The sequence below is a fragment of the Streptomyces sp. NPDC050416 genome (assembly GCF_044458845.1).
Lineage (GTDB): Bacteria > Actinomycetota > Actinomycetes > Streptomycetales > Streptomycetaceae > Streptomyces.
In genome coordinates, this window is sequence record NZ_JBITII010000016.1 from 55890 (window position 1) to 110156 (window position 54267).

Consider the following 54267-nt stretch of genomic DNA (forward strand, 5'->3'; position numbering starts at 1 on the left):
ACTGTGCGGCTCGAGCTCCGGGTCCGCTTCGAGGGCGTCGAGGAAGGCGTGGACACCGGACGCGTCGACGCCCTGGGCGGCGGGGCTGTCCGCGGGCAGGGAGGAGGCACTCATGGGGGCATCCTGCCCCGCCGGCCGACCTTGATCGAGCAGTTTTCACGCCTGGTGTCAGGGGACTCGGCGGTTATGGTGCAAATCGGATACACGATGATGACCGAGCAGGCCGGCCCCCGAGAGCTCGTCGACCACGTGGTGCGGGCCGAGGAGGCGGGCTTTGACTTCTCGGTGACCTCCGACCACTACTTCCCGTGGTTGCGCTCGCAGGGGCACTCGCCCTACGCGTGGGCGGTGCTCGGCGCGGCCGCCCAGGCCACGTCACGTATCCCGCTGATGACGTACGTGACCTGCCCGACGTTCCGCTACCACCCTGCGGTGGTGGCGCAGAAGGCGGCGACGGTCCAGTTGCTGTCCGAGGGCCGGTTCCGGCTGGGCCTCGGCTCCGGCGAGAACCTCAACGAGCACGTGGTGGGCGGCGGCTGGCCGTCCGTCGACGTACGGCACGAGATGTTCGAGGAGGCCGTGGAGATCATCCGCGCCCTCTTCAAGGGCGGTCACGTCAACCACCGCGGCACGCACTTCGACGTGGAGTCGGCCCGGCTGTGGGATCTGCCGGACGAGGCGCCGCCCATCGGCATCGCCGTCTCCGGGGAGCAGTCGTGCGAACTCGCGGGCCGGCTGGCTGATCTGGTGATCGCCACGGAGCCCAAGGCGGGGCTGCTGGAGGCATTCGACCGGCACGGCGGCGAGGGCAAGCCCCGCGTGGGCCAGCTGCCGGTCTGCTACGACCCCGACCGGGACACGGCGATCAAGCGGGCGCACTCCCAGTTCCGCTGGTTCGGCAGCGGCTGGAAGGTCAACTCGGAGCTGCCGCACCCGGATTCCTTCGAGGCGGCGACCCAGTTCGTCACGCCCGACGACGTCGCCGACTCCATCCCGTGCGGCGACGACCCGGACGCGTTCGTCGAGGCCGTCCGCCCGTACGCGGAGGCCGGCTTCACCGAGATCGCCCTGGTCCAGATCGGTGGCGATTCCCAGCCGGCGTATCTGGACTGGTCGGAGAAGATCCTGCTCCCGGCCCTGCGCGACGCGTTCGGCTGACGTCCGCCCCCTTCCGGGCCGGCCCGGGCCACGGGCACGTATAGGCTGCCGACCTGCACATACTCAACCGGCCAGCCTATTCAGGAGAGTCGTCCGTGACCCTGGTGATCACCCAGCCCGAAACCTCCCCTGCGCCCGTCTCCGAGCCGATCGCGCGGGACGCGCGGGAGTTCGGGGCGTACGCCCGGACCGGAGGGTGGTCCTTCGGGCTGAAGGTGGCGCGCAGCGTGCGGCCCGGCGGGCAGGGCCCGGACGAGACGCCGAAGGTGTCGGCGAAGGAGTTCGCGAAGCTCGCCGGGTGCTCCCCGGAGCGGGTCATGCGCTACTACAAGGCGTGGGACCGGGCGGCCGACGACGGGCTGGTCCCGCACTTCGAGGCGCTGACGCCGGGTCAGGAGGTGGAACTGCCGGACGCCGACGTGTGGCTGAGCTACTACGTCTCCCGCTCCGGCGCCACGTCCGAGCGCGGCACCGCCATCGCCGAGGCCGCCGAGGCGGAGGGCATCCGGCCCACGAAGGCGCTGGAGGTCGCGGAGAACCCCACCGCGCTGCGCGCCGCGATCCTCGCCGACCCCGCCACCGCCCGTGCGGCCCGCCAGGCCCTGCTGGACCGGGTCCGGGAGGACCCCGAACTGCAGTCGGAGCTGGCCCGTGACGTCGTGCGCACCGACGAGCTGAAGAAGGCCGTCGCGGGCGAGAGCAGGGCGGCCGACCGGATCGGATACGTGCGCCAGATCGCCGAGTCGGGGCAGATCAAGACGCCTGCCGGGCAGACCGTGGACGCGCCGGCCGATCTCCGTCAGGAGGCCGAGCGGCACCTGTCGCTCATCGACGAGCTGGACGAGGGCGAGGACGCCGGCGAGTGGGCAGCCGAGGCGTACGACACCATGAAGTCCCTCGTCGTCGAGACCGTCGAGACGGACCCGGGGCTCCGGGTGCGGGAGCGGCGCACGAAGTTCTACAGCAGCCTGCAGAAGGCGACCAAGGTCTTCGAGGAGCTGACCTTCGACGACGCCGGGGAGTTCTACGAGGACGACATGGTCGAGCGCCTGGAGGAGCTCCAGCGGGCCGTGGCCGTGTGCATCGAGTCGCTGCGCGGTGCCCGGGGGAATCACCCGGAGGGCTGAGCATCTTGTGCGTGAGGGGGGTACTAGAGGGCTCTACGTCGGTTGGTTCTTCCCGGAGGCCCTTTCGTGAACTCCTTCGTGCACAAGACGCTGGTGGTGCAGCTCCAGGCGGGTGACACGGACCGTTTCTCCGTGCTCGCCCACCTGAGCTACGACGCCGCGGACCCGTTCGCCGTCACCGTCGTCTTCAGCCACGACGGCCGTGTCCTCGCCCGCTGGCAGCTCGACCGCGAGATGCTCGGCGAGGGGCTGCGGCGCCCGGTCGGGGTCGGGGACGTGCGGATGCGCCCCGAGTCGCACGGCATGTGGCAGGAGCTGCGCATGGAGTTCCTCGGAGACGCCCGCCCCGACGGCGGCCGGCACCACGCGGTGGTGTTCGCGTGGGCCCCGGCGTTCGCGGCGTTCCTGCGGGAGACCCACGAGATGGTCCCGCCGGGCCGCGAGGAGGTCCGCGTCGACGACTTCCTCGCGGACGTCATCGCCGGGGGCTGATCCGGGAGTTCCCGCTGACGAAACAGCGGTGTCGTCCGCCGCCGGGCGGGCGCCGCCGCGGGCCGTCACCTCGACGTATGGCGGTGCCGGGTCCACAGAGGCAGGGCGAACCAGCACAGCAGGTACCAGCCGACGACGCCGGCGACGAGGAAGGGCACGAAGCCGTCGTGCGTCGCCACACGCAGGATCAGCAGCAGTGACGCGGTCGTCGTGGCGAGCAGCAGCACGAGGCCGAGCAGGGTGAGCCGGGAGGCCAGCCGCACCGCCTGGGGCTTGACGCGCCGCCCGGAGACCAGGCGGTGCAGGGACACCGGTCCGATGAGGGCCCCCGTCGCGCACGCGCCGAGGACGACCGTCACGAGGTAGATCATCTGGTCCGTGTCGGTCAGGTCGTCGTACTTCTCGGTGAACACCACGGTGAGCAGAAAGCCGAACAGGATCTGCACGCCCATCTGTGCCACGCGGACCTCCTGGATGAGCTCCTGCCACATCCGGTCCGCTCTCTCCTCCTCCGTCTCGTTGCGTCCCCGGCGCCTGGGCGCGCCGTCTGCCGTGTCCGCCACTGTGACTCCCCGGTGTGAGACGTGGGTGCTTGTCCCATGCGGGTTCCCCGTAAACGGCCGTCGTCCCCGCCCGCACGGCGGTTTGAGCGATCAGCGGGGGGTTACACGGACGGCGACTGACGCACAGCCCGAGGAGGTCGTGGACGCATGTCCGGTACGCAGCTCACCGTCACGCTCAGCGGCGGGGGCGCCGACGACGCACGAGCGGTCGTCCGGGCCCTGCAAGGCACGTTCGGGGCGCCGGACGAGCTGCCCGCCGACGAGAACGCGACGGTACACATGGCGACCTTCGACGGCGGCACGGACACGCGTCCGGCCAGTGACGCCGGCGCGGGGCCCGAGCGCCTGTCCGCCCCGGTGACCGTCACCGTGCAGGGCGCCCCGGAGGCGGTGCGGCGGGCGAGCGACACCCTCACCCGGGCCTTCACGGCCCGCGACGACGGTGCCGCCTCCGGCGACCAGGAGCAGGAGAGGCAGCTGCTCCTGGTGCCGTGAGGGGCGCGCCTCACCAGCGGGATTCCACCTGGTCCCTGATCCGCCGGTCGTAGAGGTCACGGATCGCCGTCAGCGTCTCGCCGGACAGCTCCGGCAGACGGGCGGCGGCCGCGTTGGCGCGGGCCTGCTCGGGGGAGCGGGCACCGGGGATCACGGTGGTGACGCCGGGCTGGTCGATGATCCAGCGCAAGGCCAGCTGGGCCGGGGTGTACCCCTCCGGGGCGAGCGCGGCGAACTCGGCGGCGGCCTCGACGCCGGTGGCGTAGTCGACGCCGGAGAAGGTCTCGCCCACGTCGAAGGACTCGCCGTGCCGGTTGTAGGTGCGGTGGTCGTTCTCCGGGAAGACCGTGTCCCGCGTGTACTTGCCCGACAGCAGGCCGGAGGCCAGCGGGACGCGGGCGATGATGCCGACGCCGGCCTCGCGGGCGGCCGGGAGCACCTCGCGCAGGGGCTTCATGCGGAACGGGTTGAGGATGATCTGCACGCTCGCCACGTTCGGCCGGGCGATCGCGGTCAGCGCCTCCGCACAGGTCTCGACGCTGACGCCGTACGCGGCGATCCGCTCCTCCCCGACCAGGGTGTCGAGGGCGTCGAACACCTCGTCCGTGGAGTAGACGGGCGTCGGCGGGCAGTGCAGCTGCACCAGATCGATGCGGTCGACGCCGAGATTGCGCCGGGAGCGGTCGTTCCAGGCGCGGAAGTTGTCGAGCACGTAGTTCTCGGGGATCTGGTCGACCCGGCGGCCCATCTTGGTGGCGACCATCACGTGCAGGTCCGGCCTGCCGCTGAGGAACGCGGCGATGGTCTGCTCGCTGCGGCCGTCGCCGTACACGTCGGCGGTGTCGAAGAAGGTCACCCCGGCCTCGGCCGCCGCCTCCAGCACCGAGAGGGCCTCCTTGTCGTCGACGTCTCCCCAGTCGGCACCCAGCTGCCACGTCCCGAGACCGACGACGGAGGCGTGCTGACCCGACCTGTCGAATGTGCGCTCGTCCATGGCGTCAGTCTGTCATCCGTCACGACCGCGCGCGGAACATCCGGCTCTGCGCCCCGACCCGCGCGATTCACTCACACGAGTGAATAGAGTCGACAGGTATATGTCACGTGTCAACGGGCCCCTAGCGTGACTCGACGTGACAACTGGTGCAGTCAACAACTTGCCGTCGGACGAGGCGCGTTGGTCGCGCCGGGGTTTCCTCCTCACCGCGGCGGCGCTGGCCGTCGTGCCGGGCCTGCCGGCGGATCCGGCCGCCGCCGCGGCCGAGGTGCCGGACTTCCCGGCCGACGTCGCGCTGTACCGCTCGGCGTACCGGAACTGGGTCGGCGAGATCACCGCCGACGGCCTGTGGGCCTGTGCGCCGGGAAACCCCGGCCAGGTGGTCGAGGTCGTCAACTGGGCCTGGCGGCACGGGTGGCGGGTGCGCGCCCGGGGCGCCGCGCACGGCTGGTCGCCCCTGACGGTGACGGAGGGGACGCCGTCCGGTGCGCCCGTCCTCCTCGTCGACACCGCGCCCCACCTGACCGGCCTCGCCCTGGACTCGCCGACCGCCGTACGCGCGGGCACCGGCGTGACCATGGAGGCCCTGCTCACCTTCCTGGAGGAGCACGGCCTCGGGGTCACGGCGACGCCCGCGCCTGGGGTTCTCACCCTGGGCGGCGCCCTGGCGATCGACGCGCACGGCACCGCCGTTCCCGCCCGGGGCGAGCGGCGTCCGCCGGGGCACACGTACGGCTCGCTGAGCAATCTGATCGTGTCCCTGACGGCCGTGGTGTGGGACTCCCGGGCCGGGGCGTACGCGCTGCGCACGTTCCACCGCGACGAGGCCGACTGCGCCGCGCTGCTGACCCATCTCGGGCGGTCCCTGGTGACCGAGGTGGTGCTGCGAGTGGGCGCCGACGCCAACCTGCGGTGTGTGAGCCGTACGGACATCCCGGCCGGCGAGTTGTTCGCCGCGCCCGGCTCCGGGGACGCGCGCCGCACGTTCGCGGGCTTCCTGGAGGAGGCGGGCCGGGTCGAGGCGATCTGGTTCGCCTTCACCGAGCATCCCTGGCTGAAGGTCTGGAGCGTCTCCCCCACCCGGCCGCTGGCCTCACGGCACGTGACGCGGCCGTACAACTACCCGTTCTCCGACAACATCCCGGCCCCGGTGGCGAAGCTGGCCGGCCGGATGACGTCGGACGCGGCCTGGTACCTGGCGCCGCTGCTCGGCACCGCGCAGTACGACGCGGCCGCGCTCGGACTGGTGGCGACCCTCTCCGGCGACATCTGGGGACGGTCCAAGAACACCCTGCTGTATCTGAAGCCGACCACGCTGCGGGTCAACGCGAACGGCTACGCCGTGCTCACGTCCAGGAACCAGGTGCAGCGGGTCGTGGCCGAGTTCGCCGCGTTCTACCGGGAGCGGCTGACGGTCTACGCGGCCCAGGGCAGCTTCCCCGTCAACGGGTCGGTGGAGATCCGGGTGACCGGACTGGACGACCCCGGCGACTGCGGGGTGGCCGGGGCCCGTCCGCCGCTGCTGTCCGCGCTCCGGCCGCGCGAGGACCGCCCCGAGTGGGACACGGCCGTGTGGCTGGACATCCTGACGCTGCCGGGCACGCCGGACGCGGAGGCGTTCCTGCGCGAGATCGAGCGGTTCCTGCTGCGCGCGTACGACGGCGGATCCGCCCTGACCCGGGTGGAGTGGTCCAAGGGCTGGGCGTACACGGACGAGGGGGTGTGGGACGACGAGGAGGTGCTGGGCACGGCGGTGCCGGCCGCGGTCGGCACGGCCGAGTGGGCCGAGGCGGACGCGGTGCTGGACCGGTTGGACCCGCACCGCGTGTACGGCAACGCCTTTCTGGACCGGCTGTTCGGGCAGGGAGCCGAGGAGTGAGGGGCGCCTCAGCCTGGCACCTGTTCACGGGCGGCCAGGGCTGCGTCGGGTTACACCGACACCGGCGTCACACTGATCACCGACAAGGCGCAGGACGGTGTCACGTCCAAGGACACCGCCTACGGCCTGGACAACTGCTGGGGCTGCCCGCCGGCCGATCCCCGGCTGCCGCCGTAGCCGCCGCCGTTCGACACCCCTCAGCGGGGCGGCAGAATCGTCGGCCTCGACGGCGACATTCGCGCGTGCACGTTCCGCGCGACCTTCGGGCCGAGCCAGCGCTTGAACCGGCGCAGGGGCTCCAGTTGCGGTTGCGCCCGGCCGCGACCTCCATGCCGAAGTGTGCGGAGTGGCGGGTGCGCAGGGCGCTGCGGACCCCGTCGGCCGCGACGACCCGGTCGGCGTCGGCGGGCAGGTCCTCGGCCGTGATCTCGCGCTCGTACTCCAGGCGTACGCCGAGCGGGCGGGCCCGGGCGGCGAGGATCTCCAGCAGCCAGTGGCGGCCGATGCCGTGCCCCTGGTCGCCGCTGTGCCGGGCCGTCAGGTCCCGGACGTGGGCGACGCCTTCACTCCAGCGGACGGAGTCGCGGTCGAGGGCGCGCGCCGACTCGGGGTCCTGCTCGTGGAGCCGGTCGTACAGTCCGCGCCAGCACGTGACGCCCCAGCCGTAGGTCGAACCCTCCGGGTGGCGTTCGTGGACGGTGATGTCGTGGGACGGGTCCTGCCGCTTCAGCAGGATCGAGAGATACAGACCGGCGGGCCCGCCGCCGACACAGGCGACCTTCACGCACACCCCTGAGGATTACCGAGAGCTTTCGATGGGGACGCCGAGCAGCAGGACAAAAGCATCATCGTCCGGACCGCCGAATCGCGTCAGTTTCCCGGCGTGACGCGCACCACGAGCAACCGGCCGCACGGGGAGAAACATCCGTCACAGCGCCCCTCGCGGACAGAACTTCCCCTTCGGGGCCCGCACGGGCGCCCCTCACGGCAAGATCATCTTGGTTCAACCTTGCACGACATAAGGGGAATTGCCCGAATCCCAGCCAACCGGCTCACGTGGATTTCTCCCGGTACCGGACGGGCCGATAGGCATGCGGGGTCATCACCAGAACGAACCCAGGAGGTCCGTATGCCGGAACTCAGCCGTCGCCGCGCGCTCACCGCCGCGGCCGTCGTCGCCACGACCACGGCGACCTGGACGGGGCCGGCACCCCGGCCACGGCCGCCGGGCACCGCGACTCCCACCAGACCTTCGACGAGGTCTACAAGGGCCGCCGGATACAGGGCCGGCCGGCCGCCGGAACCGGTCACCACCAGCACGGCGCGGGATACGCGGTGTTCGTCGACGGCGTGGAACTGCACGTGATGCGCAACGCCGACGGCACCTGGATCAGCGTCGTCAGCCACTACGACCCGGTGCCCACCCCGCGCGCCGCCGCCCGGGCCGCGGTGGACGAGCTGCAGGGTGCGCCGCTGCTGCCCTTCCCCGCCAACTGACCCGACCCGCAAGGCATCTGGAGCACCCGCACATGACCGTCCGCAAGAACCAGTCCGCCCTGACCGCCGACGAGAAGCGGCGTTTTGTGGCCGCGCTCCTGGAGTTGAAGCGCAGCGGCCGTTACGACGAGTTCGTCACGACGCACAACGCGTTCATCGTCTCCGACACCGACGACGGCGAGCGGACGGGCCACCGCTCACCGTCCTTCCTGCCCTGGCACCGAAGATTCCTCCTCGAGTTCGAGCGGGCGCTGCAGTCGGTGGACGCGTCGGTGGCCCTGCCGTACTGGGACTGGAGCGTCGACCGTTCGCCGCGTGCCTCGCTGTGGGCGCCCGACTTCCTCGGCGGCACCGGGCGCGAGCGGGACGGCCGGGTGACGGACGGGCCGTTCTCCGCGTCGTCGGGGAACTGGCCGATCAACGTGCGGGTCGACGGCCGTACGTTCCTGCGCCGCTCCCTCGGCGCCGGGGGACGCCAACTGCCGACGCCGGCCGAGGTCCAGTCCGTGCTGTCGATACCCACCTACGACATGGCGCCCTGGAACAGCGCCTCGGAAGGTTTCCGCAATCACCTCGAAGGGTGGCGGGGCGTCAACCTGCACAACCGGGTCCACGTCTGGGTCGGCGGGCAGATGGCCACCGGGGTCTCCCCCAACGATCCGGTGTTCTGGCTGCACCACGCCTACATCGACAAGCTGTGGGCCGAGTGGCAGCGGCGGCACCCCGGCTCCGGCTATCTGCCGGCCGCGGGCACGCCGAACGTGATCGACCTGCGCGAGACGATGCGGCCGTGGCACGACACGAGCCCGGCGGATCTGCTGGACCACACGGCGTACTACACGTTCGACGCCTGATCAGACGGCCGCGCCCGCGCGGCACTCAGGGTGGCCCCAGCCGCTGTCGTTCTTGGCGATGGACTCGCCGGCCGCGTAGGAACGGCCGCACTGGCAGCGGCCGGGGAACTTCGCCTTGATCGTGCGCGAGGAGCCCTTCGCTGCCGACGCCTTCCCGGTGCGAGTGGCGCCGCCGCGCGAGCGGGACCGCGGAGCCTTGGCCGGGGTGTCCGGGGCGGGCGGCGGCTCGGGGGAGCCGAGGCCGCTGCCCGCGGGCTCCTGGACGGTGGCGGCCTGGCTGGCGGCGCGGTCGGCGAAGTCGTTGAGCCGGTCGCCGTCGACCTGGTGGGCGGGCACGTAGCGGAACTCGACCGAGCGGCCGTCCAGCAGCTCGTCGATGCGCACGACGAAGTCCTGGTTGGCGACCGGCTTTCCGCCGGACGTCTTCCAGCCGTTGCGCTTCCAGCCGGGCAGCCAGGTGGTGACGGCCTTCATCGCGTACTGCGAGTCCATCCGGATCTCGAGCGGCACGTCCGGGTCGGTCGCCGCCAGCAGGCGCTCCAGCGCGGTGAGTTCCGCGACGTTGTTGGTCGCCTTGCCGAGCGGCCCGGCCTCCCAGCGCACCGGGCTCTCGGAAGCGTCGGCCACGACCCAGGCCCAGCCGGCGGGCCCGGGATTTCCCTTCGAAGCCCCGTCACACGCGGCCACAACACGTTCACGCATGGGCTCGATCATGCCATGGCCGCGTGGGCCGTCCGGCCGGAGGTCTCAGCTCACGTCGGTCATCTTGGGCATGTCGCCCTCGGTCCTGGTGATGTCGATGACCGAGAAGTTGGCGCCCTGCGGGTCGCTGAGGGCGGCGAACCGGCCGAACGGGGTGTCCATGGGCCCGAACCGCAGGACGCCGCCGACCTTGGTGGCCTTCGCGACGGCGTCGTCGCAGTTCTCGACGGCGAAGTAGACGTTGATGTAGGGCTGCACCTCGGGCGGGAAGTCGTCCGTCATCTTCATCCGGCCCAGCACGCTGCGGTCGCCGAGGTCGTAGACCCGGAAGTCCATCGCCTCGTCCTCCATCTCCTTCTGCCGGTAGGAGAAGACGGCGGGGAAGAACGCGTCGGACTTCTCGGGCTCGCGGGTGAAGACCTCCGCCCAGGTGTAGGCGCCCGGTTCGGCCATCGTGTCGAAGCCCTCGTGCGTGCCCGCCTGCCAGACGCCGAAGACGACACCGCTCGGGTCGCGGGCCAGGCACATGGTGCCGAAATCGCCGACCTGCATCGGCTCCATCAGCACCTCGCCGCCGTGGTCACGGATCCGGGCGGCGGTGGCGGCGGCGTCCCGGGCCGCGAAGTACAGGCACCACTGCGACTGGCCCTCCTGGCCGGGCATGGGCGGGACGACGGCGGCGACCGCCTTGCCGTTCGCATAGGCCTCGGTGTAGTTGCCGAACTCCGTCGACGCCTCGGCGAAGGTCCAGCCGAGGACGTCTGAGTAGAAGCTCTTGGCCCCTTCGAGGTCGCTGAACATCGCGTCGGCCCAGCACGGGCTTCCTTCAGGTTGCACGGCCATGACTGCGGCCCTTCCGAATGGGTGGATAGTCCGTTTCCTCACGCTAGTCACCCGCGCACCGACCCGCGCGCCGAACGGGCGGTTCCGTCACAGACTGGGCGTGGACCTTCGGCAGGACGGGGAGCGGCGGCATGACGGACGACACGATGCGCGCGTGGTCGGTGGTACGGCCGGGCCCGGTCGGGGAGGGGTCTCTGCGGCTGGTCGAGAAGCCGGTTCCGGTGCCCGCGGACGACGAGCTGCTGGTACAGGTGCGCGCCTGCGGGGTGTGCCGGACCGACCTGCACGTCGTGGAGGGCGACCTGCCGGTGCGCCGGGTGGGCGTCACGCCCGGTCACGAGGTCGTCGGGGTGGTGGCCGGGGCGGGCGCGGCGGTGCGCGGCTTCGCGCCGGGCGACCGGGTCGGTGTGGCCTGGCTGCGCCGCACCGACGGCAGCTGCGCGTACTGCGCGCGCGGCGCGGAGAACCTGTGCCCCCGATCCGCGTACACGGGCTGGTACGCCGACGGCGGTTACGCGGAGTACACGACGGTGCCGGCGGCGTTCGCGTACCGGCTGCCGGACGGCGTGCCGGACGTGGCCCTGGCTCCCCTGCTGTGCGCGGGCATCATCGGCCACCGGGCGCTGCGGCGGGCGGGGCTGCCGCCCGGGGGACGGCTCGGGCTGTACGGCTTCGGGGGCAGCGCCCATCTGTGCGCGCAGGTGGCGCTCGCCGAGGGCGCCACCGTGCACGTCATGACGCGTGGTGCGGCCGCCCGGCGGCTGGCGCTGGAGCTGGGCGCGGCCTCCGCGCAGGACGCGTACGCGCGGCCCCCGGAGCCGCTGGACAGCGCGATCCTCTTCGCCCCTGCCGGCGAGCTGGTCCCGGTCGCCCTGCGCGCCCTGGACCGCGGCGGCGTCCTGGCCGTCGCCGGCATCCACCTCACCGACACACCTCCGCTGCACTACGAGACCGAGCTCTTCTACGAGAAGGAGTTGCGCAGCGTCGCCTCCAACACGCGTGAGGACGGCCGCGAGTTCCTCACCCTGGCGGCGAGGTACGGCGTGCGCGCGACCACCCATCCGTATCCGCTGTCGCGGGCCGTGGCGGCCCTCGCGGACCTCAAGGCCGGGCGGTTCGACGGGGCGGCGGTGCTGGTGAACGACTTGTCGTGAAGCCCCCGCGGACCACGTTCCGTGGCCGACGCGTGTCTTCCCCCCGGGGTCCGGCTGTGCTTGCCTGGGGAGCCGTTTCACCGGCCCGGGGCGGGAGTTGCCGTATGCGCAGACCGTGGATCGTGGGTGTGCTGGTGGCGGGGTTGCTGCTCAGTGCGTGCGGTGATCCGTCGTCCGGGCCCGAGGCTCCCCCGCCGTCCGCTCCGGCGGTGTCCGCGACCACGCACCAGCGTGCCCCGGCCTCGCCCGATGTCCGGCCCCCCGTGAAGGCGCCCACCGTGCTGTACCTCGGCGACTCGCTCGCCACGGAGAACCACAAGGTCCTCGGCCAGGAGCTGCGCCGGGACCTGCGCGCGAAGTACACGAGCGCCCCCTACTCGGGCACCACCCTGTGCGACTACCTGGAGGGCACGGCCGAGCGGTCCCTCGTCCCGGCCCGGGCCAAGGCGGCCGCCCTGGTGCGGTCGCTGCGTCCGGACTTCGTGGTACTGCAGTTCTGGGGCAACGCCTGGGACTTCACCTGGTGCATGGACGGGATCACGTACGACGGTTCGCGGGAGCGGTACTTCCAGCGGTACGAGGCCGACGCGCGCAGGCTCGTCGAGCAGATCGCGACGGCCGGCGGCTCCCACCGGCCGCGGATCGTGTGGGTGCTCCAGGGCCCGGACCCGATCACGCCCGACCGGGTGCGCCGGGTGAACCGGCTGTACGAGCGGCTGGCCGCCACGACGGGCGGCATCGTCGCCGACGCCGGGAAAGCGGTGAGTCCGGGCTCGAACCGCTACGCCTGGACGCAGTACCTGCCGTGCACCGCCTACGAGCGGGCCCATCCCGACTACTGCACCCAGCCGTCCCGCGACCGGACGGCCCTGCACCGGGACGACGACTACCTGCACTTCTGCCTGGCGCCCACGACGTCCACGCCGAAACCCTGCCCGGTCCGCTCCCCCGGCATCCTGCGCATCGCCCGGGAGATCACGAAAAGCATTCGACAGTCGGCGAGTTGACCGCTCGAATGGCGTCATGTGCGCGGTGCGAATGCATGAGGACGAAGTGGACATCGACGTCTCGCTCGTCGGCCGGCTGATCGCGGGACGGTTCCCGCGATGGGCCGGGCTGCCCCTGCGGCGCCTGGAGTCCTCCGGTACGGAGAACGCCATGTTCCGCCTCGGTGCGGACAAGGTCGTACGGCTCCCGCGGCATCCCCGCGCCGTCGAGGGCATCACGCACGAACTGCGCTGGCTGCCCCGGCTGGCACCCGGGCTGCCCGCCGCCGCTCCCGACCCCCTGGGGCGGGGTGAGCCCGGCGAGGACTTCCCGTGGCCCTGGGCGGTGTACAGCTGGCTGGACGGCCGCAACCCGGTGCCCGGCACGCTGGAGCAACCCGTACTGCTCGCCGAGGACCTGGGGGCGTACGTCACCGCCCTGCGCCGGATCGACGCGGCGCAGGGCCCGGTCGGCTACCGGGGTGTGCCGCTGGCGACCCGGGACCGGTTCATGCGGGAGGCGCTCGCGCAGCTGGCGGGGCGGATCGACACCGCGGCGGTGACGGACCTGTGGGAGCGGGCCCTGCGTGCCCCGGAGTACGCCGGACCGCCGCGCTGGGCGCACGGCGATCTGATGGCCGGGAACCTCCTGGTCAGGGACGGACGGCTGGCGGCCGTGATCGACTACGGCACGGTGGGGGTGGGTGACCCCGCCGTCGACCTCATCAGCGCCTGGTGTCTGCTGCCCGCCGAGGTCCGCGGCGTCTTCCGCGAGGCCGTGAGCGCGGACGAGGCCGAGTGGGCGCGCGGCCGGGGCTGGGCGCTGTCGATCGCGGTCATCGCGCTGCCGTACTACTGGGACACCAACCCGCCGGTCGCGGAGAACTCGCGGCATGTGATCGGGGAGATCCTGGCCGAGTCCCGGTAGGGGCGGAAGGAGTTCCGCCCCTGTCCGGGAGTGCGTCACTCGCCGGCGTACGCCCTGTCCAGGGTCGCGATGTCGAACTTGCTCATCGCCATGAACGCCTGGGTCACCCGGGCCGCCTTCGCCGGGTCCGGGTCGGTGATCATGTCGTCGAGCCGGTCGGGGACGACCTGCCAGGACACGCCGAACCGGTCCTTGAGCCAGCCGCACGGGCCGGGCTCGCCGCCGTTCTCGGTGAGCTTGGTCCAGTAGTAGTCGATCTCCTCCTGGTTCTCGCAGAAGATCATGAAGGAGACCGCCTCGGTGAACTTGAACTGGGGGCCGCCGTTGAGTGCGAGGAACCGGTGGCCGTTGGCCGTGAACTCGACGGTCATCACGCTGCCGGCGGGCTGCGGCGCCCCCTCGGGGTAGCGGGCGGTCTTCCCGATGCTGGAGTTCTTGAAGACCGAGACGTAGAAGTGGGCGGCCTCCTCGGCCTGGCCGTCGAACCAGAGACACGTGGTGAAACCGTCGGATGCCATGAGTACCTCCCGGAGCGTGGATCGCTGTCATCTGTGTCGACCGGTCCACGCCGGGAAACTCATCGGCCGGGCGGGCGGCATTTTCGGCGGGGGGGCGTCACGGCCCGCGTCCGGCACCGGCTGTGCGACGGCGTGCTCTGCCGGGAGCGGATCTGCCGAGGGCAGAGATTCGGTCTGCGGGCATCGTCCGAGGTCAAGAGTGGAGTCGACGGCACGCCCGCGGCACGTCCGCGGGCCTTCTGCCACGACCGTGCCACGACGAGGAGGAGCAATGACTCCACTCTCGACACTCGCCCCGCGGGCGGAGGAGGGCGACACGCCTCCGACCCGGTTCGACGACCATCTGGCCGCCCAGCTGCTCGCACAGCGCATCGTGCTGCTGGGCACGCAGGTGGACGAGGTCTCCGCGAACCGGGTCTGCGCCCAGCTGCTGATCCTGTCCGCCGAGGACCCGCGCACCGACATCAGCCTGTACATCAACAGCCCCGGTGGGGCGGTGCACGCGGGACTCGCCATCTACGACACGATGCGGCTCATCCCGAACGACGTCTCCACGCTGGCGATGGGCTTCGCCGCCAGCATGGGCCAGTTCCTGCTCAGCGTCGGCGCGCCGGGCAAGCGCTACGCCCTGCCGAACGCGCGGATCATGATGCACCAGCCGTCGGCGGGCATCGGCGGCACCACCGCCGACATCGAGATCCAGGCGGAGAACCTGGAGTTCACCAAGCGGACCATCGAACGGATCACCGCCGAGCACACCGGCCAGAGCCCGGAGACGATCTCCCGGGACGGCGACCGGGACCGCTGGTTCACGGCCGAGGAGGCCAGGGAGTACGGCATGGTCGACCGGGTCGTGGAATCCCTCGACGACGTCCGCCCGGCCACGACGCGACGCAGGATGGGGCTGCAGTGATGGGGAGCTACACGATTCCGAACGTCATCGAGCGCACCCCGCAGGGCGAGCGGTCCTTCGACGTCTTCAGCCGGCTGCTCAACGAGCGGATCATCTTCCTCGGCACCGAGATCGACGACGGCGTCGCCAACGTCGTCATCGCACAGCTCCTCCATCTGGAGTCGTCATCGCCGGAGAGCGAGATCTCGGTCTACATCAACTCCCCCGGCGGCTCGTTCACTTCCCTGATGGCCATCTGCGACACCATGTCGTACGTGCGGACGCCGATCTCGACATGCTGCGTCGGGCAGGCGGCCTCCACCGCGGCCGTGCTGCTGGCCGGCGGCGACCCCGGGCGGCGGTTCGTGCTGGAGCACGCGCGTGTGCTGCTCGGCCAGCCGGCGACCGGCGGGCAGCGCGGCATGGTCTCCGACCTGGCGCTGCAGGCCAAGGAGATGGTGCGGATCCGCTCCCAGGTGGAGGAGGTGCTGTCCCGGCACACCCACCACGACGTGGCGACCCTGCGGGCCGACATGGACCGCGACAAGGTGTTCACCGCGCAGGAGGCCGTGAGTTACGGACTGGCCGACGAGGTGCTCAGCCGGCGTCTCGTGCGGGTCTGAGACGCCGGCCGGCCACCGGGCTCAGGCGGCCATGCACAGTCCGTCGTGCGACGGGACGGACGCCCCGCGGCGGCCGCCGCCCGTGTACCGCGAGGTGACGCGGGTCAGTTCGCCCTGCGCCCTCGACAACAGGTCACCGAGGCCCAGTCCGAGGGCGTGGGCGGCGGCCGCGAGGACCTCCGAGGAGGCCTCCTTGCGGCCGCGTTCCACCTCCGACAGGTAGGGCATGGAGATCCGGGCCGCGTCGGCGACGTCCTTCAACGTGCGCTCCTGCGCGAGACGTTCGCGCCGCAGCACGTCACCCACGAGGTCGCGCCACAGCGGCTCCTTCGGGGCGGGAGGCGGCGGCCCGTGGCGGGGCGGAGCGGTGACCGGGCGGGCGGCCTGGGGGCGCGCGCCGGACGGGCGCAGAGGGATGACGCGGGCTTCGTTCGGCACGTGGTTGCTCACTTCTCCAGCCTAGGAGGCGTGGTCGCCAGGGGAAGGGGACGGCGTTCCGCTCTGGGTGGAATCGCCGAACGGGCCGCAGTCCGGGCGGTGTTGGGACGCCCTGGCTCCGCCGTACGGTCCGTCCGCCCCTGCCCCGCGCACCCGGCGCCGGTCATGCCCGGTCCGCGGATGCGGAACGGCCACGCATGTGTGGCACGGAACCGGGTACTCGCAAACCGGAGGGACCTAGGCAGATGTCCGCCGACGTTCATGGGAGAGGTAATGGAGACCGCCGTGATCCGGTCGCAGGCACAGGTCGTCGAAGAGAACGCGGAGGCCGGCACGGGTGACGGTGCACTGCCGGGAGTCGTGGACCCGCGATCCGTGGCTCCACGGGACGCCAGGGAGCTGTCCCGCCAGTTCTTCCAGCGCCTGACGGAAGTCGAAGAGGGCACCCACGAGTACCAGTACGCGCGCAACACGCTGATCGAGATGAACATGTCGCTCGTGCGGTTCGCGGCCGGCCGGTTCCGGGGCCGCGGCGACGACATGGAGGACATCGTCCAGACCGGGATGATCGGTCTGATCAAGGCCATCGACCGGTTCGAGCTGTCGCGCGAGGTCGAGTTCACCTCCTTCGCGCTGCCGTACATCGTCGGTGAGATCAAGCGGTTCTTCCGGGACACGACCTGGGCGGTGCACGTGCCGCGGCGGCTTCAGGAACTGCGCGTGGAGCTGGCCAAGGCCCGTGAGGAACTCGCCAGCCGACTGGACCGCGAACCCACGGTCACCGAGCTGGCCACCCTGATGAACATCTCCGAGAAGGAGGTCGTCGAGGGGCAGATCGCCGCCAACGGGTACAACTCGTCGTCTCTGGACGCCGCGCTCACCGGCGACGGCCCGGAGGGTGGCGAGGCGGTCCTGGCCGACTTCATCGGCGTGGAGGAGGACGGGCTGCGGCTCGTCGAGGACTTCCACTCGCTCGCCCCGCTGATGGCGGAGCTCAGCGAGCGGGACCGGCAGATCCTCCACATGCGGTTCGTGGAGGAGGCCACCCAGGCGGAGATCGGGGAGCAGCTGGGCTGCTCGCAGATGCACGTCTCCCGCCTGATCAAGCGGATCATCACGCGACTGCGCGAGGGCATGCTGGGCGAGCTGGGCTGCGCCTGACGCGGCCGGCGGACCAGCGGGTGCCGTCCCCACACGCGGGAGTGGGACGGCACCCGCCTCTGTGCAGGCTCCCGGGGGTGTCGGTGGACGGCTCGGTGAGCTCAGTGATCGGTTTCGCCGGCGAGCGGCAGCACGGCGCGTACCCGCTTGCCCACCGGCACCCGCTCCACGCTGACCTGCTCCGCGAGCGCGTGGACGATCTCCAGGCCGTGCCGCCCGACGCGCTCGGGGTTGCGGGGGAAGATCCGGGGCAGTGCGGAGCTGCTGTCGTAGACCGACACCGTCACCGCGGTGTCCGTGCCGACGAGCTCGAGGATGTACGGCCCGTTGCTGTGCCGGTCGGCGTTGGTGACCAGCTCGCTCACGACGAGCTGGACCGCCCCGCCGGTCCGGTCGTCGATGCGCGCGCACCACTCGGTCCTGAGCTGGTCGAGGAAGAGCGCGGCGAAGGACCGCGCCTCGGCGATGCAGCCCTGCTCGCCGGTGTAGTGTGCCGCCCGCCTCAGCGGTTCCACGGGCACGTCGAAACCAGTCGGTATCACTGCCCCGTCCAGGTGGTCGATCATTCGTTTCTCTCTGGGAAGCCGGACTGGCCGGACGCTCTGCACAGTGCTCGTACCCCGAGCCGGGCTTCGCAGTCCTGACCGCTCTTCGGCCCGTCCGGTGCCCCGGGCATTGTCCCCTGCCCGCGGGGCACCCGGCAGGAACCGGGGCCGGCAGCCGGCGAACGACGGGCGGGGGCGGTCATCGCGGTACGGGCCCGCGGCGGTGCGGAGGTCGTGCGATGAACGAGCTGAGGGCGGCACGGAGCCTGACGACCCTGCCGGTGGTCACCCTCGGCGGCGACGCCGTCGCGCAGGTCAAGGACACCGTCTTCGACACCGCCGTCGCGCGGGTCACCGGCTTCACGCTCAGCGGCCGGGGACTGCTGTCGGGCCCGCTGAAGCAGAGCCTGCCCTGGACGGCCGTGCACTCCCTGGGCCATGACGCGGTCATGATCGTCGACGCCGGTGCCCTGGTGGACACGCCTGTCGCGGTGGCGCGCCGCGCGGCCCTGCAGGGCCGGGTGCTGCACGCGAAGATGCTGACCGACGAGGGCGCCGAGGTGGGCACGGTGCTCGACGTGGTCGTCGAGGGCGGCACCAGCGGCCGGGTCGTGGGCTTCCGGATCGCCGCGGGCAAGGCGCTGACGCGGGGCTCCGGGCGGCGCCGGCACCGGGTGTACGTGCCGCGGGGCGAGACGCTCACGGTGTCAGGCCGGACGCTGGTGATCCCGGCGGACGCCGTCCGCTACACGGCCGACGACCTGCCGGCCTTCGCCGCCCGGGTCGGCGCCTTCCATGAGGGGCATGAGGGCCGCGGAGGGCACGAGGGGCCTGAGGGGGCACCGGCATGATGCTGTTCTCGCAGGCCCGGGGGCTGCCGGTGCGGACGCTGGCCGACGCCGGCGAGATCGGCGTCCTGAAAGCACTGACGGTCGACGCCCCGGCCGGTGTGGTCACCCACGTCCGCGTGCGCCGCAGGCACTCCCGCAAGGAGTCCGTGCTGGCCTGGGGTGCCCTGCACGCCATCGGCCCGGACACCGTGCTCGTCCGCTCGGCCGCCGCCCCGTCCGAGGTGCCGCCGCACCACGAGCTGCCGGGCGTCAGGATCCTCACCGAGACGGGCGACGGGCTCGGCACGGTCCAGGACGTCGTCTTCGAACCCGAGACCGGCCGCATCGAGGCGGTCCGCACCGCCCACGGCGACCTGCCGGCCGATCGCCTGGTCGGTCTCGGCGACTACGCCCTGGTGGTCCGTGCCGGCTGAACCGACAGGGGTAAGTCGGGCTGCGTCAGGACGCCGGGGGCTGGTCCGTCGTGTCGCCCCCGGTGCCGTCCCCGGGCGGAGGCGGCGGCTGCGACGACGTCCCCGGGTCCGAGCCGGGCGGCTCCGACGACGTCCCCGTGTCCGAGCCGGGCGGTTCGCTCGTGGGGGGCTCCGACGAGGTCGTGTCGGCCGGCGACGACGGCGTGGTGACGCTCACCGACGGCGAGGGCTTGTCGGGCTTCTCGGTCTTGCGGTCCTTCTCGCCCGTGTCACCCGGGTGTCGCTTGAACCACTCGCCGTCGGGCTCGCACACGATGAAGGCGTCGACCGGCCTGGGAGCGGGCGTGACCGCGACGACGTTCGACTGCTTGAACCCCGGCCACGCGTCCCCGGTCGTCTTCGGCGCGCTCTGCTGGGCGACCGGCGCGGACAGCGGGTTGCCGCACGCGCAGCGCACCCGGGGCACGCCGCGGTCGTCGACGAGGACGGCCGTGCCGGCCTGGAGAACGGCCTGGTAGCTGGTCGCGCGGCCGTCGCTGTAGCCGTGGTTGGTGACGCGCGTGTCGATGCGCAGCACGACGGGCGTGAGCGAGCGCAGGTAGGCGGGGACGTCGGGCGGGTCGACGCGAGCGACGGAGGCGAACGCCCGCTGCTTGTCCGGAGCGCCCTGGAAGTACGTGATCTGCTTCTCCACGTCACAGCTGGCGACGTTGCGGGTGCCGCCGTACAGGCCGGGCGCTCCGCCCTGGACGCCCTGGACGGCGTTCTGCGTGGCCAGCTCGGTGGGCGAGGGCGAGACCGGTGAGGCCGAGCTCTCCTTCGCCGTGGACTCGGTGAACGGGTCCGGGCCGGTGTCGGCCGCGGGCTGGAGGAAGACCTCCCCCTCCGACGTACTGGTACCGCCGTCGGACGCGCCGGTGCCGCCCCCGTCGGGCCGGGTGAGCACCACGGCCAGGATCACGGCGGCCACGACGGCGGTGGCGATCAGGGCCACGCGGGGTACCGACCCCCACCAGGGGCGGCGGGGTTCCGGCGCCTGCCCTCCCCCGCTCGGCGGCTCGGAGGGCGGCCCGCCTCCCGACGGCGGCTGGGAGGGACCGGACAGCGGGCCCGACGGGGGCCCTGTGGGGCGGCCGGACGACGGCGGTTCGACGCTCACGAGCTCTTCTTCCCACGTGGGTTCTCTGCGGCCCGCACACAGCCGGGCGGTAAATCCCGGTGTATGCCGCTTTTTCCACTACGAGTTCATTGTGTGCTCCGGTCCCGTACGGCTCGCAAGCCGACGCGGACGGACCTCCCGACGGGCGTCCGGCGCGGGTGCTGCTTAGCGTGACAGCGTGAGTTCACGCACTTCCTCCGGCCAGGCACGTACCTCCGGCGAGCGGGCCGTCGCCCGCCACGGCTGGGCGCATGCCCTCGTCACGGTGCTCAGCGGGCTGCTCGCCATGGCGGTGGTGGCCGCGCTGGGCCTGTGGGCGGCCGGGGCGGCGGACCTCCCGGACGGCGCGTTCGCACCGGTGGTCGCGGCGACCGTGGTCACCGCCGTCGGCGGCGCCGTGAAGCTCTCCGGAAGCGCGGGCGACCTCGCCGACACGCAGGCGGGCCTGACCGTCATCCCCCTGTCCGTCACGCTCACGGGGGCATTGGTGATCGCCTGGGGCTTCCTGCGACCCCTGCGGCACCGCGCGGTCGCCGGTACGGCGGAGCTGGCCGGCTGGGCCGCCAGGATCGCGGTCCTGTGGCTGCTCGCGCTGATCGGTCTGACCCTCGCCGCCCGCCACACGTTCGACATCTCCCTCGGGAACGACGACCTGAGCGAACTGGGCGATCTGTTCGGCGTCTCACCGAAGGTCGGTTTCACCACCGACGTACCGCTGTCCGTGTTCGTCGGCGTGGTGTGGCTGGCCGGTGTGCTGGTGCTGGCCCTGCTGGTGTCGCGCGGCGCCCCGTTGCCGGCGCGACTGCTGCGCTTCCAGGCCTCGGTGCGGCCGGCCGCCTACGCGATGGTCGCGCTGCTGCTCGCCAGCGTCGTCGTCGGCGTGGTCGTCGCCCTGGTCGTCGCGGCGACCCGGGGGCACGCGGCGGAGACGTTCGCCGTGATCCTGCTCGGCATGCCCAACCTGGTGTGGCTGGCGCTGACGATCGGACTCGGCGCCACCTGGAACGGCCGGGTGGAGGGGCCGTTCGGGCTGCCGATGCCGCATGTGCTCGACGAGGTGCTGCGCGCCCCGGACATCTCCGAGCTGAACCTGCGGACGCTCTCCGAGCACGACGGCAGGGTGTGGTGGCTGCTGGTCGTCGACGTGGTGCTGCTGCTCGCCGCCGCGTTCGTGATGGCGGCCCGGTCGCCGGCCCGGGTACGGGCCTGGGAGCACGCCCTGCACATGACCATCGCGCTCGTGCTCACGGTTTTCATGATCTGCCTGGTGGGGCGCGTCTCCGCGCACTTCGGACTGTCCGTGCTCGGCATCGGCGACCTGGGCGGCGGCCTCGCGGGCGAGCTGTTCCTCAGACCCCGGCTGTGGGGAGCCGTGGGCCTGGCCGTCCCGTGGGGGCTGCTGACCGGGTTCGCCGGGGCGCTGCTGGCGCGGCACGTGCGGCGGCGGGGCGAGGTGCGCGCCGAGCGGGCGGGCTGACAGCGCTGCTGTCGCTGCGCTACGTCCGCTGCACGAAGACCGGTTCGGCCCAGCGCGGGGGCGGCTTCGGCCCCTCCTCCCCCGGCGGCCGGCCCATCCGGGCGGGGGCGGGCCCTGCGCCGGAACCGACACCGGCCGTCGCGGCGCGCAGGGCGGCGACGAACGTCAGGCAGGAGGGGTAGCGGTCGTCGGGGCGCTTGGCGAGGGCCTTGGCGAACACCGGGTCCAGCTGGGAGGGGAGGTCGGGCCGTGACTCGGTCAGCGGCGGCGCGTCGTCGTACTGGTGGGCCCACAGCAGGGCCATGTCGTCGTCCCGGAGGAAGGGCGGGTGGCCGGCGAGGGTCTCGAAGACGACACAGGCGAAGCCGTACACGTCGCAGCGGGCGTCGACCGGCTTGCCGGAGATCTGTTCGGGGGCGACGTAGTCGAGGGTGCCGACGAACTGGCCGACCGTGGTGAAGCCGGTCAGCGACAGCGACTTCTTGGTCAGGCCGAAGTCGGTGAGGTAGACGTGCTCCGGGTGGTCGCTGTCGGTGCCGCGGGAGACCAGGATGTTGCCGGGTTTGACGTCCCGGTGCACGAGCCCGTGGTCGTGGGCGGCGTCGAGCGCGGAGGCGACCTGGGCGGCGACGCGTACGGCGGTGGCGGGCGGCAACGGGCCCTCCCGGTCCAGGAGATGACGCAGGTCGCTGCCGGCGACGAACCGCATCGCGATGTACAGCACTCCGTCCGTCTCGCCTGCCTCGAAGACCGGCACGATGTGCGGGTGGTCGATCGCGGCGGCGGCCCGGGACTCGTGGGTGAAGCGGCGTCGGAAGGTGTCGTTGCGGGCGAGTTCCGGGGCGAGCAGCTTGAGCGCGACGGTGCGCTCCAGACGCAGGTCGCGGGCCCGGTAGACCACGGCCATGCCGCCGCGCCCGATCTCCTGCTCGATCCGGTACCCGGCGATCTGCTGCCCGATCAGCTCGGAGGGCCGTCCCGAGAACAGACTCGTCTCGCGGTTCAACGGACGTCACCCTCGGGCGAGACGATCCGCGTGGGTTCGGCCCCCACGACCCGCGTGGGCGCGGCCTCGGTGGCACCGGCCGCCTCCTCCTCGTCCGAAGCCGCGTCGCCGTCCTCCTCAGGGGAAACGACGCGTGTGGGCAGCGCCGCGGGGGGCAGGCCCCGCTTCTCCGGAGGCACGACCCGTGTGGGCTCGGGCGCCTCGGGAGACACGACCCGTGTCGGCTCGGGCGCCTCGGGAGACACGACCCGTGTCGGCTCAGCGGCTTCTGAAGACGCGCCCCGTGGCTGCTCCGGCGCCTCGCGAGACACAGCCCGAGGGGGCTCAGGAGCCTCCGATGACACCACCCGCGTGGGGGCAGGAGCCTCGGGAGGCACAGACGGCGCCGACTGGGACGGCCCAGCAGGCACAACCCGCGTCGGCTCGGCGGACTCAGGCGGCACGGCCCGAGGGGACTCGGGCTCGGCAACGCCCGGCGACACCACCCGTGTCGGCTCCGGCGGTTCGCGAGACGCGGCCCGCGAGCCCTCGGGAACCTCCGATGACACCACCCGCGTGGGATCGGGAGCCTCGGGAGGCACGAACTCCGAGCGGGGTGGCTCCTCGATGGCCTCCGCGGGGACGACCCTGGTCGGGGTGCGTGCCGGGGCCGGGGGTTCGGGGTCGGAGCGGGGTGTCTCGTCCGTCGCGTACGTGGTCGCCCGGGTGCCGTCGGCGTACACCCAGTGCCCGTGCGCGGCGTCGTAGAGCCACACGGACTCGCCGTCGACGACGACGCCGATCCGCAGCCCGTGCGTGCGGGCGCGGAAGGACTCCAGGTCCGAACCGCCCGCGAGGTCCTCGACCGCGGAGCGGTAGCGCGCCAGGGCCTCCTGCGCCCGGCTCAGCAGCGGACGCGGATCGGCGCTGCGGGTGAGCGGCCCGTCCGCGGCGGGCGGATCCTGCGGTACGGCGACCAGGCGGCGGCCGTCGACCCAGGCCGACCAGCCGTTGAAGCACAGCACGTGCCCCCAGTCGCCCTGCCGCTCAAGCAGCTGCACCGGCAGCAGCGGGTCCAGGTCCACGGTGGGCCGGGACGGGTCGGGGGCCTCCCAGGCGGGCATCCCGTTCTGCGGGACCACGTGCGTGGGCCGGAATCCAGGAGTCGTCACAGGCGCTGCCTACTTCCGCATCACGGCCGGTTCGTGGCGGCGCAGCAGCCGGGACACCAGGAAGGCGAAGAGCGCCGACAGCACGAGCAGCATCCCGACGTCGAGCAGCCACGTTCCCGCCGAGTGCTCGAAGAGCGGATCCTCGGTCAGATCGTCGGGCACGATCCGGTCCAGCCCGACGGTGCCGGCCATCGCGGCCAGCGCCCAGCGCGCGGGCACCAGCCAGCCCAGTTGCTCGAGCCCGGGGACACCGTCCAATTTCAGCAGGGCACCGCAGAAGACGACCTGGACGATGGCGATGAGCACGAGCAGCGGCATCGTCACCTCCTCCTTGCGCACCAGCGCGGAGATGAACAGGCCGAGCATCATCGCCGTGAACGCCAGCAGGGCGACGGCGACCGTGATCTCCACCAGGGGCGACATCAGCACGCCTTCGCCGCCGGGCGCGTTGAGGTCCACGCCGAGCAGCGCGACCAGGGTGAGCACCACCGCCTGGAGCACGGTGATGACGCCCAGGACGACGACCTTGGACATCAGGTACGCCGATCTGGACAGGCCCACCGCCCGCTCACGCTGGTAGATCACCCGTTCCTTGACGAGTTCCCGCACGGCGTTGGCGGCCCCGGTGAGCACCGCGCCGACACACAGGATGAGCAGGGCGTTCATCGCCGTGTCCTGCGTCAGCTTGCCGCCCGCCAGGGCCCGCGCCATGATCCCCATCACGAACGGCAGGGCGATCATGATGATCAGGAACGTGCGGTCGGCGCTGAGCGCGGCCGCGTACCGCCGCACCAGCGTGCCGAGCTGGGCGGCCCGGCTGCGCGGCCGGGGCGGCGGAGCGATGACCACGGGCCCGGACCGGGGCAGCTGGGGCTGGGCGGTGGCGTCGGCGACGTACCGGCCGTGGAAGGGCGAGGCGCTGTAGTCCCCGGCCCAGTCCCGGTCCGCGTCCCGGTCGAAGGCCTCGAAGGCCTCCGGCCACTGCTCGAAACCGAAGTACGCCAGGGCGTCCTCGGGCGGCCCGTAGTAGGCGATCTTCCCGCCGGGCGCGAGCACGAGGAGCCGGTCGCACACGTCGAGGCTGAGCACGCTGTGGGTGACCACGATGACGGTCCGGCCGTCGTCGGCGAGGCCGCGCAGCATGTGCATCACCGAGCGGTCCATGCCGGGGTCGAGTCCGGAGGTCGGCTCGTCGAGGAAGAGCAGCGACGGCTTCGTCAGCAGTTCCAGGGCCACGCTGACGCGCTTGCGCTGGCCGCCGGACAGGCTGTGCACGTGCTGGTCGGCGCGCTGTTCCAGGCCCAGTTCGCGGATCACCTCGTCGACCCGGGCGCGCCGCTCGGCCTTGGCGGTGTCCTGCGGGAAGCGCAGCTCGGCCGCGTAGGAGAGGGCTTTGCGGACGGTCAGCTGGGCGTGCAGGATGTCGTCCTGCGGGACGAGGCCGATGCGCTGGCGCAGCTCGGCGTAGTCGCGGTAGAGGTCGCGGCCGTCGTAGAGGACGGTGCCGTGGTCGGCGGGCCGCTGGCCGGTGAGGGCGTTGAGGAGCGTGGACTTCCCGGCGCCGCTCGGGCCGACGACGGCGAGCAGGCACTTCTCCCCCACCGGGAACGACACGTGGTCGAGCAGCGTCTTGCGGCCGCGGTCGACGGCGACCGTCAGGTCCTGCACGTCGAGGGAGACCTCACCGGTGTCGACGTACTCCTGGAGCTGGTCGCCGACGAGGCAGAACGCCGAGTGGCCGATGCCGACGATGTCGCCCTGGCCGACCGGGGCGCTGGTGACGCGGCTGCCGTTGAGGTACGTGCCGTTGTGGCTGCCGAGGTCGGTGATCTCGTAGGTCCCGTCGGGCAGGGCGCGCAGTTCGGCGTGCCGGCGGGAGACCACCAGGTCGTCGATGACCAGGTCGTTGTCGGTGGCGCGGCCGATGCGGACGGTGCGGGCGGGCAGCGGCCGTACGGTGGTGGGCTGCCGGTAGGTGCCCGTCATGGCCGGCATGGAGACGGCGGAGGGGCGTTCCGGGGCCGGTGCGGGGCGGCCCGTCAGGACCACGCGCGGCCCGTCGGCCGGGTTCCCGAAGCGGATGACGCTGCCAGGGCCGACATCCCACTCGTGGATGCGGCGGCCCTCGGCGTAGGTGCCGTTGGTGCTGTTCTCGTCCTCGATGGTCCAGTGCCCGTCGTCGGGTCTCAGGACCGCGTGGTGCCAGGAGACCCGGTCGTCGTCGATGACGATGTCGCTCATCGGGTCGCGTCCGACGTGGTAGTCGCGGCCCGGGATCATCACTGTGGAGCCCGTCTCGGTCTCCAGGACGAGTTCTGGTGTTGCCGACGACTGCGCCATGACCAAGATTCTACCGATTTACCTGATATCTGACTCGGTGAGCCGTTCAGGCCACGGGTACGCCCAGGGTGGGAGCCGTCCGCTGCATCCGCAGGGCGTCCACGGACTCGGCGAGCAGTTCGTACTCGGTGGTGTCGTCGCTGGTGGCGATGCGCACCAGCCGCCCGGCCGCCAGCTCCTCGGCGACCCGCTCCTGCCGGCCGGGGTCGGCGCACCAGGCGCGCAGCAGGGTGGGCACGTCCGGCACGGTCTCGGCGACCGGCACGAGCGCGCCCGGCGGTAAATGCTCGTCGTCGGGCCGGGGGTCGAGGCGCTGGGCGATCCAGGAGGCTCGGTCGCGCAGCCACCACAGAGCGAGGGCGAGGGTCGGCGCCCGGTAGGTGCCCAGCGGGACCCCGATGCGGCGGCCGTCGCAAACTCCGTACGCCGTGACATGGCACAGAAACTCGTCGTGCACGTGACCCTCCCCCGTTGCCCTGCCCGCCTGCCCGGCCTTGCCTGTCCTGCGGCTCGCGTGCTGTGCGTGAGGGCGCCGTCGCTCGATGTGAAGCGCTCTCGCTGGTCAGTATGTTCACTACTGAAACACTGTCACCATGTCTTTCCGGCCAGTCTCCTGGCATATTCGCCCCCCGAGTTGGCCGAAACGCTGCGGGCGGTCACCAGGGGCGATGACTCCGAAGGTGATCGACGGTTCCGATGAGTTTTCCGGAATCCGGCGGTCTGGTGTGTGAGAGGCGACCGAACACCGGAGGGCACCATGGCCACGACCGGAAACACGACCGGGAAACTGGACGCTGAATTCACCGCGGTCCTGCGCAAGAGCCCCGCCGAGGGCGGCTGGACCTATCTGGTCTGGCCCCGGTCCGTCGAGTTCTTCGGCACCCGCGGCCTGGTCAAGGTCCGCGGGACGATCGACGGGCATCCGTTCCGCAGCTCGTTCATGGCCCTGGGCGACGGCACGCACAAGCTGCCGGTGAAGGCCGACGTCCGCAAGGCCATCGGCAAGGAGGAGGGCGACACGGTGACGGTGCGTCTGGAGGAGCGGATCGGTTCCTAGAACTCCGGGAGCCTGTCCCGGGGGCGGTCGCCGCCCCCGGGAAGGAGGGGAACGGCTACTGCTTGACGATCGCGTCGATCCGGGCCAGCTCGTCCGCGTCGAAGTCCAGGTTGGCGATGGCCCCGACACTGTCCTCCAGCTGCTGCGGGCTGCTCGCGCCGACCAGCGCGGAGGTCACCCGGCCGCCGCGCAGCACCCAGGCCAGCGCCATCTGGGCCAGGGTCTGGCCGCGCGTCTTGGCGATGTCGTTCAGGTCGCGCAGCCGGCCCACCAGCTCTTCGGTGACCGCGTCGGAGTTCAGGAACGGGCTGTCGCTCGCGGCCCGGGAGCCCTCCGGGATGCCGTCGAGGTAGCGGGCGGAGAGCAGGCCCTGCTCCAGCGGGGAGAAGACGATGGAGCCGACCTGGAGCTCGCCGAGGGCGTCCAGCAGGCCCTCGTCCTCGGGGCGGCGGTCGAGCATGGAGTAGCGCGGCTGGTGGATGAGGAGCGGGGTGCCCAGCTCGCCCAGGATGCGGGCGGCCTCGCGGGTCTGCTCCGCGGAGTAGTTGGAGATGCCGACGTACAGCGCCTTGCCCTGCTGCACCGCCGAGTGCAGCGCGCCCATCGTCTCCTCCAGCGGAGTCTCCGGGTCGGGGCGGTGCGAGTAGAAGATGTCGACGTAGTCGAGGCCCATCCGCTTCAGGCTCTGGTCCAGCGAGGACAGCACGTACTTGCGCGAACCCCACTCGCCGTACGGACCCGGCCACATCAGATAGCCGGCCTTGGTGGAGATGACCAGCTCGTCGCGGTAGGCCGCGAAGTCCGACTTCAGGAACTCGCCCAGCGCGGACTCGGCGGCGCCGGGCGGCGGGCCGTAGTTGTTGGCGAGGTCGAAGTGGGTGACGCCGAGGTCGAAGGCGCGGCGCAGGATGGCTCGCTGGGTCTCTACCGGCCGGTCCGGGCCGAAGTTGTGCCACAGGCCGAGCGAGAGCGCGGGGAGCTTCAGGCCGCTGCGTCCGGTGCGCCGGTAGGGCATGTCCGCATAGCGGTCGGGGTGTGCGGTGTACAACGCGACTCCAGAGGGGTTGGCTCGGTCGGGAGGAAACCGGTGTCCACTCTGTCGTGACCTGCTCCCATGCGTCCAACAGAAGAATCCGATGGAATTCAGCGGCTACGCTTCTCAGTCATGGAACTGCGCCACTTGCAGCACTTCGTCGCGGTCGCCGAGGACCAGCACTTCACCCGGGCGGCGGAGCGGCTCCTGGTGTCCCAGTCCGGCCTGTCGGCCTCGATCCGGGCGCTGGAGCGGGAGCTCCAGACGCCGCTGTTCGTGCGCACGACCCGCCGGGTGACGCTCACCCCGGCCGGGCGGGCGCTGCTCGGTGAGGCGGAGCGGATCCTCGCGCAGGTTCGGGCCGCCCACGAGGCGGTGGCGGCGGTGCAGGGCGTCCTGCGCGGCATGCTCGCGCTCGGCAGTGAGCAGTGCATCGCCGGGGTGCATGTCGCGGGGCTGCTCGCCGCCTTCCGGCATCGGCATCCGGACGTGGAGATCTGTCTGCGGCAGGCCGGATCGGGCGCGCTCGCGGAGGAGGTCGCGGCCGGACGGCTCGACCTGGCGTTCGCCGTGCGCACGCAGGCGGACAGCGACCAGCTGCGGTCGGTGCCGCTGACCAGTGAGCCGATGACACTGCTGTGTCACTCCAGCCACCGGCTCGCCGCGACCGGTGCGGCCGTCACGCCGGAGGAGCTGGGCGGGGAGGTGTTCGTCGACTTCCACCCGGACTGGGGGCCGCGCCGCACCACCGACACGGTGTTCGCCGCCGCGGGCGTACGACGGACCGTGGCCCTGGAGGTGAACGACGTGCACACCCTGCTCGACCTGGTCGACGAGAACCTCGGCGTCGCTGTCGTGCCGCGGCACTTCGCGCACAAACGCGCCTCCCTGACCGCGCTGCCGGTGAAGGGCACCGGCGAGGCCGTCTACGAGACGGTGGCCCTGCTCCCGCCCCGGCAGGCCACGAGCCCGGCGGCCCGGGCCCTGATGGCGCTGCTGGAGGCCACGGGCGCGTCGACGGGGAGCGCGGGTCCGTCGCTGGGGGCCCCGGGCGGCCCGCCGCGGGCCAACAGCGCGGCGCCGGGGACCGCGAGCGCCTCGCCGGGGGCCGCGGGCATGACAGCAGGGGCCATGGGCACGTAGGGCGCAGGCCGCGACGCCGGAGACCGCGAGGGCGCAACCGTGCACCCAGGCGCGATACCGGAGACGGTGGGTGCGAAACGGGAGGTGGCGAGTGCACCGCAGGACCCGCCGAGCGCACCACGGGACACGGCGAGTGCACCGCCGAAGACACCGAGCACGCCACGGGACTCGCCGAGCGCACCCCCGAAGACACCGAGCTCACCCCAAGGCGCCGAGCACGCCACCGAAGACCCGAGCCGCTCCGGAGGAACAGCCGCGCACGTGGAGACCACCGGCGTGCGAACCGGGGCGCACAGGACGCTGCGATGCGCCATGGTGGAGGCATGCATGCGAAGGACATCCTCATCGACGGCTACAACCGCATCCGGGAAGAAGTCCACGCCACCGTCGAGGGCCTAGGGCCCGACGAACTGAGCGCCCGCCCCTCCCCCGACACCAACTCCATCGCCTGGCTTGTCTGGCACCTCACCCGTGTCCAGGACGACCACGTCGCCGACGCCTTCGACCTCGATCAGGTGTGGCTGTCCCAGGACTGGGAGAAACGCTTCGGCCTCGGTCTGCCCCGGCATGACACGGGCTACGGCCACAGCCCCGCCAAGGTCGCCAAGGTCCGGGTCGACTCCGGCGAGATGCTGACCGGCTACTACGACGCCGTGCACGACCAGACCATGGAAGCCCTGCGCGGCCTGGCGGCCAAGGATCTGGAGCGCGTCGTCGACGAGCGCTGGGACCCGCCGGTCACCCTGGGCGTCCGGCTGGTCAGCGTCCTGTCCGACGATCTCCAGCACATCGGACAGGCCGCCTACCTGCGCGGAATCCTTCAGAGCGCGGCCTCGTAGCCGGGCAGGACCACGTCCCGGATCAGCGCGTTCCGCTCGTCGAACGGGAGGAACGCGCTCTTCAGGGCGTTCACCGTGACCGTGCGCAGGTCCTCGACGGTCCAGCCCGCCTGCTCGACCAGCAGGGACATCTCGCGGGTCATCGTGGTGCCCGACACGAGCCGGTTGTCGGTGTTCAGGGTGACGCGGAAGCCGAGCTCCTTCAGCGCGGTGATCGGGTGCTCGGCGATGGAGGTCGCGGCGCCGGTCTGGAGGTTGGAAGTCGGGCACATCTCCAGGGCGACACGCCGGTCGCGCACCCAGCCCGCGAGGCGGCCGAGCTTGCCGGAGGCGAGGTCGGGGATGTCGTCGGTGATGCGCACGCCGTGCCCGATGCGCTGGGCGCCGCAGAGCTGAAGGGCCTGATGGATGCTGGGCAGGCCGTGGGCCTCCCCGGCGTGGATGGTGAACGGCACGTTCTCGCGGCGCAGGTGCTCGAAGGCGGCGAGATGGCCGGCGGGCGGGAAGCCGTCCTCGGCTCCGGCGATGTCGAAGCCGACGACACCGGCGTCCCGGAACGCCACGACCAGGTCGGCGATCTCCCGGCTGCGATCGAACATCCGCATCCCGCACAGCAGCGTCCCGACCCGCACGGGCGTCCCCGCGGCCGCCGCCTTGGCCATCCCCGCCGCGAGCCCTTCCTGCACGGTCTCGACGACCTCGGGCAGGGCCAGCCCGCCCTTCACCATCAGCTCCGGGGCGTAGCGCACCTCGCCGTAGACGACACCGTCCGCGGCGAGGTCGAGCACGTACTCCTCGGCGGTGCGCAGCAGGCCCTCGCGGGTCTGCATGACGGCGAGAGTGTGCTCGAAGGTGGCTATGTAGCGCACCAGGTCGCCGGAGTTGGCGGCGTCGTAGTACCAGGCGGCGAGTTCGTCGGGGTCGGTGGTGGGCAGGGTGTGGCCGACCGCGTCCGCGAGCTCCACCACGGTGGCGGGGCGCAGGCCGCCGTCGAGATGGTCGTGCAGCACGGCCTTGGGCAGCCGGCGGAGGGTGTCGGTGTCGATGCGGGGCGCGGTCATGTGCGTGTTCCTCGGCAGTGCGTACGCGGTGGGAGTCGGAGTTCTAGTCGGCGGCGGGCTGGAGCAGGTCCCAGCGGTTGCCGTACAGGTCCTGGAAGACGGCGACGATTCCGTACGGCTCGTGCCGCGGCTCCTCCAGGAACGTGACGCCCGCGGCGGTCATCCGGGCGTGGTCCCGGGCGAAGTCGTCGGTGTGCAGGAAGAAGCCGACCCGCCCGCCGGTCTGGTCCCCGACCCGGCCGGCCTGCGCCTCCCCCTCGGCGCGGGCGAGCAGCAGGCCGGTGCCCGTGCCCGGACTCCCGGGTTCGACGACGACCCAGCGTGATCCGCCGGGCCGGGGAGCGTCCTCGGCGAGCCGGAACCCGAGGGCCTCGGTGTAGAAGCGGATCGCCTCGTCGTAGTCGTCGACGACGAGGGTGACCAGGGCGATACGTCGCATCGGGACCTCTCGGAGCGGGTGGTTGACGGGAGAGGTTATACGTAACACCTGCCGGACGCAAAACAGCCCGCCCTCTGGGCGCGGAGGGCGCGGACCTCGGTCCCGCGACGACCTGGTTCTGCGGCCTACGTCCCCAGCCCGAGGCGGTCCGCCCGGCCGCCCGCTAGCGTCCTGCCCATGAAGATCACCGAGCCTCCCCGCACCCCCGAGCAGCGCAAGGCGGACCTCCTGGACCGTATGGAGCGGGAGATCGACATCTGGGTGGCCACGGCGGACACCGAGGGCGTGCCGTGTCTGGTGCCGCTCTGGTTCGTGTGGCACGACGAGGCCGTGTGGCTGTGCACTCGGCTGACCAATCCCACCGGCCGTAATCTGCGGGACGGCCGGCGGGCCCGGCTGGCCTTGGGGGACACCCGGGACGTCGTGCTCGTCGAAGGTGACGTGGAGACCTTCACGACGCCCGAGGTGCTGCCTGCGGCGGCCGAGGCGTTCCGCGCGAAGACCGGCTGGGATCCGCGCGAGGACCACGCGTCGTACGCGTTCTTCCGGGTGCGGCCGCGCGCGGTGCAAGCCTGGTGCGAGGTGCGCGAGCTGCCGCGCCGGCATCTCATGCGGGACGGGGCCTGGGTGGTCTGACCGGTCAACCGGCCGCCGAGCGCGGCCCGTTCAGCCGGTTCAGTTCCCCGTCCGTGAGGCGGATCGCGCCCGCCGCCACGTTCTCGCTGAGGTGGTCGGGGTTGCCCGTGCCGGGAATGGCGAGAACATGCGGGCCCTGGTGCAGGGTCCAGGCGATGCGGATCTGCGCCGGGCTCGCCCCGTGGGCGCGGGCGACGGCGCGCACCTCCTCGTCGTGGGCGGTGGCGGCTCCGCGCTCCGCGCCCTCGCCGGCGACGGCGACGGCGTAGAACGGCACGAACGCGATGCCCTGTTCGCCGCAGATCCGCAGCAGTTCATCGGTGACGGGGTCGGGGCGGTCGAGGGCGTACCGGTTCTGTACGCAGACCACCGGTGCGATGGCCTGCGCCTCGGCGAGGTGGCGGGGCTCGACGTTGGAGATGCCGAGGTGGCGTATCAGCCCGGCCTCGCGCAGTTCCGCGAGGGCGCCGAAGTGCTCCGCTATCGAGTCGTACTTCGGCATCCGGCGCAGGTTGACCACGTCGAGGTGATCGCGGCCGAGCTGGCGCAGGTTCTCCTCGACGTGGCCGCGCAGATCCTCGGGGCGGGCCGAGGTGCCCCACTGCCCGTCGTAGGTCCGGTGGGGCCCCACCTTGGTGACGATGACCAGGTCGTCGGGGTACGGCGCCAGCGCGCTGTTGATGAGTTCGTTGGCGGAGCGCAGCGACGAGAAGTAGAAGGCGGCCGTGTCGATGTGGTTCACGCCGAGGTCGATCGCCTTGCGCAGGACGGCGATCGACCGGTCGCGGTCACTGGGGGTGCCGAGGTGGAAGGCGGCGCTGCCCGTCAGCCGCATCGCGCCGAAGCCGAGGCGGCGGACGGGCAGGTCGCCGAGTTTCCAGGTGCCCGCGGCGTCCGCGGTGATCGTCTGTGAGCTCATCGACGGAGTCTCACACACGGCTCGCGCTCAGCAGTAGAGATTGCCTCCGGGCGACGTCCCGAGGATCTGCGTGAACCGCTGGTAGTTGTTCACTCGGCTCTGCACCTGCGCCGGGTTCTTGCCGTCGCATTCCAGGGAGCCGTTGATGCTGCGGATGGTCTGGCCGAATCCGGCGCCGTTCACCATGGCGTTGTGCGGGGTCATGCTGCCGGGGCCGGTCTGGGTGTTCCAGTACCACAGGGCCGTCTTCCAGGCGACGGCCGCGTCGTTCTGGACCAGCCAGGGGTTGTTCAGCAGGTCGATGCCGAGCGCGTCGCCGGCGGCCTTGTAGTTGAAGTTCCAGCTGAGCTGGATCGGTCCGCGCCCGTAGTAGGCGGCCTGGCCGGCCGGGCAGCCGTAGGGCCGACTCCAGTCGCAGTAGTGCGGGTAGTTGGCGGTGTTCTGCTCCACCACGTGCACCAGGCCGCCGGTCTCGTGGCTGACGTTGGCGAGGAAGGCGGCGGCCTCCTGCTTCTTCACCGTGTCACTGCCGGTGTTGGCGAAGCCGGGGTAGGCGCTCAGGGCCGCCGTCAGCCCGCTGTAGGTGTAGAAGGGGTTCCTGTTCGGGAACATCTGGTTGAACTGCGCCTCGCTCACGACGAAGCGCGCGTCGGGCGTGCCCGGCCCGCTGTCGCAGGCGTACGGCTCCCAGTACCAGGTGCTGATGGTCGGGTCGTAGCCCGGGTTGGCGTGCTCGGCTATGTACGCCTTGCCGTCGGCGTAGCGGACGATGTCGCCGGCGGCGTAGGACTTGCCCGCCACCCAGTTGGGATAGCTGGAGCATGCGGCGGCGGAGGCGCTGGTGGCCGGCAGGAGCACCGGCGCGGTGCCGGCGAGGGCGAGGGCGGCAAGGACGGCGGAGACACGGCGTCTCGACACGGGTTCAACTCCTTTGCGGGACACGGCCGCACCCGGCAAGGCAGGGTGAAGCACAGCCGTGGCGCGGCCGTGGTGGGGGGTTGTCGGAGGCACACTCAACCGCGTTGGTCTGTACCAGTCAAGGGTGTAGACCAGTCAGACCAGTCAGGTGCGCCGGGTTCCGCTCAGGAGCTCACACGTGTGCCGACTCCGCCAGCGTCGCGGCCAGCCGGTCCAGCAGGGACCGCAGCAGTTCTTCGTCGCCCTCGCCGAGCGGGGGCCGGCCGGCGCGCACCGCGCGGTCGAGCCGCTGCCGGTACTCCTGGCCGCGAGGAGTGAGGTGGGCGAGGACGCGACGGCGGTCGAACGGGTCGACCCGGCGGTGGACGAGGTTCTGGTCGACGAGCTGGTCGACCAGCTTGGTCAGCGTCGGAGGCGGCAGAAAGGCGGTCTCCGCGATCGCCGTCATGTGGTGCCCCTCGCCGTCGGCCAACACCGCCAGCACCCGCCACGCGTCGAGCGAGCAGCCCTCCTCCTCCAGCACGGCCTGCAACCGCCGCGCCGCCAGCCGCTCGGCCCGCGTCAGCAACTGCACCAGATCGTCGGGCCGGCGCGGGGGCGGGGTGGGCATCCTGCTCCTCGGGGCTGTTGCGACAGGAAGTGCGTCCATCCTAGGAGACGCGCTGGAGTTCGTACGGCGGAGCCGGAATCATGACGCCATGGTCCGGCACGACCTCCCCGCGCCCGAGTGGTTCACGGCCGACGATTCCGTCCTCGGCGTGGCGCTCGTCTTCCCCTTGCAGGGGCCGGCCGGGATCTTCGGGCCCACCTGCGAGCTGTGCGCGCGGCTGGCCGCCGAGGAGGTCAACCGGGACGGCGGCGTGCTCGGCAGGGAGCTCCGGCTGGTGCCGGTCGACGGCTCGGGCGCACCCCGTGAGGTCGCCGGCCAGGTCGAGGCGCTGGTGGACCTGGGTGTCGTGCAGGGCGTCACGGGCTGGCACATCTCCTCGGTGCGCCGGGCGCTGGCACCGCGGATCGCCCACCGCGTCCCGTACGTGTACACCGCGCTGTACGAGGGCGGTGAGGACACGGCGGGCGTGTTCCTGACGAGCGAGACGCCGCGGGACCAACTGCGGCCCGCGATGGACCTGCTGGCGCGTGAGCGCGGGGTGCGGCGGTGGTTCGTCGTCGGCAACGACTACGTGTGGCCGCGGCGGACGGCACGGTCGGCCCGCCGGTACGCGCACGCGTCCGGCGGATCCGTGACCGGCGAGGTCTATCTCCCGCTCGGCACCCACGACTTCGAGCCGGTGCTGCGCGGCATCGAGCGCTCGGACGCCGACGGGGTGCTGATGCTGCTCGTCGGCAGCGACGCGGTGCGCTTCAACCGGGCGTTCGCGGCGCATGGCCTGCACGCGCGCTGTCTGCGGCTGAGCACGCTGATGGACGAGAACATGCTGCTGGCGAGCGGCCCGTCGGCCACCGAGGACCTCTTCAGCACGGCCGGTTTCTTCGCCTCGCTGGCCAACCGGGACACCCTCGACTTCCACGGGCAGTACGCGGCCCGCTACGGCGTCGAGGCACCCGCCCTGGGCAGCCTCGGCGAGTCCTGCTACGAGGGCGTGCTGCTGCTGGCCGCGCTGCTGAAGCGGGCCGGGACGCTGGACGTGTCGGCGATCGGTGCGGCGGCCGGCGCGGTGTCGTACGAGGGCCCGCGCGGACTGCTGCACCTGCGGGACAGCCATGTCCGCCAGCGCATCTACCTGGCCCGCGCCGACGGGCTCGACTTCGACGTGCTGACGGAACTGGATCTGCGCGGCGCGCACCCCTGACGGGTCCGGGCGAAGGACACACCCGGGGGGCGGCATCCCGCCGCACCTCATCGAGCCGCGAGAATCTGTCCCATGAGCTCCACGCCCCTCACCTCGCCGCCCCACCCGCTCGTCACCCGCGCACAGCGACTCGCGCGCGATCTCCTCGTCCCGCACGCCGAGCGCGTCGACCAGGAGGGGGTGCCGGCGAGCCACATCGCGGCGGTGAGGCGGTCGGGGCTGCTCGGGCTGGGCGCGCCGACGGAGTACGGCGGGGCGGACGCACCCGTCGCCGTGGCCCGGGAGGTCGCCGAGATCCTGTCCGGGGCGTGCTGCTCCACATGGTTCGTGCAGACACAGCACCACACGCCGGTGAAGCTGCTCGCCACCTACGACTCGCCGGTCCGGGAGAGGCTGCTGCGCCCGCTGGCGACCGGCGAGTCGCTGGCAGGCATCGCCTTCGCACACGTCCGTGCCTTCCCCCGGGTGCCCATGCGGGCGGTGCCCGAGCGGGGCGGCTGGCGCTTCGAGGGCACGGTGCCCTGGTACACGGGCTGGGGCCTGAACGACGTGATGCTGCTGGCCGGTGTGACGGACGCGGCCGACGTGGTGTTCGTCGTCACCGAGGCCCGCGAACAGCCGGGGATGCGTCCGTCGGCGCCGATGCGGCTCGCGGCCCTCACCGCGGCCCGTACGGTCTCCCTGGAGCTGGACGGCCTGTGGGTGCCGCAGGACGCCGTCGTGCTGCGCACTCCGCAGGAGCAGTTCACCCTGATCGACCTGCCCAGGGCCGCCAACACCAGTCCGGCCGTGTTCGGGGTGGCGAGCGCGGCGCTGGACCTGGTGGCGGACACCCCGGACGGCCGGGAGCCGGCCCGGGCGCTGCGGGCCCGGCTCGACGAGGTGCGGCGGGAGGCCTACGCCCTGGCCGACCACCCCGTCCCCCACGAGTGCGTCCCGGAACGGCTTGCGCTCAGAACACGGGCGTACGACGTGCTGCGGGCGGCCACGACCGCGGCGATCGTGGCCGGGGGCGGCCGGTCCATGGCCCTGGACAGCCGGGCGCAGCGGCTGGCACGCGAGGGGCTGTTCCTGCTGGTGCAGGCCCAGACGGCCGAGGCACGCCGGACCCACCTCGGCGCGCTGGCGTCCGGTTAGCCGAGCAGCGGCAGTGCCGACGGTTCGTCCGTGCGGGACGGGACGCTGCCGCAGAACTCCGCTTCGATCACGTTCGTGTAGAGCGACGGGTCCGGCAGCCAGTCACCGTTGATGTTGAACGTCAGCTGGTGCTTCCCGTCCCGGGTGCCGACCATCGCGGACAGGGAGCCGTTCGTACGGCCGCTCTTGCCCACGACCTTCACGCCGCAGGACAGCTGCGCGAACTCGACTCCGAGGCCGTATCCGAGCCCGCCCCCCGCGGGCACCTTGCCGAGCATCTCCTCCATCTGCTTCCGAGGTATCAACTCGCCTTTGAATAGGGCACGTTGAAAGCGGTTGAGGTCGCCGCTGGTGGAGATGACATCACCGGCCGCGCCCAGCCAGGTCATGTTCTGTTCGGTGGCGTCATGGATCGGGGCGTCGGGGGCGTCCTGGTGCAGTCGGGAGTAGCCGACGGGGTGGGGTTTCGGCATGTGGGGTGACGTGCCGGGGAACGATGTGCCGCGCAGCTTCAGGGGCCGGACGATACGGCGGGTGATCTCCTGCGCGTAGGAGCGGCCCGTCGCCTTCTCGATGACCATCCCGGCGATGACGAAGTTGGTGTTCGAGTACACCGGCGCCGTCTCCGGGGCGGGCAGCGGCGGGTACTTCAGCGCGATCGCCACAAGTTCCTCGGGCGTGTACGTGTCGTACCGGTGCTCCGGGAAGCCCGGGCCGGCGGCGTCGTGGAGGAAGGCGGGATCGTCGGTGTAGTTGGCGATGCCGCTGGTGTGGTTGAGGAGCTGACGCAGAGTGATCTCGTCGCCGTCGTAGCCGTTGCCCCGCACCAGGCCCGGCAGCCATCGCTCGACGGTGTCGTCGAGGCTCAGCCTGCCTTCCGCCTCCAGCTGGAGCAGGACGGTCGCGATGAACGTCTTGGTGATGCTGGCCCCGCGGAAGTGGTCGCCGGGGGAACGCTCTCGGCCCGTGGCGGTGTCGGCGTGACCGGCCTTCGCGAACCAACTCACCTTCCCCTCCTGGACTTTGGCGGCCACTCCGGGCAGTCCGCCCTTGTCGACGAGATCACGCAACGCGGTCCGGGTCGCCTCGTGGCCGCGCGGCGACTGTGCCGCGTGCGCGGACGGGGCGAGTGCCGCCGCCCCGGCGCATAACGCCACGGCCAGGCCGAATGAGACGGTGCGTGAAGCCCGCTGCTTCATGATGTGTGCCTCCCGTTCACCGAGGGGCAGGGCTGCCCCTCGGGACGGAATGACGCCCAACGCGGGCCGGGGGGTTGATCGTTGGGGTGGAAGGCCGACGAGCCCTAGCTCGCGAAGGGCGCGAGCACGCCGGGCTCGGTGGGTGCGGTGGGTGCGGTGTCCTTGTTCGCGGGATGCCGCCACAGCCCCTGCGCGGCGAGGCGCGGCAGCACGCCCTCGCCGAACCAGTACGCCTCCTCCAGGTGGGGGTAGCCGGAGAGGATGAACTCGTCGATGCCGAGGGCGTGGTATTCCTTGATCCGCTCGGCGACCTCGTCGTGGCTGCCGACCAGGGCGGTGCCCGCGCCGCCGCGCACCAGGCCGATGCCGGCCCACAGGTTGGGGTGGATCTCCAGGCTGTCGCGCCGGCCGCCGTGCAGGGCGAGCATGCGGCGCTGGCCCTCCGACTCGCTGCGGGCGAGCCCGGCCTGCACCGACGCCACGGTCTCCGGGTCGAAGCCGTCCAGCAGCCGGTCCGCCTCGGCCCAGGCCTGCTCGGCGGTGTCGCGGGTGACGACGTGCAGCCGGATCCCGAAGCGGAGGGTGCGTCCCTCGGCGGCGGCCAGTGAGCGGATCCGGTCGAGCTTCTCGGCGACCTGGGCGGGCGGTTCGCCCCAGGTGAGATAGACGTCGGCGTGCCGGGCGGCGATCTCTCCGGCGATGGGCGAGGAGCCGCCGAAGTACACCTCGGGAACGGGGTCGGGCACGCGGGCGAGCTTCGCGTCCTGCACCCGGAGGTGCTCACCGTGCAGGCCGACGGTTCCGCCCTGCCACAACTCCCGTATGACGTGCAGGAATTCACCGGTACGGCGGTACCGGCTGTCCTTGTCGAGGAAGTCGCCGAAGGCGCGCTGTTCCTGGTTCTCGCCGCCGGTGACGACGTTGAGCAGCAGCCGTCCGCCGGTCTGCCGCTGGAACGTGGAGGCCATCTGCGCGGCGAGGGTGGGCGAGATCAGCCCGGGCCGGAAGGCGACGAGGAACTTCAGGCGTTCGGTGTGCCTGCTGACCATGGCGGTGGTGAGCCACGCGTCCTCGCACCAGGCACCGGTGGGCGTGAGGGCCCCGGCGAAGCCCACCTCCTCGGCGGCCCGGGCGATCTGGCTCAGGTAGGCGACCGTCGGGGGCCGGTCCCGGCCGGAGGCGGTGGCCGGGGAGCCGTGGCCGCCGCCGACGACATGACGGCTGTCGCCGTTGGTGGGCAGGAACCAGTGGAAGGTGAGGGACACGGGGAGTCTCCGATCGAGGGGAACGTGCGGCGGCGTGGCGGTGAGCGGGTGTCAGCCCGCCACGGCGAGCAGCGGGGTGCGGCCGAGCGCCGTGGAGAACTGGTCGACCACCTGTGTGAGCGCCTCGTCGGCGGCAGGTGTGACGGTCAGGGATCCGTCGTCGTGCACGGTGATGTCCTTGTCGAGGGTGAACCAGCCCTGCACGGTGTGCGCCGCACCCATGGAGGTCAGCACCGGGCGCAGGGCGTAGTCGATGGCCAGGACATGGGCGGCGCTGCCGCCGGTGGCGAGCGGCAGCACGGTCTTGCCGGTGAGTGCGTACTGCGGGAGCAGGTCCAGCAGGGCCTTGAGGACACCGGAGTAGGACGCCTTGTACACAGGGGTGCCGACGACGACACCGTCGGCTCGTGCGAACAGGTCGGTGGCCTCGACGATCGCGGGATGCCGGAAGTCCGCGCCGAGCAGGGCCTCGGCGGGGATGGTGCGGACGTCGAGCGGGATCACGTCATGGCCCTGTGCGGTCAGCCGCTCGTCCAGGTGGCGCAGCAGTCGGCTGGTGCGGGAGGCGGCGGAGGGGCTGCCGGATACGGACAGGACGGTGGCCATGGGGTCTCTTTCCGGGAGGGGGCGCGAGCGCGCGTGGCGACACCGACTGCGGGGACGCCCGTGCTCAACGGGCGTGGCAACGGGCGTGACTGCGCGCGACTACGGGCGTGGCTGAGCGCCGGATGCGGGCGTGAGGGACGCCGAATTCAGGCGTGAGGGAAATGCACCGCGCAGGGCGTCCCGTCGGCGCGACGGTGTGCGGCCGAGGGCGAATACGGCGGTGGGGAGAAGCGGCGAGCCGGGAGGCTCAGGCTGCGGCGCGACAGCAAGCGCTGGAGACGCGTGCGAGGTCGACGTGGCGTCGCCGCGTGAGGTCCAGTCGCATGGTCATGCCATGGATCGTGGCAGCGGGCGACGACGCCCGTCAAGGAAATCCCGGCTCATCTCGCATCCCGGACCATGGATTTCGGGGTCCGGTTCGGTTCAGTCCTCGTCCGACGGAACCACCACGAGGAAGGCGTCCGACTCCAGGTCCATCACGACGGTGGCCGGTTCGCCCTCGGCCCGACGGCGCGCCGCGTACTCCTCCGCCGGCCATGATCCGCGCGGAGCTCCCGCCGGGAACCGCTCCAACACCTTCGCGCTGACGGCCGTAGACACCTCCACTGCCCTCCCCTGTCCCGCGCCGCCTGCCGGCGACGTCGATCGGTCACTGTCGTACACATCCGTTTGCCCCCGATCCCCCCGGACATGTACCGCCTGGTAGAAGTTCACGTCTCCACCGAGCTCTACACATAAAGGAAAAATAAGAGCAGAATGTGCTTACGCGGCGCTTACCGCACACCCCACCAGACGCGGTCGCCCTGCAAGACGAAGGAGACGAGTCATGGCCAACGTCTCGCCCACCAGGGGTGACATCACCAGCCATCCCGATGCCTCCGAGATGCGGGACCGGTACGCCCGCGTGCTCGGTGGTCGCGATGTGGCGCTCGTGGACGGACCGGTGTTCCTGCTCGGTCTGTACTGCGCGGCCTCCCCGTGGATAGTCCACTACACGACCAGCCAGCCGCCGCTCGTGACCCACAATCTGATCATGGGCATCGCGATCGGCCTGCTGGCGCTCGGGTTCACTCGCGCTCCGGAGCGCATGTACGGCCTGAGCTGGGCCATGTGCGCACTCGGCGTATGGATGATCATCTCGCCGTGGGTCGTCGGCGACAGTCCGGACGCCGGCGTCGTGTGGAACAACATCATCATCGGTGCGCTGGCCGTGATCCTGGGTCTGGCGTGCACCGCCACGGCGGCGAAGGCTTCCGCGAGGCCGTAGAGCCACCGGAAGGGAAGACCCACCGGAAGGGAAACCGAAGGCCGGTCCGCACCCCGGGCCGGCCTCTCCGTGTCCGCGCCGGAGTGTCCCGGCCGTCCGGGGGGCGGAAGCACTACAGCGGGGGCTTGAGGAAAAGGGGCGGAGATGGAGATCGACGGCATCATCAGTGCCATCGTGATCGGCATCGTCATCGGCGTCCTGGGCCGGCTCGTGGTCCCGGGCCGTCAGCGGATCGGCATCCTGTGGACCATCCTCGTCGGCATCCTCGCCGCGTTGGCCGGTTCAGCGATCGCCGGCGCGTTCGACGTCGCCGACACCGAGGGCGTCGACTGGGTCGAGTGGCTCATCCAGATCGGGCTCGCCGCGCTCGGCGTCGCCGCACTGGACCGCTCGAAGGCGCGCCGCTGACGGGCCGCGCCCCCGGCATCAGCGGCCTACCGACCGCATAGCGGCGAGCCCCTCGCGGCTGGACGGGTACCGCGCCGTCCATCCCAGCTCGCGTTCCGCCTTGGCGCAGGAGACCACCAGCCGCGACGACATCACCGTGTGCATTACGACATGGGCTTCACCAGCCACAGCGGTATGGTCATCGGCCTCGGCAGTCCGAACAACTCGGCCACACACTCGGCATGGGCACGCAGGCCGAGCGGCGTGCGGTCGGCGATGTTGTACGCCTGCCCGGACCGGCCGCGTTCCACGGCGGCGAGCACCGCGCGGGCCGCGTCGGTGAGCTCCACCCACGGCAGCACCCGGCCCCGGTCGGCGGGCAACGGCATCTGCCGCCTGCGCAGCAGGGGCAGGAGGGCGTCGGTGCCGCCGGGGCCGTAGAACAGGCCGAAGCGCAGGGCGATGCCCTCCAGCCCCTCGCTCTCGAAGGCGAGCCGTTCCTTGGTCCGCATGCCCTCGACGTGCCGCTCCAGCTGCGGGGTCCTGCCACGCGGGCCGAAGGGGTCGTCCTCCGTGACCGGGCGGTCGCCGTGGTCCCCGTAGCCGTAGCCGAAGACCATCGACTCCACGACGAAGCGGCGGGCCCCGGTGAGGCGGGCGGCTTCGACGAGGTGGGCCGTGCCCTCGGTGCGCAGCGCGTCGGTGGCGAACATGTCGCGGTCGCGCATGGGGGGCTTGCGCAGGGCGGTCGCGGCGTGGATCACGGTGTCGAAGTGGAGTCCGTCGACGGCGCGCAGCAGTGCGTCGCGGTCCATGAGGTCGGCGCGGATGCCGTTGTCGGGGCTCCTGCCGAGTCCGGTGACCTTGTGGCCCGCCTCGGTCAGGGCACGGGTGACGTGCCGGCCGAGGACGCCGCTCGCGCCGGCGAGGAGGATGCTCTGGTTCTTCTGGTTCGTCGTCATGACCATGCGACGGATCGGGCGGGCGCGCATGTGACATCCGGGCCGGGACGGGGCGGCCGGCTACGGCGTGTACACGTACGGCGTCGTCGTGGTCAGCGGTGTGAAGCCCAGGCGTTCCAGGATCGGCCGGCTCTGCGGGGAGGCGTCGACCTGGAGGTAGCGGTAGCCGCGTGCCGCGGCGGCGTGGGCGCGGTGGGCCACGAGGGTGCGGTAGATGCCGCGGCCGCGCCAGCTCTCGACCGTGCCGCCGCCCCACAGGCCGGCGAACCGCGTGCCGGGCACGAGTTCCATACGGGCCGCGCTCACGGGCTCGTCACCGGCCATCGCCACGACGGCGACGACGGTGTCCGGGTCGGCCGAGAGCCGGGTGAGGAGCTGGTCGCGCAGCCAGGAGCTGTCCGCGCCGAACGCCTTCTCGTGGACGTCGGCCACCAGGCCCACGCCCCGCGGATCGGTGACCGGCTCGACGCGGATGCCCTGGGGAGGTTCGGCGTCGAGGGGGAGAGCCGCGATCTCGCCGATCATCAGCGTCTCCTCGGGTTCCGGCGTGAATCCGGCCGCGCGCAGCCGCTGCCCGAGGTCCGCCGGCCGGTCGTGCCCGTACAGCTTCCACTCGAATTCGAGGCCGAGCCCGGTGTAGTGGGCGATCTGCCCGGCGACGGCCGCGTCCGCCGCCGCCTCGTCGAGGGCGGACCACAGGACGCCGTTCCAGCCCTGTGCTGCGGCGACCTGGCGCACCACGTCGCCGGTCCGCTCGACGCGGGCCCCGGGGCCGTCCGGCGGCGCCCCCTCGCGCAGCTCACGGTCGAACAGGGCGAGCAGCGCGGTGTGATCCGTAGGAGTCATGGGCACACCCCAGCACGCGCCGGGCGGCCCGGCAACGCGTTTACCGGTGCGGCCGCCGCCCCCGGCGGCCTTACAGTCCCGTTGATCACACCGTCACCAGGAAGGGCCCGGCACCATGGTCGTGAGGGACACGGAACTGCCGTACCTGCGCCGCTGCGTGGAGCTCGCGGCCGAGGCGCTCGAAGCCGGGGACGAGCCGTTCGGTTCGGTCCTGGTCGGCGGGGACGGCACGGTCCTCGGCGAGGACCACAACCGCGTGGCCTCGGGCGATCGCACGCGGCATCCCGAATTCGAACTGGCCCGCTGGTCGGCGGCCCGGCTCACTCCCGAGGAGCGGGCGGCGGCCACGGTCTACACCTCCGGCGAACACTGCCCGATGTGTGCGGCCGCGCACGCCTGGGTCGGCCTGGGCCGCATCGTCTACGTCGCCTCGTCCGCACAACTCTCCTCCTGGCTGGGTGAGTTGGGCGCACCCGCGCCGCCGGTGCGGGCGCTCCCCGTCCAGGGGGTCGCACCGGGTGTGGTCGTGGACGGCCCGGTGCCCGAGCTGACGGATCGGGTGAGGGAGTTGCACGTGCGGTTCCACCGGGGACGCGGCTGAGGGACCCGGGCGGCCCCGGCCCGCCGGGCAGTTCCCCTCCGTCGGGGCCTTGCGGGGCCGGCCGCCCGAGATGCAGGGCCGCACGGGCGAACTTACGATCGAATTCAACAGACCGGGTCTACGCCTCGGTCTCCCCGACGGGGGGAGGCGCATGTCCTTGCTGTCAGCACGTCGGCTGATGGCCGCCCAGATCGCCCTCGTCACGGTTGTCACAATCGTGTACATGACCGTCCCGGCGGTGGCTCCCGCCCTGTGGGCCGTCATCGGGCTCGCCGGCGTCGTCGCCGTGGTGACCGGCATCCGTGTCCACCGGCCCGCCCATCAGTGGCCCTGGTGGTTCCTGGCCGGCGGACTGCTCACCTTCATCGCCGGCGACACGTACTACAACGTGATGGAGGAGTACTTCGACGCCTCCAACCCGTTCCCCTCCCCCGCCGACGCCTGCTACCTCGCCACCTATCCGCTCTTCGCCATCGGACTGTCGGGGCTCGTCCGGCACCGGTGGGCCGACCGCGACGTGCCGAGCCTGCTCGACGCGCTGATCATCACCGCGGGCCTCGCGCTGCCGGTGTGGGTGTACCTGGTGCAGCCGCTGACGGTGGTGCACGGGCTGACCTGGGAGCAGCGCGCCATCAGCATCGCCTATCCCCTCGGCGACGTCCTCGTGCTGGCCCTGCTGGCCCGGCTGCTGACCCCGAGTCCGCTAGACGGGCCCAACCGTGCCGTGCGGCTGCTGGTCGTGGGCACGGTGACACTGCTCGGCTTCGACATCGCGTACGGGATCCTGCAACTGAAGGACCTGTGGCAGACCGGCACCCTGCTGGACCTCGGCTGGATCGCCTTCTACACCGCCTGGGGCCTGGCCGCCCTGCATCCCTCGATGGTCGCGCTGACCGCGGCCGTGCCACAGCGGGAGTCCCTGCTGCCGCCACCGCGCCGGCTGGTCATGCTCGCCGTGGCCACGCTCATCGCGCCGGGAATCCTGCTGTACGAGGGGCTGAGCAAGCAGACGCGGGACGCCGCCGTGATCGCGGCCTTCTCGGGCGTGCTGTTCCTCCTGGTGATCGCGCGGCTGGCGGGGATGGTCGTGGCCCATCGCCATGCGGTGACACGGGAACTCGCGCTGCGCGGGGCCGCCGCCTCGCTGGTCTCGGCCTTCCGGCAGGAGGAGGTCGACCAGTCCTGCCGTACGGCGGTCGACCGGCTGATGGGGCCGGACGTACCGCACCGGACGCTGCTGCTGCCGACGGAACGCACGGGCGACCTCGGCGCACACGGCAGCCACCTGGTGAGCCCGGCCGCCCTCGAACCCGCCCTCGCCGCCGAACTGGACGGCCTGCCCTCCGTCCTGGCCTGCCCCATGACACAGCCCGACCGTCCGGCCGGGACCGCCCCCGGAGTCCTGCTGGTCGCCGCCCCCGAACAGCAGCTCACCGAGACCTGGGGCTCACTGGAGATCCTGGCGTCGCACGCGGGCCTGGCCATGGAACGGGTCACGCTGCGCCACGAGGTCATCCAGCGGGAGAACGAGGCGTACTTCCGCACCCTCGTCCGCAACGCCTCCGACGTCATCCTGATCCTCGAGGACGACGACAGGATCCGGTACGCCAGCCCGTCCGCGCTGTCCGTGTTCGGCACCGACGACCTCATCGGCGTCCCGCTGCCGGACCTGGTGGACCCCGGGGACCGGGAGCGGGCCGCCCGGGAGCTGACCGCCGTACGGGAAAGGGGGGCACGGCCCGGACACGACCACTGGTGGGTGCGGCGCCGGGACGGGCGGGTCGAGGTGGAGGTGCGGTGCAGCGACTTCCGGGACGAGCGGACCGTCTCCGGCCTGGTGGTGACGCTGCGGGACGTGACCGAGCAGCGGCGGCTGGAGCAGGAGCTGACGCAGCGGGCCTTCCACGACTCGCTGACCGGTCTGCCCAACCGGACGCTGCTGCTGGAGCGGATCGAGCGCGCCCTGCTGCGCGGCCGCCGGGAGTCGTCCCTGACCTGTCTGCTCTTCATCGACCTGGACGACTTCAAACTGGTCAACGACACGATGGGGCACCGGGCGGGCGACCATCTGCTGATCGCCGTCGGCAACCGGCTGGCCCGGACGCTGCGGCGCACCGACACCGCGGCCCGGCTGGGCGGGGACGAGTTCGCCGTGCTGATGGAGGGCGCCAAACAGCCGCTCGACGCCGAGCTGCTGGCGGCCCAGGTGATCCAGACGCTGGGCCGGCCGTTCGACCTGGCCGACGAGTCGGTGACGGTGTCCGCCAGCGTGGGCGTGGCCACCGCGCGCGACAGTACGGACGCGGAGGAGCTGCTGGGCCACGCCGACCTGGCGCTGTACGCGGCGAAGTCGGCGGGCAAGCGGCAGTGGCGCCGCTACCGGCCGCTGCTGCGCAGCCGCATGGTCGCGCGGCACGACCTCCAGTCCCAGCTGGCCCAGGCGGTCGCCGACAAGGCGTTCTCGCTGCGCTACCAGCCCGTCGTCGACATCACCGGCGGCGAGGTCGTCGGGTTCGAGGCCCTGGTCCGCTGGCCGGACGAGCTGCGGCCGTCCGTCGAGCCGGACCAGTTCATCAGTCTGGCCGAGGAGACCGGGCAGATCGGCCCGCTGGGCTCGTGGGTGCTTCAGAACGCGGTCAGCGACATCGCCGGCCTGCAACGGCTGCCGGGTCCCGCCCGTCCGCCGTACGTCAGCGTGAACGTCTCCGCGCGCCAGTTCCGCGACGCCGGCTTCGTCGAGCAGGTCGGCCAGGCGCTGAGCACACCCGGGCTGGAGCCCGGGTCCCTGCAGCTGGAACTGACGGAGACGGTGCTGCTGCACCGCGACGACCGCCTCCAGACGGTGCTGCACACGCTGAAGGAACTCGGGGTGCACATCGCGGTCGACGACTTCGGCACCGGCTTCTCCTCGCTGCGCTACCTGCGGGACTTCCCCATCGACGTGGTGAAGATCGACAAATCGTTCATCGACGACATCGCGCGCGACGCCCAGCAGGTCGTCCTGGTCGAGGGCATCGTGCGGATCGCCGACACCCTGGGCCTCCAGGTCATCGCGGAGGGCATCGAGAACACCGCGCAGCGGGACCTGCTGGCCGGGATGGGCTGCCGGTTCGGGCAGGGGTACCTCTTCGCCCGGCCCATGACGGTGGAGCAGAGCGCGCAGACGCTGCGGGAGCCGAGCACCCACCCCTTCGCGCCACCCCGGGCGCGGCGGCCGCGTCCCGACGCCGCCCGGGGACGCCGGGAGGCGCGCTGGGCGGATCTGGAGCATCTGCGCCGCACCAGCCCGATGAGCGACGCGGTCCTCGACGAGGTCCGCGGCCGGCACATCCGCAGCGGCGACCACTGGCTGATCGACTTCGCGTCCTGCAACTACCTGGGTTTCGACTGGGACCCGGAGATCATGGAGGCCGTCGATCCCGCGGTGCGCGCGTGGGGCACGCACCCCAGCTGGTCGCGGCTGCTGGGCAGTCCGCGGCTGTACCCCGACATCGAGGAGCGGCTCGCCGCGCTGCTGGGCGCGCCGGACACGCTGCTGCTGCCGACGCTGACGCTGGTGCACGCCTCGGTGATCCCGGCGCTGGCCGAGGACGGGCACGTCTTCGTGGATGCGACCGCGCACCGCACCGTCTACGACGGCTGCGTGGTGGCCCGCGCGCAGGGCGCGACCCTGCACCGCTACCACGCCGAGCGGCCCGACGAGCTGCGCGCCCTGCTGTCCCGGGTGCCGCCGGGCACGCCCCGGCTGGTGTGCCTGGACGGCGTCAACAGCATGAGCGGCAACATCCCCGACCTGCCCGCGCTGGTCGCGGTGTGCCGGGCCGAAGGGGCGACGCTGTACGTCGACGACGCGCACGGCTTCGGCGTGATCGGGGAACGCGGACCGGACGAGTCCTGCCCCTACGGCATGCGCGGCAACTGCGTGGTGCGGCACACCGGGGAGTCGTACGACGGGATCGTGCTCGTGGCCGGTTTCTCCAAGGCGTACTCGTCGCTGCTCGCGTTCCTGGCGCTGCCGCCGGAGCTCAAGAACCGCCTCAAGACCGCCGCGGCCCCCTATCTCTACTCGGGGCCGTCCCCGACGGCGTCGCTGGCCACCGCGCTGGCCGGGCTGGACGTCAACGAGCGGCGGGGCGACGCCATCCGCGCCGACCTGTACCGCAAGGCGGTCCGGGTGCTCGCTCACCTGGACGGCCTCGGGGTGAACACCCTCAACACAGACCGGCTGCCCATCGTGGAGGTTCCGCTGGCCAACCCCGCGGACCTGGACGCGGTCGCCGCGTACCTGTGGGAGGAGGGCATCTACGTGACGCTCGCCGCCTATCCGCTCGTGCCCCGCGACCGGGTCGGTTTCCGTGTCCAGATCACGGCGCTCAACTCGGACGACGACATCGACCGCCTGAACGGGACCCTGACGCGGCTGTCCGAGCGCTTCCCCCTGCGGCTGAAGGGCTAGAGGGCCATGACGACGCACAACGACGACGTGGACTGGGACCGCTGGCCGGTCGCCGACTACCTGCGCGAGAACTACCGCGAGGTGCATCCCGCGGACGCGGCGGTCATCGCGCACCACAGCGCCTTCTACCGCCGCTTCCGGCCCGGCGCCGTCGCCCGCTCGGTGGAGTTCGGGGCGGGGCCCAACCTCTACCCGCTGATCCTCGCGTCCGCCGCGAGCCGCAGGATCGACGCGGTGGAGGCGGGCGCGAGCAACGTCGCCTATCTCCGGGACCAGATCTGCCACCGCCTCGACGCGAGCTGGCTGCCCTTCCACGCGCTGTGCCGACGGCTCAACCCGGACGTGCCGGCGACGCTGGCCGGGGCGCTGGCGCATGTGAACGTCGTCCACGCCGACGTCCGGACCCTGCCGGCCGGCTCGTACGAGCTCGCCTCCATGCACTTCGTCGCCGAGGGTGCGACGGAGGACTTCGCCGAGTTCGCGGAGTTCTGCCGCACCTTCGTCCGCGCCGTCGAGCCGGGCGGCCATCTGGTCGCCGCTTTCATGGAGAACATGCCGACGTACCGCATCGGCCCGGCGTCCCGCTGGCCCGGCTGCCCGGTCGGTCCGGACACCGTGACCGCGGTCTTCACCCCGCTGACCCGGGACCTGGACGTCACCCACATCGACCCGGACCCGACCCTGCCGGACTACGGGGATTCCGGGATGGTGCTGCTGACGGGGGTGGCGGAGGCGGTGTGACGGCACCGCCTCCGTGACGGCTCCGGCAAGGCGCGGGCGAGCCGTCCCTTCAGCCGTCGGTCCCCGGGCGGAACCGCCGGCGCAGGACGACTCCCCCCAGCACCAGTGCCGCGCTCGCGGCGACGGCCTGGAGGGTGTGGCCCGTGCCCGTGTGGGCCAGGGCGCCGGCGGCATGGTGGGCCACGGCATGGGGAGCGGTGCGCGGGGCCGGTTCGGGGGCGGGGTGCGGCCGGGGCGGGGTGGGCGGCTCGGCGTCCGGCCCGGCGGGGTGGTGGGGGCGGACCGGGCGGTCGCCGGGGGCGTTCGAGGACTCGTTGCCGGTCGACGGGTTGCCGACGCCGACCACGTCCACGGTGTTGCCGGTGACGTTGACCGGCAGGTCGACGGGCAGCTGCACGCCGTTGCCGGAGACCACACCCGGGGAATCCTTTCCGCTGCCTTCCGCGAGCGCGCCGCCGGGCTCGCCGGGCCGGCCGGCCCGCCCGTCGTCCTTGTTCACACAGCTGTTGCCGGCGGCGGGGTTGAGGAGCCCCACCACGTTCACGGTGTTCCCGCACACGTTCACCGGGACGTGCACCGGCAGCTGGACGGTGTTTCCGGAGACCACACCGGGCGAACCGGCCGCCGAGCCCTCCGCCCCGGAACCGGCGTACGCGGGGACGGTCAGAGCCATCGCGCCCGAGGCGGCCGCGACGGCGATCACACCGTTTCGGGTAACCCGTTTCATAGGTTCCCTGCCTTCCAGACATCGTCGCGGGCACTCACCCGCACGAGATAAAACGCGGACGGCCCATCCGAGTTATGGCTTATCGGCCTTTCACTCCATCGAGCGGCCCGGTTGTCGAACTAGCGGTAAAGCCCTTCGTATGCGCGACGCGGCCGCGCAGGATAAGGCACTCCTCCCCCGCCCGCTCGTCCGGAGGCGAGGCTTCCGGTGCGCGCTTATGGTGAGCGAGGGCGCCGGTCCCCGGTCCGCTGTGGGCGCCCTCTGGAGGCATCGATGCTGGCCAAGCTGTCCACGCGCTCCTCGGTGAGGCGTTGCGCGGTTCCGTGTGCGGCCGGGCTGGCCCTGCTGGGTGCGGGGCTGCCGACCGCGGACGACCCCGCGCCCGGCCTGACGCGCTTCTACGACCAGAAGGTCAAGTGGTCGGCGTGCGAGGGCGAGGACATGCCGAAGGACCTCCAGTGCGGCAAGGTCACCGTCCCCCTCGACTACGCCCGGCCCGGGAAAGGCACCCTCGATCTCGCCCTGGCCCGCTACCGGGCCACGGGAAAGTCCCGGGGCTCGCTGCTGCTGAACTTCGGCGGCCCGGGGGGTCAGGGCGTGGGCCAGCTCGCCATGGCCGGCAAGGACTTCATGGGCCTGACGAACGGCTACGACGTGGTCGGCTTCGACCCCCGGGGCGTCGGCCGCTCCTCGCCGGTCAGCTGCGGCAACGCCCCGGACGACCCGCTGGACGCGACGGACGGCGACGCGGCCGTGGCCGACCCGCAGGCCGTACTCGGCAAGCTGCGCGACGCGGCGGCCGAGTGCACCGAGCACTCGGGTCCCGTCCTGCGCCACATCGGCACGGTGAACGCCGCCCGCGACCTGGACGTCATACGCGACGCGCTCGGCGACGGCAAGCTCAACTACCTGGGCTTCTCCTACGGCAGCCGACTCGGCGCGGTGTACGCGGCCCAGTTCCCCCGCAAGGTCGGCAGGATGGTGCTGGACGGCGTCGACACCCTCACGGAGCCGCTGGCCGAGCAGGGTGTGGTGAGCGCACAGGGGCAGCAGACCGCGCTGGAGAACTTCCTCGCCTGGTGCACCGAGGACATCGCCTGCCCGTTCGGGCAGAACCCGCGGGAGGCCAGGGAGCACGTGGTCGAGGTGGTCGAGTCGCTCGACCGGGACCCGGTGCCGACCGACTTCGGTGAGGCGTTCTCCGGCCAGGACTTCGCGGGCGCCCTCGCGCAGGGGCTGTTCAGCAGGGAGCTGTGGCCCTCGTTGCAGCGGGCCGTCGCGCAACTGCTCGAGGACGGCGACACCAGCCGCCTGGAGGCCTTCGCGTCCGGGGGCGTCGCCCACCCGCCGTGGCGGGCGGCGCACGCCGGGCTCACCGACCCACAGGACGTGCCCCTGGACAACCTGCCGGCGGCGCTCATGGCGGTGAACTGCGCGGACGATCCCGACCGCCCCGCCGCCGAGCAGGTCGGCAGGGACCTCGGCCGGCTGCGCGCCCGGTACGAGCGGGCGTCGCCGGTCTTCGGCCGGTACCGGCTCACCCAGGTGCTGATGTGCTATGGCCGCCCCAAGGGCACCGACTTCATCCGTGACGAGGTCAAGGACCTCGACACCCCGAAGATGCTGCTCGTCGGCACCCGAGGCGACCCCGCCACGCCGTACCGCTGGACGGTCGAGACGGCCGAACGGCTCGGGTCGTCGGCCGTGGTGCTCGACAACCGGGGCGAGGGCCACACCGGCTACGGCTCCTCCAAGTGCGTGCACCGCAAGGTCGACGCGTTCCTGCTGTACGGCACGCTCCCGCCGGACGGCAGCTCCTGCGGCTCCGACCACGACACCGAGTGAGCCGGTGCGGCCACGGGTCCTCCGGTCAGCCGAGTGAGACCTCGGGTGCGTACAGGTCCAGCCACATCGCCAGGTCGAGGGCCCGCTCCAGGCCCCGGCCCGGCCGCTCACGGGCGTGTCGGGGTGCGCGGCCTGCCGCAGCCGCTCGGGGTCGACGAGGCCGAAGACCGGGTGGTCCGGCCGTGCCAGGAGGTCCTCCGCCTGGTTCCGCAGGGCCACCGCGTACTTCGGGTCCTGCGTGGACGGGTAGGGGCTCTTGACCCGGTCGTACACGGACCGGGGGGTCAGGTCCTCGGTCGCCTCCCTGAGCAGGCTCTTCTCCCTGCCGTCGAAGGACTTCAGCGCCCAGGGCGCGTTGTAGACGTACTCGACGAGCCGGTGGTCGCAGAACGGCACCCGGACCTCCAGGCCGACGGCCATGCCGTCGCGGTCCTTGCGGTCGAGCAGGTCCGGACGAACCGGGTCAGGTGCAGGTGGCTGATCCGCCGCATCCGGAACTCGAAGTCGCTCTCGCCGTCGAGGCGCTGCACCCCGGCGACGGCGGAACGGTAGCTGTCGGCGACGTACGTCTCCAGGTCCTGCCGTCATGGCGGAGGAGTCGAGACCGCCGGAGAGCAGGGTGCAACGGGGCACGTCGGCGACGAGCTGGCGGCGCACGATGTCGTCGAGGAGCGAGCGGACGGTGGCGACGGTGGTGTCGCGGTCGTCGTGTGGAGCCGGGTCCGCGGCTCCCAGTAGACGCGGTGGCGCACGCCGGTGCGGTCGGAGCCGAACAGGACGCCGTCCGGCGTGGGGTGGTAATAGAGGGGCTTGATGCCCATGCGGTCGCGGATCAGCAGGAGCCGGTCGGTGCGGCCGTCCCAGACGGCGAAGGCGTACATGCCGTTCAGGCGCTCGGCGACGGCGTCGCCCCATTCGAGGTAGCCGCGCAGGACGACCTCGGTGTCGGAGTCGGTGGTGAAGCGGTGGCCGCGGGCGGTGAGCTCGCCGCGCAGTTCGCCGAAGTGGTAGGCCTCGCCGGAGTAGACCAGGGCGCGGTGCCGTGCGGGGTGGCGGCGGTCATGGGCTGACGGCCGCCCGGGCAGGTCGATGATCGCGAGCCTGCGGTGTCCGAGGCGGGCGGGTCCCTCGGCGCACATACGCGTAGCTCCCGCAAATTAATTGTGTTGACCATCTAGATTTCGACTGCGTGACAGCGACCGGCGCGTGGCCAACTCGCCCGTAACATGAGCGCGGCCCGCGCCCCCACTTTCGACCGGGCTTTGCATGCGCAATATCCGGTGACCCGCTCCCTGTCGGGGCGACCTCCGTCGAGAAACTGCCAGCGGCAAAAACTTCCCCAACTTCCGGGCCGCTGCGCCTCGGCAGGTGGGTGCCGATTGCCCCGAATGCCCCCATGGCCGATCCGCTCTATCGTTCTGTCATGGAGCACGTTCTGAGTCCCGCGACCCTTGCCGAACTGCGGCGCCCGCGCCCCTACCCCGCGGTCTCCGTGCTGACGCCGACCCACCGGCGCGATCCCTACAAGACCCAGGACCAGGTCCGGCTGCGCAACGCGGTGGCCGAGGCCAAGCGGCAGTTGGAGGCCGATCCGGCGGTCAGCCGCGAGCGGCGGGCCGAGGTCTCCCGCCACCTCGACCAGGCCCTGTCCGAGGTCGATCTGACGCACGCCGAGGACGGTCTGGCGATCTTCGCCGCCTCCGGTGAGCACCACGTGTGGTCGCTCGCCCGGTCCGTCCCCGAACGCGTGGTGCTCTCGGACACCTTCCTCACCCGCAACCTCGTCTCCGCACACACGGCGGAGCGGCCGTTCTGGGTGCTGTCGCTCTCCGCGGACCGCGCGACCCTGTGGAACGGCGGCACCGACCGCGTCGTCGAACAACGCTCCGACGGCTTCCCGCTGACCCGCCGCGTGGAGAACTTCGACCCGGAACGGCAGGAGCGGATCGGCGACCTGCCGAGCGCCTTCCGGGAGGAGCGCACCCGCCAGTTCCTGCGCGAGATCGACACCGCGATGAGCACCGTCCTGCGCGAGCACCCGCGGCCGCTGTACGTCACCGGCCCGCCGGCCGCACTCGCCCTGCTGGACGAGGTCGGCAGCGCCACCAAGGGCGCGGTGCACGTCC

Annotated in this window: 56 protein-coding genes and 3 pseudogenes (2 of these 59 running past the window's edge); 29 read left to right on the top strand and 30 right to left on the bottom strand. The window is 72.1% G+C overall.

Annotation, left to right across the window (positions count from 1 at the left end; translation table 11 throughout):
• Positions 1-114, bottom strand: partial view of a serine hydrolase domain-containing protein gene (locus tag ACIBL4_RS36470; RefSeq protein WP_399416098.1) — the start only. Its footprint begins 1323 nt before the window's first position; the window shows 114 of its 1437 coding nt (coding positions 1-114); it begins with the start codon at positions 112-114; its stop codon lies beyond the left edge, outside the window.
• 72 nt (positions 115-186) lie between these two features.
• On the opposite strand from ACIBL4_RS36470, the gene ACIBL4_RS36475 reads away from it, so the two are divergent.
• The 3 genes from ACIBL4_RS36475 to ACIBL4_RS36485 all read left to right on the top strand — a co-directional run bounded on the left by ACIBL4_RS36475 (position 187) and on the right by ACIBL4_RS36485 (position 2777).
• Positions 187-1158 (top strand): LLM class F420-dependent oxidoreductase, encoded by a 972-nt coding sequence (locus ACIBL4_RS36475; RefSeq protein ID WP_399416099.1) that lies wholly within the window; start codon positions 187-189, stop codon positions 1156-1158.
• A 104-nt stretch (positions 1159-1262) separates the two neighbouring features.
• Entirely contained in the window at positions 1263-2285 is a 1023-nt protein-coding gene (locus ACIBL4_RS36480) for a hypothetical protein (protein WP_399416182.1), read from the top strand.
• Positions 2286-2351: 66 nt separating this feature from the next.
• Positions 2352-2777 carry an SsgA family sporulation/cell division regulator gene (locus ACIBL4_RS36485; protein ID WP_399416100.1) on the top strand — a complete coding sequence of 142 codons (426 nt, stop codon included), beginning with the start codon at positions 2352-2354 and terminating at the stop codon, positions 2775-2777.
• 65 nt (positions 2778-2842) lie between these two features.
• Here ACIBL4_RS36485 and ACIBL4_RS36490 read toward each other — a convergent pair whose 3' ends face one another.
• Complete coding sequence (locus ACIBL4_RS36490) at positions 2843-3268, bottom strand: DUF6328 family protein (RefSeq protein WP_399416183.1); 426 nt, start codon at positions 3266-3268, stop codon at positions 2843-2845.
• 219 nt (positions 3269-3487) lie between these two features.
• On the opposite strand from ACIBL4_RS36490, the gene ACIBL4_RS36495 reads away from it, so the two are divergent.
• Positions 3488-3835 (top strand): hypothetical protein, encoded by a 348-nt coding sequence (locus ACIBL4_RS36495; RefSeq protein ID WP_399416101.1) that lies wholly within the window; start codon positions 3488-3490, stop codon positions 3833-3835.
• A gap of 10 nt (positions 3836-3845) precedes the next feature.
• On the opposite strand, the gene ACIBL4_RS36500 is transcribed toward ACIBL4_RS36495, so the two are convergent.
• Positions 3846-4829 carry an aldo/keto reductase gene (locus ACIBL4_RS36500; protein ID WP_399416102.1) on the bottom strand — a complete coding sequence of 328 codons (984 nt, stop codon included), beginning with the start codon at positions 4827-4829 and terminating at the stop codon, positions 3846-3848.
• A gap of 136 nt (positions 4830-4965) precedes the next feature.
• Here ACIBL4_RS36500 and ACIBL4_RS36505 point away from each other — a divergent pair, with 136 nt between their 5' ends.
• Positions 4966-6708, top strand: coding sequence for a cholesterol oxidase substrate-binding domain-containing protein (locus tag ACIBL4_RS36505; protein WP_399416103.1), 1743 nt, complete (start codon positions 4966-4968; stop codon positions 6706-6708).
• 307 nt (positions 6709-7015) lie between these two features.
• Here ACIBL4_RS36505 and ACIBL4_RS36510 read toward each other — a convergent pair.
• A pseudogene (locus ACIBL4_RS36510) lies at positions 7016-7498 on the bottom strand (FAD-binding monooxygenase); the annotation flags it as partial.
• A 339-nt stretch (positions 7499-7837) separates the two neighbouring features.
• Between ACIBL4_RS36510 and ACIBL4_RS36515 the strand changes: the two are divergent.
• Together ACIBL4_RS36515 and ACIBL4_RS36520 are read left to right on the top strand one after the other, a co-directional pair.
• Positions 7838-8205: pseudogene (locus tag ACIBL4_RS36515) on the top strand (tyrosinase cofactor).
• 32 nt (positions 8206-8237) lie between these two features.
• Entirely contained in the window at positions 8238-9059 is an 822-nt protein-coding gene (locus ACIBL4_RS36520) for a tyrosinase family protein (RefSeq protein ID WP_399416104.1), read from the top strand.
• On the opposite strand, the gene ACIBL4_RS36525 is transcribed toward ACIBL4_RS36520, so the two are convergent.
• Together ACIBL4_RS36525 and ACIBL4_RS36530 are read right to left on the bottom strand one after the other, a co-directional pair.
• Positions 9060-9773 (bottom strand): ribonuclease H, encoded by a 714-nt coding sequence (locus tag ACIBL4_RS36525; RefSeq protein ID WP_399416105.1) that lies wholly within the window; start codon positions 9771-9773, stop codon positions 9060-9062. It abuts the gene before it with no gap.
• Positions 9774-9806: 33 nt separating this feature from the next.
• Positions 9807-10604, bottom strand: coding sequence for a VOC family protein (locus ACIBL4_RS36530; RefSeq protein ID WP_399416106.1), 798 nt, complete (start codon positions 10602-10604; stop codon positions 9807-9809).
• Between the two features lie 146 nt (positions 10605-10750).
• Here ACIBL4_RS36530 and ACIBL4_RS36535 point away from each other — a divergent pair, with 146 nt between their 5' ends.
• The 3 genes from ACIBL4_RS36535 to ACIBL4_RS36545 all read left to right on the top strand — a co-directional run bounded on the left by ACIBL4_RS36535 (position 10751) and on the right by ACIBL4_RS36545 (position 13672).
• Complete coding sequence (locus tag ACIBL4_RS36535; protein WP_399416184.1) at positions 10751-11758, top strand: zinc-binding alcohol dehydrogenase family protein; 1008 nt, start codon at positions 10751-10753, stop codon at positions 11756-11758.
• A gap of 104 nt (positions 11759-11862) precedes the next feature.
• Positions 11863-12765, top strand: coding sequence for an SGNH/GDSL hydrolase family protein (locus ACIBL4_RS36540; RefSeq protein WP_399416107.1), 903 nt, complete (start codon positions 11863-11865; stop codon positions 12763-12765).
• Positions 12766-12796: 31 nt separating this feature from the next.
• Positions 12797-13672 carry an aminoglycoside phosphotransferase family protein gene (locus tag ACIBL4_RS36545; protein WP_399416108.1) on the top strand — a complete coding sequence of 292 codons (876 nt, stop codon included), beginning with the start codon at positions 12797-12799 and terminating at the stop codon, positions 13670-13672.
• A 35-nt stretch (positions 13673-13707) separates the two neighbouring features.
• Here the strand turns inward: ACIBL4_RS36545 and ACIBL4_RS36550 are convergent, their stop codons facing one another.
• The gene (locus ACIBL4_RS36550) at positions 13708-14190 is read right to left on the bottom strand and encodes a VOC family protein (protein WP_399416109.1); all 483 of its coding nucleotides are present in this window, start codon (positions 14188-14190) and stop codon (positions 13708-13710) included.
• Between the two features lie 271 nt (positions 14191-14461).
• Here ACIBL4_RS36550 and ACIBL4_RS36555 point away from each other — a divergent pair, with 271 nt between their 5' ends.
• A complete protein-coding gene (locus ACIBL4_RS36555) occupies positions 14462-15103 on the top strand; it encodes an ATP-dependent Clp protease proteolytic subunit (protein ID WP_356927349.1) in 642 nt (213 codons plus the stop codon).
• Complete coding sequence (locus ACIBL4_RS36560; RefSeq protein ID WP_399416110.1) at positions 15103-15705, top strand: ClpP family protease; 603 nt, start codon at positions 15103-15105, stop codon at positions 15703-15705. The genes ACIBL4_RS36555 and ACIBL4_RS36560 overlap by 1 nt, the downstream gene beginning before the upstream one ends.
• A 21-nt stretch (positions 15706-15726) precedes the next feature.
• Here ACIBL4_RS36560 and ACIBL4_RS36565 read toward each other — a convergent pair whose 3' ends face one another.
• Positions 15727-16155: a helix-turn-helix domain-containing protein gene (locus tag ACIBL4_RS36565; RefSeq protein WP_399416111.1), complete on the bottom strand. Its 429-nt coding sequence runs from the start codon at positions 16153-16155 to the stop codon at positions 15727-15729.
• Between the two features lie 261 nt (positions 16156-16416).
• Between ACIBL4_RS36565 and ACIBL4_RS36570 the strand changes: the two genes are divergently transcribed.
• Positions 16417-17304 carry an RNA polymerase sigma factor SigF gene (locus ACIBL4_RS36570; protein WP_399416112.1) on the top strand — a complete coding sequence of 296 codons (888 nt, stop codon included), beginning with the start codon at positions 16417-16419 and terminating at the stop codon, positions 17302-17304.
• 101 nt (positions 17305-17405) lie between these two features.
• Here the strand turns inward: ACIBL4_RS36570 and ACIBL4_RS36575 are convergent, their stop codons facing one another.
• Entirely contained in the window at positions 17406-17870 is a 465-nt protein-coding gene (locus tag ACIBL4_RS36575; protein ID WP_399416113.1) for an ATP-binding protein, read from the bottom strand.
• Positions 17871-18088: 218 nt separating this feature from the next.
• On the opposite strand from ACIBL4_RS36575, the gene ACIBL4_RS36580 reads away from it, so the two are divergent.
• Both ACIBL4_RS36580 and ACIBL4_RS36585 read left to right on the top strand, forming a co-directional pair.
• Positions 18089-18700 (top strand): PRC-barrel domain-containing protein, encoded by a 612-nt coding sequence (locus ACIBL4_RS36580; RefSeq protein ID WP_399416114.1) that lies wholly within the window; start codon positions 18089-18091, stop codon positions 18698-18700.
• A complete protein-coding gene (locus ACIBL4_RS36585) occupies positions 18697-19113 on the top strand; it encodes a PRC-barrel domain-containing protein (protein ID WP_399416115.1) in 417 nt (138 codons plus the stop codon). The genes ACIBL4_RS36580 and ACIBL4_RS36585 overlap by 4 nt, the downstream gene beginning before the upstream one ends.
• 25 nt (positions 19114-19138) lie before the next feature.
• Here ACIBL4_RS36585 and ACIBL4_RS36590 read toward each other — a convergent pair whose 3' ends face one another.
• Positions 19139-20272, bottom strand: coding sequence for a DUF6777 domain-containing protein (locus tag ACIBL4_RS36590; protein ID WP_399416116.1), 1134 nt, complete (start codon positions 20270-20272; stop codon positions 19139-19141).
• A 178-nt stretch (positions 20273-20450) separates the two neighbouring features.
• On the opposite strand from ACIBL4_RS36590, the gene ACIBL4_RS36595 reads away from it, so the two are divergent.
• On the top strand, positions 20451-21749 hold the full coding sequence (locus ACIBL4_RS36595; protein WP_399416117.1) for a streptophobe family protein: 1299 nt from the start codon (positions 20451-20453) through the stop codon (positions 21747-21749).
• Positions 21750-21768: 19 nt separating this feature from the next.
• Here the strand turns inward: ACIBL4_RS36595 and ACIBL4_RS36600 are convergent, their stop codons facing one another.
• The 4 genes from ACIBL4_RS36600 to ACIBL4_RS36615 are packed head-to-tail and all read right to left on the bottom strand — an operon-like array spanning position 21769 to position 26703.
• Positions 21769-22755 carry a serine/threonine-protein kinase gene (locus ACIBL4_RS36600; RefSeq protein ID WP_399416118.1) on the bottom strand — a complete coding sequence of 329 codons (987 nt, stop codon included), beginning with the start codon at positions 22753-22755 and terminating at the stop codon, positions 21769-21771.
• Positions 22752-23906 carry a hypothetical protein gene (locus tag ACIBL4_RS36605; protein WP_399416119.1) on the bottom strand — a complete coding sequence of 385 codons (1155 nt, stop codon included), beginning with the start codon at positions 23904-23906 and terminating at the stop codon, positions 22752-22754. The genes ACIBL4_RS36600 and ACIBL4_RS36605 overlap by 4 nt, the downstream gene beginning before the upstream one ends.
• Positions 23907-23915: 9 nt before the next feature.
• Positions 23916-26246 carry an FHA domain-containing protein gene (locus tag ACIBL4_RS36610; RefSeq protein ID WP_399416120.1) on the bottom strand — a complete coding sequence of 777 codons (2331 nt, stop codon included), beginning with the start codon at positions 26244-26246 and terminating at the stop codon, positions 23916-23918.
• Positions 26247-26292: 46 nt separating this feature from the next.
• Positions 26293-26703: a hypothetical protein gene (locus ACIBL4_RS36615; RefSeq protein ID WP_399416121.1), complete on the bottom strand. Its 411-nt coding sequence runs from the start codon at positions 26701-26703 to the stop codon at positions 26293-26295.
• A 300-nt stretch (positions 26704-27003) separates the two neighbouring features.
• Between ACIBL4_RS36615 and ACIBL4_RS36620 the strand changes: the two genes are divergently transcribed.
• Positions 27004-27303 carry a DUF1905 domain-containing protein gene (locus ACIBL4_RS36620; protein ID WP_399416122.1) on the top strand — a complete coding sequence of 100 codons (300 nt, stop codon included), beginning with the start codon at positions 27004-27006 and terminating at the stop codon, positions 27301-27303.
• Positions 27304-27358: 55 nt separating this feature from the next.
• Here the strand turns inward: ACIBL4_RS36620 and mgrA are convergent, their stop codons facing one another.
• Complete coding sequence (gene mgrA, locus ACIBL4_RS36625; RefSeq protein ID WP_399416123.1) at positions 27359-28351, bottom strand: L-glyceraldehyde 3-phosphate reductase; 993 nt, start codon at positions 28349-28351, stop codon at positions 27359-27361.
• Between the two features lie 117 nt (positions 28352-28468).
• On the opposite strand from mgrA, the gene ACIBL4_RS36630 reads away from it, so the two are divergent.
• Complete coding sequence (locus ACIBL4_RS36630) at positions 28469-29479, top strand: LysR family transcriptional regulator (protein WP_399416124.1); 1011 nt, start codon at positions 28469-28471, stop codon at positions 29477-29479.
• Between the two features lie 323 nt (positions 29480-29802).
• Complete coding sequence (locus ACIBL4_RS36635) at positions 29803-30318, top strand: DUF664 domain-containing protein (RefSeq protein ID WP_399416125.1); 516 nt, start codon at positions 29803-29805, stop codon at positions 30316-30318.
• On the opposite strand, the gene ACIBL4_RS36640 is transcribed toward ACIBL4_RS36635, so the two are convergent.
• Both ACIBL4_RS36640 and ACIBL4_RS36645 read right to left on the bottom strand, forming a co-directional pair.
• Positions 30300-31379, bottom strand: a complete 1080-nt coding sequence (locus ACIBL4_RS36640; RefSeq protein WP_399416126.1) for an adenosine deaminase — start codon at positions 31377-31379, stop codon at positions 30300-30302. The genes ACIBL4_RS36635 and ACIBL4_RS36640 overlap by 19 nt on opposite strands.
• Before the next feature lie 43 nt (positions 31380-31422).
• Positions 31423-31818 (bottom strand): VOC family protein, encoded by a 396-nt coding sequence (locus tag ACIBL4_RS36645; RefSeq protein ID WP_399416127.1) that lies wholly within the window; start codon positions 31816-31818, stop codon positions 31423-31425.
• A gap of 177 nt (positions 31819-31995) precedes the next feature.
• On the opposite strand from ACIBL4_RS36645, the gene ACIBL4_RS36650 reads away from it, so the two are divergent.
• Complete coding sequence (locus tag ACIBL4_RS36650; protein ID WP_399416128.1) at positions 31996-32454, top strand: pyridoxamine 5'-phosphate oxidase family protein; 459 nt, start codon at positions 31996-31998, stop codon at positions 32452-32454.
• Between the two features lie 4 nt (positions 32455-32458).
• On the opposite strand, the gene ACIBL4_RS36655 is transcribed toward ACIBL4_RS36650, so the two are convergent.
• The 3 genes from ACIBL4_RS36655 to ACIBL4_RS36665 all read right to left on the bottom strand — a co-directional run bounded on the left by ACIBL4_RS36655 (position 32459) and on the right by ACIBL4_RS36665 (position 34901).
• Positions 32459-33373, bottom strand: a complete 915-nt coding sequence (locus tag ACIBL4_RS36655; protein ID WP_399416129.1) for an oxidoreductase — start codon at positions 33371-33373, stop codon at positions 32459-32461.
• A gap of 27 nt (positions 33374-33400) precedes the next feature.
• On the bottom strand, positions 33401-34291 hold the full coding sequence (locus ACIBL4_RS36660) for a glycoside hydrolase family 19 protein (protein WP_399416130.1): 891 nt from the start codon (positions 34289-34291) through the stop codon (positions 33401-33403).
• Between the two features lie 172 nt (positions 34292-34463).
• On the bottom strand, positions 34464-34901 hold the full coding sequence (locus ACIBL4_RS36665; RefSeq protein ID WP_399416131.1) for a MarR family winged helix-turn-helix transcriptional regulator: 438 nt from the start codon (positions 34899-34901) through the stop codon (positions 34464-34466).
• Positions 34902-34989: 88 nt separating this feature from the next.
• On the opposite strand from ACIBL4_RS36665, the gene ACIBL4_RS36670 reads away from it, so the two are divergent.
• Positions 34990-36102 (top strand): substrate-binding domain-containing protein, encoded by a 1113-nt coding sequence (locus tag ACIBL4_RS36670; RefSeq protein WP_399416132.1) that lies wholly within the window; start codon positions 34990-34992, stop codon positions 36100-36102.
• Positions 36103-36174: 72 nt separating this feature from the next.
• The gene (locus ACIBL4_RS36675) at positions 36175-37239 is read left to right on the top strand and encodes an acyl-CoA dehydrogenase family protein (protein ID WP_399416133.1); all 1065 of its coding nucleotides are present in this window, start codon (positions 36175-36177) and stop codon (positions 37237-37239) included.
• Here ACIBL4_RS36675 and ACIBL4_RS36680 read toward each other — a convergent pair.
• The 5 genes from ACIBL4_RS36680 to ACIBL4_RS36700 form a co-directional block, all read right to left on the bottom strand.
• A complete protein-coding gene (locus ACIBL4_RS36680; RefSeq protein WP_399416134.1) occupies positions 37236-38438 on the bottom strand; it encodes a serine hydrolase domain-containing protein in 1203 nt (400 codons plus the stop codon). The genes ACIBL4_RS36675 and ACIBL4_RS36680 overlap by 4 nt on opposite strands.
• 104 nt (positions 38439-38542) lie before the next feature.
• The gene (locus ACIBL4_RS36685) at positions 38543-39703 is read right to left on the bottom strand and encodes an LLM class flavin-dependent oxidoreductase (RefSeq protein WP_399416136.1); all 1161 of its coding nucleotides are present in this window, start codon (positions 39701-39703) and stop codon (positions 38543-38545) included.
• 51 nt (positions 39704-39754) lie between these two features.
• Positions 39755-40309, bottom strand: coding sequence for an NADPH-dependent FMN reductase (gene ssuE / locus ACIBL4_RS36690; RefSeq protein ID WP_399416138.1), 555 nt, complete (start codon positions 40307-40309; stop codon positions 39755-39757).
• A 247-nt stretch (positions 40310-40556) separates the two neighbouring features.
• Positions 40557-40640 (bottom strand): putative leader peptide, encoded by an 84-nt coding sequence (locus ACIBL4_RS36695; RefSeq protein ID WP_351019447.1) that lies wholly within the window; start codon positions 40638-40640, stop codon positions 40557-40559.
• A gap of 92 nt (positions 40641-40732) precedes the next feature.
• Entirely contained in the window at positions 40733-40915 is a 183-nt protein-coding gene (locus ACIBL4_RS36700; RefSeq protein WP_399416139.1) for a hypothetical protein, read from the bottom strand.
• Positions 40916-41135: 220 nt separating this feature from the next.
• On the opposite strand from ACIBL4_RS36700, the gene ACIBL4_RS36705 reads away from it, so the two are divergent.
• Positions 41136-41576, top strand: a complete 441-nt coding sequence (locus tag ACIBL4_RS36705; protein ID WP_307179439.1) for an SPW repeat protein — start codon at positions 41136-41138, stop codon at positions 41574-41576.
• A gap of 144 nt (positions 41577-41720) precedes the next feature.
• The gene (locus ACIBL4_RS36710; protein WP_399416140.1) at positions 41721-41984 is read left to right on the top strand and encodes a GlsB/YeaQ/YmgE family stress response membrane protein; all 264 of its coding nucleotides are present in this window, start codon (positions 41721-41723) and stop codon (positions 41982-41984) included.
• A 143-nt stretch (positions 41985-42127) separates the two neighbouring features.
• Here ACIBL4_RS36710 and ACIBL4_RS36715 read toward each other — a convergent pair whose 3' ends face one another.
• Together ACIBL4_RS36715 and ACIBL4_RS36720 are read right to left on the bottom strand one after the other, a co-directional pair.
• Entirely contained in the window at positions 42128-42931 is an 804-nt protein-coding gene (locus tag ACIBL4_RS36715) for an NAD-dependent epimerase/dehydratase family protein (protein ID WP_399416141.1), read from the bottom strand.
• A gap of 54 nt (positions 42932-42985) precedes the next feature.
• On the bottom strand, positions 42986-43771 hold the full coding sequence (locus ACIBL4_RS36720; RefSeq protein WP_399416142.1) for a GNAT family N-acetyltransferase: 786 nt from the start codon (positions 43769-43771) through the stop codon (positions 42986-42988).
• A 115-nt stretch (positions 43772-43886) separates the two neighbouring features.
• Here ACIBL4_RS36720 and ACIBL4_RS36725 point away from each other — a divergent pair, with 115 nt between their 5' ends.
• From ACIBL4_RS36725 to ACIBL4_RS36735, 3 genes are all read left to right on the top strand, one after another.
• A complete protein-coding gene (locus tag ACIBL4_RS36725) occupies positions 43887-44372 on the top strand; it encodes a nucleoside deaminase (RefSeq protein WP_399416144.1) in 486 nt (161 codons plus the stop codon).
• Positions 44373-44523: 151 nt separating this feature from the next.
• Positions 44524-48828: an aminotransferase class I/II-fold pyridoxal phosphate-dependent enzyme gene (locus ACIBL4_RS36730; RefSeq protein ID WP_399416145.1), complete on the top strand. Its 4305-nt coding sequence runs from the start codon at positions 44524-44526 to the stop codon at positions 48826-48828.
• 6 nt (positions 48829-48834) lie between these two features.
• Entirely contained in the window at positions 48835-49569 is a 735-nt protein-coding gene (locus tag ACIBL4_RS36735; RefSeq protein ID WP_399416146.1) for a class I SAM-dependent methyltransferase, read from the top strand.
• 49 nt (positions 49570-49618) lie between these two features.
• Here ACIBL4_RS36735 and ACIBL4_RS36740 read toward each other — a convergent pair whose 3' ends face one another.
• Positions 49619-50296, bottom strand: a complete 678-nt coding sequence (locus ACIBL4_RS36740; RefSeq protein ID WP_399416147.1) for a chaplin — start codon at positions 50294-50296, stop codon at positions 49619-49621.
• Between the two features lie 273 nt (positions 50297-50569).
• Between ACIBL4_RS36740 and ACIBL4_RS36745 the strand changes: the two genes are divergently transcribed.
• A complete protein-coding gene (locus ACIBL4_RS36745; protein ID WP_399416148.1) occupies positions 50570-52141 on the top strand; it encodes an alpha/beta hydrolase in 1572 nt (523 codons plus the stop codon).
• Positions 52142-52327: 186 nt separating this feature from the next.
• Here ACIBL4_RS36745 and ACIBL4_RS36750 read toward each other — a convergent pair.
• Together ACIBL4_RS36750 and ACIBL4_RS36755 are read right to left on the bottom strand one after the other, a co-directional pair.
• Positions 52328-52798 (bottom strand): annotated as a pseudogene (locus ACIBL4_RS36750) (asparagine synthase-related protein); the annotation flags it as partial.
• Complete coding sequence (locus ACIBL4_RS36755) at positions 52726-53280, bottom strand: hypothetical protein (RefSeq protein ID WP_399416149.1); 555 nt, start codon at positions 53278-53280, stop codon at positions 52726-52728. The gene ACIBL4_RS36755 and the pseudogene ACIBL4_RS36750, both read right to left, overlap by 73 nt.
• A 284-nt stretch (positions 53281-53564) precedes the next feature.
• On the opposite strand from ACIBL4_RS36755, the gene ACIBL4_RS36760 reads away from it, so the two are divergent.
• Positions 53565-54267, top strand: the 5' portion of a protein-coding gene (locus ACIBL4_RS36760) for a chemotaxis protein (RefSeq protein ID WP_399416150.1). The gene runs 419 nt beyond the window's last position; only the first 703 of its 1122 coding nucleotides appear in the window; it begins with the start codon at positions 53565-53567; the stop codon falls past the right edge of the window.

What these genes read in the sequence shown, in the direction of transcription:
- ACIBL4_RS36475 (WP_399416099.1), top strand. Translation starts at nt 187, where the DNA reads ATGGTGCAAATCGGATACACGATGATGACCGAGCAGGCCGGCCCCCGA.
- ACIBL4_RS36490 (WP_399416183.1), bottom strand. Translation starts at nt 3,268, where the DNA reads ATGTGGCAGGAGCTCATCCAGGAGGTCCGCGTGGCACAGATGGGCGTG.
- ACIBL4_RS36495 (WP_399416101.1), top strand. Translation starts at nt 3,488, where the DNA reads ATGTCCGGTACGCAGCTCACCGTCACGCTCAGCGGCGGGGGCGCCGAC.
- ACIBL4_RS36500 (WP_399416102.1), bottom strand. Translation starts at nt 4,829, where the DNA reads ATGGACGAGCGCACATTCGACAGGTCGGGTCAGCACGCCTCCGTCGTC.
- ACIBL4_RS36520 (WP_399416104.1), top strand. Translation starts at nt 8,238, where the DNA reads ATGACCGTCCGCAAGAACCAGTCCGCCCTGACCGCCGACGAGAAGCGG.
- ACIBL4_RS36525 (WP_399416105.1), bottom strand. Translation starts at nt 9,773, where the DNA reads ATGATCGAGCCCATGCGTGAACGTGTTGTGGCCGCGTGTGACGGGGCT.
- ACIBL4_RS36530 (WP_399416106.1), bottom strand. Translation starts at nt 10,604, where the DNA reads ATGGCCGTGCAACCTGAAGGAAGCCCGTGCTGGGCCGACGCGATGTTC.
- ACIBL4_RS36535 (WP_399416184.1), top strand. Translation starts at nt 10,751, where the DNA reads ATGCGCGCGTGGTCGGTGGTACGGCCGGGCCCGGTCGGGGAGGGGTCT.
- ACIBL4_RS36540 (WP_399416107.1), top strand. Translation starts at nt 11,863, where the DNA reads ATGCGCAGACCGTGGATCGTGGGTGTGCTGGTGGCGGGGTTGCTGCTC.
- ACIBL4_RS36545 (WP_399416108.1), top strand. Translation starts at nt 12,797, where the DNA reads ATGCATGAGGACGAAGTGGACATCGACGTCTCGCTCGTCGGCCGGCTG.
- ACIBL4_RS36550 (WP_399416109.1), bottom strand. Translation starts at nt 14,190, where the DNA reads ATGGCATCCGACGGTTTCACCACGTGTCTCTGGTTCGACGGCCAGGCC.
- ACIBL4_RS36555 (WP_356927349.1), top strand. Translation starts at nt 14,462, where the DNA reads ATGACTCCACTCTCGACACTCGCCCCGCGGGCGGAGGAGGGCGACACG.
- ACIBL4_RS36560 (WP_399416110.1), top strand. Translation starts at nt 15,103, where the DNA reads ATGGGGAGCTACACGATTCCGAACGTCATCGAGCGCACCCCGCAGGGC.
- ACIBL4_RS36570 (WP_399416112.1), top strand. Translation starts at nt 16,417, where the DNA reads ATGGAGACCGCCGTGATCCGGTCGCAGGCACAGGTCGTCGAAGAGAAC.
- ACIBL4_RS36575 (WP_399416113.1), bottom strand. Translation starts at nt 17,870, where the DNA reads ATGATCGACCACCTGGACGGGGCAGTGATACCGACTGGTTTCGACGTG.
- ACIBL4_RS36580 (WP_399416114.1), top strand. Translation starts at nt 18,089, where the DNA reads ATGAACGAGCTGAGGGCGGCACGGAGCCTGACGACCCTGCCGGTGGTC.
- ACIBL4_RS36585 (WP_399416115.1), top strand. Translation starts at nt 18,697, where the DNA reads ATGATGCTGTTCTCGCAGGCCCGGGGGCTGCCGGTGCGGACGCTGGCC.
- ACIBL4_RS36610 (WP_399416120.1), bottom strand. Translation starts at nt 26,246, where the DNA reads ATGGCGCAGTCGTCGGCAACACCAGAACTCGTCCTGGAGACCGAGACG.
- ACIBL4_RS36620 (WP_399416122.1), top strand. Translation starts at nt 27,004, where the DNA reads ATGGCCACGACCGGAAACACGACCGGGAAACTGGACGCTGAATTCACC.
- ACIBL4_RS36630 (WP_399416124.1), top strand. Translation starts at nt 28,469, where the DNA reads ATGGAACTGCGCCACTTGCAGCACTTCGTCGCGGTCGCCGAGGACCAG.
- ACIBL4_RS36635 (WP_399416125.1), top strand. Translation starts at nt 29,803, where the DNA reads ATGCATGCGAAGGACATCCTCATCGACGGCTACAACCGCATCCGGGAA.
- ACIBL4_RS36640 (WP_399416126.1), bottom strand. Translation starts at nt 31,379, where the DNA reads ATGACCGCGCCCCGCATCGACACCGACACCCTCCGCCGGCTGCCCAAG.
- ACIBL4_RS36645 (WP_399416127.1), bottom strand. Translation starts at nt 31,818, where the DNA reads ATGCGACGTATCGCCCTGGTCACCCTCGTCGTCGACGACTACGACGAG.
- ACIBL4_RS36650 (WP_399416128.1), top strand. Translation starts at nt 31,996, where the DNA reads ATGAAGATCACCGAGCCTCCCCGCACCCCCGAGCAGCGCAAGGCGGAC.
- ACIBL4_RS36655 (WP_399416129.1), bottom strand. Translation starts at nt 33,373, where the DNA reads ATGAGCTCACAGACGATCACCGCGGACGCCGCGGGCACCTGGAAACTC.
- ACIBL4_RS36665 (WP_399416131.1), bottom strand. Translation starts at nt 34,901, where the DNA reads ATGCCCACCCCGCCCCCGCGCCGGCCCGACGATCTGGTGCAGTTGCTG.
- ACIBL4_RS36670 (WP_399416132.1), top strand. Translation starts at nt 34,990, where the DNA reads ATGGTCCGGCACGACCTCCCCGCGCCCGAGTGGTTCACGGCCGACGAT.
- ACIBL4_RS36675 (WP_399416133.1), top strand. Translation starts at nt 36,175, where the DNA reads ATGAGCTCCACGCCCCTCACCTCGCCGCCCCACCCGCTCGTCACCCGC.
- ACIBL4_RS36680 (WP_399416134.1), bottom strand. Translation starts at nt 38,438, where the DNA reads ATGAAGCAGCGGGCTTCACGCACCGTCTCATTCGGCCTGGCCGTGGCG.
- ssuE (WP_399416138.1), bottom strand. Translation starts at nt 40,309, where the DNA reads ATGGCCACCGTCCTGTCCGTATCCGGCAGCCCCTCCGCCGCCTCCCGC.
- ACIBL4_RS36695 (WP_351019447.1), bottom strand. Translation starts at nt 40,640, where the DNA reads ATGACCATGCGACTGGACCTCACGCGGCGACGCCACGTCGACCTCGCA.
- ACIBL4_RS36705 (WP_307179439.1), top strand. Translation starts at nt 41,136, where the DNA reads ATGGCCAACGTCTCGCCCACCAGGGGTGACATCACCAGCCATCCCGAT.
- ACIBL4_RS36710 (WP_399416140.1), top strand. Translation starts at nt 41,721, where the DNA reads ATGGAGATCGACGGCATCATCAGTGCCATCGTGATCGGCATCGTCATC.
- ACIBL4_RS36715 (WP_399416141.1), bottom strand. Translation starts at nt 42,931, where the DNA reads ATGGTCATGACGACGAACCAGAAGAACCAGAGCATCCTCCTCGCCGGC.
- ACIBL4_RS36720 (WP_399416142.1), bottom strand. Translation starts at nt 43,771, where the DNA reads ATGACTCCTACGGATCACACCGCGCTGCTCGCCCTGTTCGACCGTGAG.
- ACIBL4_RS36725 (WP_399416144.1), top strand. Translation starts at nt 43,887, where the DNA reads ATGGTCGTGAGGGACACGGAACTGCCGTACCTGCGCCGCTGCGTGGAG.
- ACIBL4_RS36730 (WP_399416145.1), top strand. Translation starts at nt 44,524, where the DNA reads ATGTCCTTGCTGTCAGCACGTCGGCTGATGGCCGCCCAGATCGCCCTC.
- ACIBL4_RS36735 (WP_399416146.1), top strand. Translation starts at nt 48,835, where the DNA reads ATGACGACGCACAACGACGACGTGGACTGGGACCGCTGGCCGGTCGCC.
- ACIBL4_RS36740 (WP_399416147.1), bottom strand. Translation starts at nt 50,296, where the DNA reads ATGAAACGGGTTACCCGAAACGGTGTGATCGCCGTCGCGGCCGCCTCG.
- ACIBL4_RS36745 (WP_399416148.1), top strand. Translation starts at nt 50,570, where the DNA reads ATGCTGGCCAAGCTGTCCACGCGCTCCTCGGTGAGGCGTTGCGCGGTT.
- ACIBL4_RS36755 (WP_399416149.1), bottom strand. Translation starts at nt 53,280, where the DNA reads ATGTGCGCCGAGGGACCCGCCCGCCTCGGACACCGCAGGCTCGCGATC.